64 protein-coding genes and 1 pseudogene are annotated in these 55,053 nt (G+C 69.7%); 49 read left to right on the top strand and 16 right to left on the bottom strand.

Annotation, left to right across the window (positions count from 1 at the left end):
- Positions 1 to 70: 70 nt before the first annotated feature.
- Positions 71 to 523: a hypothetical protein gene (locus tag IE269_RS39895; RefSeq protein WP_189828240.1), complete on the bottom strand. Its 453-nt coding sequence runs from the start codon at positions 521 to 523 to the stop codon at positions 71 to 73.
- A gap of 101 nt (positions 524 to 624) precedes the next feature.
- On the bottom strand, positions 625 to 1,836 hold the full coding sequence (locus IE269_RS39890) for a helix-turn-helix domain-containing protein (protein WP_189828239.1): 1,212 nt from the start codon (positions 1,834 to 1,836) through the stop codon (positions 625 to 627).
- A gap of 90 nt (positions 1,837 to 1,926) precedes the next feature.
- Here IE269_RS39890 and IE269_RS39885 point away from each other — a divergent pair, with 90 nt between their 5' ends.
- The 3 genes from IE269_RS39885 (at position 1,927) to IE269_RS39875 (ending at position 3,260) form a co-directional block, all read left to right on the top strand.
- Positions 1,927 to 2,649, top strand: a complete 723-nt coding sequence (locus tag IE269_RS39885; RefSeq protein WP_229898531.1) for a haloacid dehalogenase-like hydrolase — start codon at positions 1,927 to 1,929, stop codon at positions 2,647 to 2,649.
- A gap of 132 nt (positions 2,650 to 2,781) precedes the next feature.
- A complete protein-coding gene (locus IE269_RS39880; RefSeq protein WP_189828238.1) occupies positions 2,782 to 3,018 on the top strand; it encodes a hypothetical protein in 237 nt (78 codons plus the stop codon).
- Positions 3,015 to 3,260, top strand: a complete 246-nt coding sequence (locus tag IE269_RS39875) for a hypothetical protein (protein ID WP_189828237.1) — start codon at positions 3,015 to 3,017, stop codon at positions 3,258 to 3,260. The genes IE269_RS39880 and IE269_RS39875 overlap by 4 nt, the downstream gene beginning before the upstream one ends.
- A 41-nt stretch (positions 3,261 to 3,301) precedes the next feature.
- On the opposite strand, the gene IE269_RS39870 is transcribed toward IE269_RS39875, so the two are convergent.
- Positions 3,302 to 4,516 (bottom strand): hypothetical protein, encoded by a 1,215-nt coding sequence (locus IE269_RS39870; RefSeq protein ID WP_318299697.1) that lies wholly within the window; start codon positions 4,514 to 4,516, stop codon positions 3,302 to 3,304.
- Between the two features lie 1,254 nt (positions 4,517 to 5,770).
- Here IE269_RS39870 and IE269_RS39865 point away from each other — a divergent pair.
- Positions 5,771 to 6,370, top strand: a complete 600-nt coding sequence (locus IE269_RS39865) for a hypothetical protein (RefSeq protein WP_189828235.1) — start codon at positions 5,771 to 5,773, stop codon at positions 6,368 to 6,370.
- Between the two features lie 141 nt (positions 6,371 to 6,511).
- Here the strand turns inward: IE269_RS39865 and IE269_RS39860 are convergent, their stop codons facing one another.
- The 4 genes from IE269_RS39860 to IE269_RS39845 form a co-directional block, all read right to left on the bottom strand.
- Positions 6,512 to 7,420 carry an FAD-dependent oxidoreductase gene (locus IE269_RS39860; protein ID WP_189828234.1) on the bottom strand — a complete coding sequence of 303 codons (909 nt, stop codon included), beginning with the start codon at positions 7,418 to 7,420 and terminating at the stop codon, positions 6,512 to 6,514.
- Complete coding sequence (locus IE269_RS39855; protein WP_229898529.1) at positions 7,417 to 7,977, bottom strand: cysteine hydrolase family protein; 561 nt, start codon at positions 7,975 to 7,977, stop codon at positions 7,417 to 7,419. The genes IE269_RS39860 and IE269_RS39855 overlap by 4 nt, the downstream gene beginning before the upstream one ends.
- A 26-nt stretch (positions 7,978 to 8,003) precedes the next feature.
- Positions 8,004 to 9,161: an XRE family transcriptional regulator gene (locus IE269_RS39850; protein ID WP_189828233.1), complete on the bottom strand. Its 1,158-nt coding sequence runs from the start codon at positions 9,159 to 9,161 to the stop codon at positions 8,004 to 8,006.
- A gap of 157 nt (positions 9,162 to 9,318) precedes the next feature.
- Complete coding sequence (locus IE269_RS39845; RefSeq protein ID WP_189828232.1) at positions 9,319 to 9,648, bottom strand: GntR family transcriptional regulator; 330 nt, start codon at positions 9,646 to 9,648, stop codon at positions 9,319 to 9,321.
- Positions 9,649 to 10,013: 365 nt separating this feature from the next.
- On the opposite strand from IE269_RS39845, the gene IE269_RS39840 reads away from it, so the two are divergent.
- The 9 genes from IE269_RS39840 to IE269_RS39800 all read left to right on the top strand — a co-directional run bounded on the left by IE269_RS39840 (position 10,014) and on the right by IE269_RS39800 (position 18,445).
- Positions 10,014 to 10,820 carry a hypothetical protein gene (locus IE269_RS39840; protein WP_189828231.1) on the top strand — a complete coding sequence of 269 codons (807 nt, stop codon included), beginning with the start codon at positions 10,014 to 10,016 and terminating at the stop codon, positions 10,818 to 10,820.
- Between the two features lie 173 nt (positions 10,821 to 10,993).
- The gene (locus tag IE269_RS39835; protein ID WP_189828230.1) at positions 10,994 to 11,197 is read left to right on the top strand and encodes a hypothetical protein; all 204 of its coding nucleotides are present in this window, start codon (positions 10,994 to 10,996) and stop codon (positions 11,195 to 11,197) included.
- A gap of 251 nt (positions 11,198 to 11,448) precedes the next feature.
- The gene (locus IE269_RS39830) at positions 11,449 to 11,742 is read left to right on the top strand and encodes a WhiB family transcriptional regulator (protein ID WP_189828229.1); all 294 of its coding nucleotides are present in this window, start codon (positions 11,449 to 11,451) and stop codon (positions 11,740 to 11,742) included.
- 145 nt (positions 11,743 to 11,887) lie between these two features.
- Entirely contained in the window at positions 11,888 to 12,241 is a 354-nt protein-coding gene (locus tag IE269_RS39825; protein ID WP_189828228.1) for a hypothetical protein, read from the top strand.
- Positions 12,242 to 12,358: 117 nt separating this feature from the next.
- Positions 12,359 to 12,724 carry a hypothetical protein gene (locus IE269_RS39820; RefSeq protein ID WP_189828227.1) on the top strand — a complete coding sequence of 122 codons (366 nt, stop codon included), beginning with the start codon at positions 12,359 to 12,361 and terminating at the stop codon, positions 12,722 to 12,724.
- 58 nt (positions 12,725 to 12,782) lie between these two features.
- Positions 12,783 to 14,921, top strand: coding sequence for a hypothetical protein (locus IE269_RS39815; RefSeq protein ID WP_189828226.1), 2,139 nt, complete (start codon positions 12,783 to 12,785; stop codon positions 14,919 to 14,921).
- A 123-nt stretch (positions 14,922 to 15,044) separates the two neighbouring features.
- The gene (locus tag IE269_RS39810; protein WP_189828225.1) at positions 15,045 to 15,542 is read left to right on the top strand and encodes a hypothetical protein; all 498 of its coding nucleotides are present in this window, start codon (positions 15,045 to 15,047) and stop codon (positions 15,540 to 15,542) included.
- On the top strand, positions 15,539 to 15,775 hold the full coding sequence (locus IE269_RS39805) for a carbohydrate ABC transporter (protein ID WP_189828224.1): 237 nt from the start codon (positions 15,539 to 15,541) through the stop codon (positions 15,773 to 15,775). The genes IE269_RS39810 and IE269_RS39805 overlap by 4 nt, the downstream gene beginning before the upstream one ends.
- Before the next feature lie 576 nt (positions 15,776 to 16,351).
- Complete coding sequence (locus IE269_RS39800) at positions 16,352 to 18,445, top strand: ATP/GTP-binding protein (RefSeq protein WP_229898528.1); 2,094 nt, start codon at positions 16,352 to 16,354, stop codon at positions 18,443 to 18,445.
- 296 nt (positions 18,446 to 18,741) lie between these two features.
- Here the strand turns inward: IE269_RS39800 and IE269_RS39795 are convergent.
- Positions 18,742 to 19,633, bottom strand: a protein-coding gene (locus IE269_RS39795; protein ID WP_438817671.1) for an IS5 family transposase whose coding sequence is annotated in 2 segments (ribosomal slippage) — positions 18,742 to 19,293 and positions 19,295 to 19,633 — 891 coding nt in all. Because the reading frame shifts where the segments join, the coding sequence is not laid out codon by codon here.
- A gap of 60 nt (positions 19,634 to 19,693) precedes the next feature.
- Here IE269_RS39795 and IE269_RS39790 point away from each other — a divergent pair.
- From IE269_RS39790 to IE269_RS39680, 22 genes are all read left to right on the top strand, one after another.
- Positions 19,694 to 20,110, top strand: a complete 417-nt coding sequence (locus IE269_RS39790; protein ID WP_189828223.1) for a conjugal transfer protein TraB — start codon at positions 19,694 to 19,696, stop codon at positions 20,108 to 20,110.
- Positions 20,111 to 20,190: 80 nt separating this feature from the next.
- A complete protein-coding gene (locus tag IE269_RS39785) occupies positions 20,191 to 22,317 on the top strand; it encodes a chromosome segregation protein ParM (protein WP_189828222.1) in 2,127 nt (708 codons plus the stop codon).
- Positions 22,318 to 22,393: 76 nt separating this feature from the next.
- Positions 22,394 to 22,582 (top strand): hypothetical protein, encoded by a 189-nt coding sequence (locus tag IE269_RS39780; protein WP_189828221.1) that lies wholly within the window; start codon positions 22,394 to 22,396, stop codon positions 22,580 to 22,582.
- A gap of 67 nt (positions 22,583 to 22,649) precedes the next feature.
- Positions 22,650 to 23,183, top strand: a complete 534-nt coding sequence (locus tag IE269_RS39775) for a DUF6197 family protein (protein WP_189828220.1) — start codon at positions 22,650 to 22,652, stop codon at positions 23,181 to 23,183.
- 181 nt (positions 23,184 to 23,364) lie between these two features.
- Complete coding sequence (locus tag IE269_RS39770) at positions 23,365 to 24,171, top strand: hypothetical protein (protein ID WP_189828219.1); 807 nt, start codon at positions 23,365 to 23,367, stop codon at positions 24,169 to 24,171.
- A 62-nt stretch (positions 24,172 to 24,233) separates the two neighbouring features.
- On the top strand, positions 24,234 to 24,497 hold the full coding sequence (locus IE269_RS39765) for a hypothetical protein (protein WP_189828218.1): 264 nt from the start codon (positions 24,234 to 24,236) through the stop codon (positions 24,495 to 24,497).
- 109 nt (positions 24,498 to 24,606) lie between these two features.
- Positions 24,607 to 24,849, top strand: coding sequence for a hypothetical protein (locus IE269_RS39760; protein WP_189828217.1), 243 nt, complete (start codon positions 24,607 to 24,609; stop codon positions 24,847 to 24,849).
- 242 nt (positions 24,850 to 25,091) lie between these two features.
- Positions 25,092 to 25,514: an RRQRL motif-containing zinc-binding protein gene (locus IE269_RS39755; protein WP_318299696.1), complete on the top strand. Its 423-nt coding sequence runs from the start codon at positions 25,092 to 25,094 to the stop codon at positions 25,512 to 25,514.
- Positions 25,515 to 25,930: 416 nt separating this feature from the next.
- Positions 25,931 to 26,416, top strand: coding sequence for a hypothetical protein (locus IE269_RS39750; RefSeq protein WP_189828215.1), 486 nt, complete (start codon positions 25,931 to 25,933; stop codon positions 26,414 to 26,416).
- Positions 26,417 to 26,581: 165 nt separating this feature from the next.
- The gene (locus IE269_RS39745; protein WP_189828214.1) at positions 26,582 to 26,959 is read left to right on the top strand and encodes a hypothetical protein; all 378 of its coding nucleotides are present in this window, start codon (positions 26,582 to 26,584) and stop codon (positions 26,957 to 26,959) included.
- Positions 26,960 to 27,002: 43 nt separating this feature from the next.
- On the top strand, positions 27,003 to 27,305 hold the full coding sequence (locus IE269_RS39740) for a hypothetical protein (protein ID WP_189828213.1): 303 nt from the start codon (positions 27,003 to 27,005) through the stop codon (positions 27,303 to 27,305).
- Between the two features lie 444 nt (positions 27,306 to 27,749).
- Positions 27,750 to 28,322 (top strand): hypothetical protein, encoded by a 573-nt coding sequence (locus IE269_RS39735; protein WP_189828212.1) that lies wholly within the window; start codon positions 27,750 to 27,752, stop codon positions 28,320 to 28,322.
- Positions 28,319 to 29,293, top strand: a complete 975-nt coding sequence (locus IE269_RS39730) for an ATP-binding protein (RefSeq protein ID WP_189828211.1) — start codon at positions 28,319 to 28,321, stop codon at positions 29,291 to 29,293. The genes IE269_RS39735 and IE269_RS39730 overlap by 4 nt, the downstream gene beginning before the upstream one ends.
- A complete protein-coding gene (locus IE269_RS39720) occupies positions 29,290 to 30,303 on the top strand; it encodes a hypothetical protein (RefSeq protein WP_229898525.1) in 1,014 nt (337 codons plus the stop codon). Before IE269_RS39730 ends, IE269_RS39720 begins: the two co-directional genes overlap by 4 nt.
- A gap of 161 nt (positions 30,304 to 30,464) precedes the next feature.
- On the top strand, positions 30,465 to 30,755 hold the full coding sequence (locus tag IE269_RS39715) for a hypothetical protein (RefSeq protein ID WP_189828209.1): 291 nt from the start codon (positions 30,465 to 30,467) through the stop codon (positions 30,753 to 30,755).
- 93 nt (positions 30,756 to 30,848) lie between these two features.
- Positions 30,849 to 31,526 carry a GGDEF domain-containing protein gene (locus IE269_RS39710; protein ID WP_189828208.1) on the top strand — a complete coding sequence of 226 codons (678 nt, stop codon included), beginning with the start codon at positions 30,849 to 30,851 and terminating at the stop codon, positions 31,524 to 31,526.
- Positions 31,523 to 31,966: an ASCH domain-containing protein gene (locus tag IE269_RS39705; protein ID WP_189828207.1), complete on the top strand. Its 444-nt coding sequence runs from the start codon at positions 31,523 to 31,525 to the stop codon at positions 31,964 to 31,966. Before IE269_RS39710 ends, IE269_RS39705 begins: the two co-directional genes overlap by 4 nt.
- Positions 31,963 to 32,241: a hypothetical protein gene (locus tag IE269_RS39700; protein WP_189828206.1), complete on the top strand. Its 279-nt coding sequence runs from the start codon at positions 31,963 to 31,965 to the stop codon at positions 32,239 to 32,241. The genes IE269_RS39705 and IE269_RS39700 overlap by 4 nt, the downstream gene beginning before the upstream one ends.
- Before the next feature lie 102 nt (positions 32,242 to 32,343).
- The gene (locus IE269_RS39695) at positions 32,344 to 32,568 is read left to right on the top strand and encodes a hypothetical protein (protein WP_189828244.1); all 225 of its coding nucleotides are present in this window, start codon (positions 32,344 to 32,346) and stop codon (positions 32,566 to 32,568) included.
- Positions 32,569 to 32,578: 10 nt separating this feature from the next.
- Positions 32,579 to 33,319: an Lsr2 family DNA-binding protein gene (locus tag IE269_RS39690; protein WP_189828205.1), complete on the top strand. Its 741-nt coding sequence runs from the start codon at positions 32,579 to 32,581 to the stop codon at positions 33,317 to 33,319.
- A gap of 2 nt (positions 33,320 to 33,321) precedes the next feature.
- Positions 33,322 to 33,939 (top strand): hypothetical protein, encoded by a 618-nt coding sequence (locus tag IE269_RS39685; protein WP_189828204.1) that lies wholly within the window; start codon positions 33,322 to 33,324, stop codon positions 33,937 to 33,939.
- A gap of 40 nt (positions 33,940 to 33,979) precedes the next feature.
- A complete protein-coding gene (locus IE269_RS39680; RefSeq protein ID WP_189828203.1) occupies positions 33,980 to 34,180 on the top strand; it encodes a hypothetical protein in 201 nt (66 codons plus the stop codon).
- A gap of 159 nt (positions 34,181 to 34,339) precedes the next feature.
- Here the strand turns inward: IE269_RS39680 and IE269_RS39675 are convergent, their stop codons facing one another.
- On the bottom strand, positions 34,340 to 35,353 hold the full coding sequence (locus IE269_RS39675) for a ParB/RepB/Spo0J family partition protein (protein ID WP_189828202.1): 1,014 nt from the start codon (positions 35,351 to 35,353) through the stop codon (positions 34,340 to 34,342).
- Complete coding sequence (locus tag IE269_RS39670) at positions 35,350 to 36,498, bottom strand: ParA family protein (protein ID WP_189828201.1); 1,149 nt, start codon at positions 36,496 to 36,498, stop codon at positions 35,350 to 35,352. Before IE269_RS39670 ends, IE269_RS39675 begins: the two co-directional genes overlap by 4 nt.
- A 285-nt stretch (positions 36,499 to 36,783) precedes the next feature.
- Here IE269_RS39670 and IE269_RS39665 point away from each other — a divergent pair, with 285 nt between their 5' ends.
- From IE269_RS39665 to IE269_RS39650, 4 genes are all read left to right on the top strand, one after another.
- Positions 36,784 to 37,581: a hypothetical protein gene (locus IE269_RS39665; protein WP_189828200.1), complete on the top strand. Its 798-nt coding sequence runs from the start codon at positions 36,784 to 36,786 to the stop codon at positions 37,579 to 37,581.
- A gap of 864 nt (positions 37,582 to 38,445) precedes the next feature.
- Positions 38,446 to 38,901, top strand: a complete 456-nt coding sequence (locus IE269_RS39660; RefSeq protein ID WP_189828241.1) for a MarR family transcriptional regulator — start codon at positions 38,446 to 38,448, stop codon at positions 38,899 to 38,901.
- Positions 38,902 to 38,951: 50 nt separating this feature from the next.
- Complete coding sequence (locus IE269_RS39655; protein ID WP_438817672.1) at positions 38,952 to 39,209, top strand: replication initiation protein, RepL2; 258 nt, start codon at positions 38,952 to 38,954, stop codon at positions 39,207 to 39,209.
- 1,049 nt (positions 39,210 to 40,258) lie between these two features.
- Entirely contained in the window at positions 40,259 to 41,347 is a 1,089-nt protein-coding gene (locus IE269_RS39650; protein WP_189828198.1) for a hypothetical protein, read from the top strand.
- Between the two features lie 208 nt (positions 41,348 to 41,555).
- Here IE269_RS39650 and lexA read toward each other — a convergent pair whose 3' ends face one another.
- Positions 41,556 to 42,233 (bottom strand): transcriptional repressor LexA, encoded by a 678-nt coding sequence (lexA, locus tag IE269_RS39645; protein WP_189828197.1) that lies wholly within the window; start codon positions 42,231 to 42,233, stop codon positions 41,556 to 41,558.
- Positions 42,234 to 42,467: 234 nt separating this feature from the next.
- On the opposite strand from lexA, the gene IE269_RS39640 reads away from it, so the two are divergent.
- The 6 genes from IE269_RS39640 (at position 42,468) to IE269_RS39615 (ending at position 48,609) form a co-directional block, all read left to right on the top strand.
- Entirely contained in the window at positions 42,468 to 45,914 is a 3,447-nt protein-coding gene (locus IE269_RS39640; protein WP_189828196.1) for a DNA polymerase III subunit alpha, read from the top strand.
- Positions 45,911 to 46,963: a DNA polymerase Y family protein gene (locus IE269_RS39635; RefSeq protein ID WP_189828195.1), complete on the top strand. Its 1,053-nt coding sequence runs from the start codon at positions 45,911 to 45,913 to the stop codon at positions 46,961 to 46,963. The genes IE269_RS39640 and IE269_RS39635 overlap by 4 nt, the downstream gene beginning before the upstream one ends.
- On the top strand, positions 46,960 to 47,181 hold the full coding sequence (locus IE269_RS39630; protein ID WP_189828194.1) for a hypothetical protein: 222 nt from the start codon (positions 46,960 to 46,962) through the stop codon (positions 47,179 to 47,181). The genes IE269_RS39635 and IE269_RS39630 overlap by 4 nt, the downstream gene beginning before the upstream one ends.
- Positions 47,182 to 47,382: 201 nt before the next feature.
- The gene (locus IE269_RS39625) at positions 47,383 to 48,066 is read left to right on the top strand and encodes a hypothetical protein (protein WP_189828193.1); all 684 of its coding nucleotides are present in this window, start codon (positions 47,383 to 47,385) and stop codon (positions 48,064 to 48,066) included.
- Between the two features lie 12 nt (positions 48,067 to 48,078).
- On the top strand, positions 48,079 to 48,426 hold the full coding sequence (locus IE269_RS39620; RefSeq protein WP_189828192.1) for a hypothetical protein: 348 nt from the start codon (positions 48,079 to 48,081) through the stop codon (positions 48,424 to 48,426).
- Between the two features lie 12 nt (positions 48,427 to 48,438).
- Positions 48,439 to 48,609, top strand: coding sequence for a hypothetical protein (locus tag IE269_RS39615; RefSeq protein WP_189828191.1), 171 nt, complete (start codon positions 48,439 to 48,441; stop codon positions 48,607 to 48,609).
- A 31-nt stretch (positions 48,610 to 48,640) separates the two neighbouring features.
- Here the strand turns inward: IE269_RS39615 and IE269_RS39610 are convergent, their stop codons facing one another.
- The gene (locus IE269_RS39610; protein WP_189828190.1) at positions 48,641 to 49,234 is read right to left on the bottom strand and encodes a hypothetical protein; all 594 of its coding nucleotides are present in this window, start codon (positions 49,232 to 49,234) and stop codon (positions 48,641 to 48,643) included.
- A gap of 205 nt (positions 49,235 to 49,439) precedes the next feature.
- Between IE269_RS39610 and IE269_RS39605 the strand changes: the two genes are divergently transcribed.
- Positions 49,440 to 50,249, top strand: a complete 810-nt coding sequence (locus tag IE269_RS39605) for a hypothetical protein (RefSeq protein ID WP_189828189.1) — start codon at positions 49,440 to 49,442, stop codon at positions 50,247 to 50,249.
- 441 nt (positions 50,250 to 50,690) lie between these two features.
- Here IE269_RS39605 and IE269_RS39600 read toward each other — a convergent pair whose 3' ends face one another.
- A complete protein-coding gene (locus IE269_RS39600; RefSeq protein ID WP_189828188.1) occupies positions 50,691 to 51,086 on the bottom strand; it encodes a hypothetical protein in 396 nt (131 codons plus the stop codon).
- Between the two features lie 251 nt (positions 51,087 to 51,337).
- Here IE269_RS39600 and IE269_RS39595 point away from each other — a divergent pair, with 251 nt between their 5' ends.
- Positions 51,338 to 51,955, top strand: coding sequence for a hypothetical protein (locus IE269_RS39595; RefSeq protein WP_189828187.1), 618 nt, complete (start codon positions 51,338 to 51,340; stop codon positions 51,953 to 51,955).
- 106 nt (positions 51,956 to 52,061) lie between these two features.
- Positions 52,062 to 52,994, top strand: coding sequence for a non-homologous end joining protein Ku (gene ku, locus IE269_RS39590; RefSeq protein ID WP_189828186.1), 933 nt, complete (start codon positions 52,062 to 52,064; stop codon positions 52,992 to 52,994).
- Positions 52,995 to 53,009: 15 nt separating this feature from the next.
- Here ku and IE269_RS39585 read toward each other — a convergent pair whose 3' ends face one another.
- Positions 53,010 to 53,882 (bottom strand): ATP-dependent DNA ligase, encoded by an 873-nt coding sequence (locus IE269_RS39585; RefSeq protein ID WP_189828185.1) that lies wholly within the window; start codon positions 53,880 to 53,882, stop codon positions 53,010 to 53,012.
- A gap of 312 nt (positions 53,883 to 54,194) precedes the next feature.
- Here IE269_RS39585 and IE269_RS39580 point away from each other — a divergent pair.
- Positions 54,195 to 54,284 (top strand): annotated as a pseudogene (locus IE269_RS39580) (transposase); the annotation flags it as partial.
- A 104-nt stretch (positions 54,285 to 54,388) separates the two neighbouring features.
- Here IE269_RS39580 and IE269_RS39575 read toward each other — a convergent pair.
- Both IE269_RS39575 and IE269_RS43540 read right to left on the bottom strand, forming a co-directional pair.
- Positions 54,389 to 54,589, bottom strand: a complete 201-nt coding sequence (locus tag IE269_RS39575) for a hypothetical protein (protein ID WP_189828184.1) — start codon at positions 54,587 to 54,589, stop codon at positions 54,389 to 54,391.
- 190 nt (positions 54,590 to 54,779) lie between these two features.
- Positions 54,780 to 55,053, bottom strand: a 274-nt coding sequence (locus tag IE269_RS43540; RefSeq protein ID WP_318299695.1) for a hypothetical protein, incomplete at its 5' end; no start/stop codon positions are given.

The raw sequence follows: 55,053 nt of genomic DNA, 5'->3' as shown, positions 1-55,053 counted from the left end.
ATGACATCCACGAAGCCTTCCTCAGCCTCGCCACGTGCCTCATCACCCACCGCCACGTCCAACGCCTTTGTTAGGACCTCTTAGGGCTGCCCGCTGAGCACCCCCCGACCGCGACCGTGTCCAAGGGCGGCTCCTCGATGCCGGTGGCCGGACCGTCGCCGCCGCACGCTTCCCGCAAAGCTGCGTGCAGGACCGTGGCGTCGGTGTGCACGCGGCCGGGGCGCGGGGAGTGCAGCCAGTACGGGCCGGGCTGGCTCTCCTTCCCCGCTTCCGGCAGCACCAGGGAGTGGGGGGTGTCCAGGACGGTGGTGTGCGGCAGGTCCCAGCCAGTGGCGGCGCCGGGCGGTACGAGGAAGTACAGGTGCCGCTGGGCGGGGTCGACGGCGACGCCGCCTTCCTTCCCGCCCAGGTGGCTCAGGGCACGTAAGCCGAGGTACCGCGGTACCCGTACGGCATCCGAGAGAGGGCCGGCGGGCCCGGGGCACGGTGAAGTGCTGGCCAGAGAAGGGGAGTTGCTGGTCATTGGAGTTTCCCGCTCGTGGGCGTCGTGGGTGCCTGGGACGCTACGCGGCAGGCCCGTTCCCAACCCGAGCTGAGAGTCCGGGTTGCCGCCCGGTACGGGTGCTACAGCAGGCTGAGACGTTCCGCGAGCGCGGTCGCCTTGCGCCGGTAGGTGGGCCGGGACCGCTCGACCAGGGAGAGGACGAGTTCGCGGGCCAGCGGGGAGCGTTCCAGGTCTTCGGGGGCGAGTTCTTCGAGTTCCAGGAGGTGGACCAGGACGGCGGCGTCCTCGCGGCGCAGGTCGTAGCAGCGAGCGACTTCGAGGATGAAGGTGAACTGCCGCTCCCTGGAGGGGAGCTGGGTGGTGTCGACCTGGTCGGCCAGGCGCAGCGCTTCGGTGGCGTCCCCGGCGAGCATCTCCACCGACACCGCGTGCAGTTCCAGGTTGGTGGGCCCGAACACGGTCCACTGCACGTTGCCCTCCCCCACCTGTTCTGCCAGCGGGCGCACCCGGGCTTCGAGGTGCTCGCGGGCTGCCCAGGCCCGCCGGGTGCGGGCCTGGGCGACCACCGCGACCAGCTCCAGGGCCCCTTGGACGGCGAGAGCCTCCGGGGTGCTGAGAGCGCGGTGCAGGTCTTCGGCAGCGGACCGGGCGACGTCGGCGGCGGCGTGCTCGTCACCGGCTGTGGAGAGCAGGACGTGTCCCAGGTTCCACTGGGCGGTGGCGATCCGCAGCGGATCGTCAGCGTCTTCCGCGGCGCGCAGCGCCCGGTCGGCGACCATCAGGGACAGATCGAGCCGTCCGGCCCGCCGGCAGTATGAGCGCAGCAGCCCGTACAGGTCTGCCGCGGTGCGCAGGATCTCCCGGCGGGCGGCCGGATCAGTGCTGCGGCGGTGGGCGCGGACGGCGTCTTCGACGTCGCCGATGAGCGCGGGCAGGACGGCCTCGGTCGCGGTGAACCGGGTGGGTGAGGTCTGCCAGGTGCGCCAGAGATCGTCCACCCGGGTCCGCAGCCCGATACCCGGGGCCGTACCGGAGCCGGAGGGGGTAGTGGGGTACTGCCCGAGCAGGGCCCGTACGACGTGGTCGGCGGCGGTGTCCGGCGTCTGCGGCTGCGGGACGGCCGACTCGTCCAGCAGGACGGCGACGGAGACCTCCAGTTCGGCGGCCAGCCGCAGCAGCACGTGGTACGACGGCGTCTTGAGACCGCGTTCGATCTGCGAGAGGTAGTCCTCGGTGATGCCGCACAGCCCGGCCACGACCGCCTGGGTACGGCCCCGGCGCTCGCGGTGATGCCGGATGCGCGGGCCGAGGGGCAGTGCGGGCAGGTCCATCCCGTCCTCCTGGAAGAGGGGGTTCCAGCGTAGGTTTCGGCGACCGTCGGGCAGACGGAGTTCCTCCAACGTGTGACACGGTGAGGCCCGTTGAGGGTCGGCGAAGAGGAGGAAGTCATCGTGCAGGTGGTGCTGTGGGACATCGACCACACCCTGATCGACACGAACGGCGTCGGCGGCGAGATCTTCGGCGAGTGCTTCCACCGGGTCACCGGGCACCGCATGCGCGAGCAGGCGGCCGTCGACGGTATGACCGAGCCGGTCATCTTCCGTGAGACCGCCGCCCTGCACGGCCTCACCAGCACCCGCGCGATGTTTGAGGAATTCGCCGCCTGCTCCGCCGAACAACACCGGCTGCGCGCGGGCGAACTGCGCACCCGGGGCCGTGCGCTGCCCGGGGCGGCGCACACACTTGCAGCGGTCGCCGAGGTGACGGGGGTCGTGCAGACCGTCGTCACCGGCAATATCCGGCCGGTCGCCGAAATCAAGCTGGGCGTCTTCGGCCTCGACACCCACGTCCGCTTCGAGTTGGGCGGCTACGGCGAGGACGATGACGACCGGGCCGCCCTCGTACGCACCGCGATGACCCGCACCAGCCAGACCCTCAAGACCACGGTCGCGCCCGAGGATGTTCTGCTGATCGGGGACACCCCCGCCGACGTCGCGGCCGCACTGGCCAACCACGTCCACGTCCTGGCGGTCGCCTCGGGGCGTACGAACGCCGCCGACCTCGCCCGGGCCGGGGCGCACACGGTGGTGGAAGATCTCACCGACCCCCTGCTGCTGGACCTTCTCACCCGCAGGACAACCTGACGTTGCAGCTCGCCAAGTACCAACTCTCAACCGATGGGTTCAGCGGGGTTCTGCCACCAACCTCCGCGCACCCGCGGGAAACCGTTACGGTGGCGTGTGGGCCCGTGGGACCTACGGCGAAAGGGGATCGGCATGGCCAGGCTGACCACATGGAGCGGCGGTCGCGAGATCGACCTCCCCGACACGATCCCCGGCATCCGCGCCGCACTGCCCCCGGACCGCCGTGGCGCGTTCGACCTCGCGCTCGCCGAGGCGGGAGTCGACGAAGTGCCTGCGGTTCTGCGGCATTGGCTGCTGGAACTCGCCGAGGACGACGAGGAACGCGAGCTGACCGAGCAGCTGCGTGAGCGGGAGCGCCACGCGGGATGAGCCGCTACCGCATCACGTACGCGCCGCCGGCCGACGCCACCCTGGCCAAGATGACGGGTGCCGAGATATTCCGGGCGGCGGTGGCTGCCACGATCGGCACCGACCCCTACGGCCACGGCTCCACCCCGGTACGCGGAGACCGCGACCGACGCGAGGCCACCGTCCACCAGGCGTTCCTCCGCTACGTCATCTCCCCCTCCGTGCTGACCGTCACCGTCGTGCGGCTCATCACCATCGACTAGCGCCCTACCCGCCCCACTGCTGGGCGGCTGACACCGCGTGCTCATACGCTGGCCAGTTCGGCCGCGAGGTGGCGGACGCAGACCGTTCGCGTCGGCACGGCGGTGCGTGTGCAGGGCGTGCCACCGTCGTGCCCCGAGCACGTGGGGAGTTTCTCGGGTGCTGGCGCAGCCGGAGGAGCGAGCATGGTCCGGCAGGGCTTGCACAGGCCGTCGTCGAGCAAGTGGCCGGTCAGTACGATGCGCGCTCCGCAGCCAGCGCAGTCGGCCCGTGGAGTGTGGTCCTTGGGGCGCGGGACCATCACAGGGTCCGGCACGCCGCCGGTGGCACGGTCGAGATGACAGTCGATGCACTCGCCCGACGGGCCCGGCCGTGTGCCGTGCTCAGGGCACAGTCCCTGTTCCCGGCGCTGCTCCCGCTGGCGGGCTACCCGCTTGGTGTGCAGGGCTTCCGCGCACACCTCGCACGCGGTGCCGGTCATCCAGAGCACACCGGACTCGCAGTCGTGCAGACCACACCCCCAGCGGGGCAGCGCGGCTCCCAGGATCCACCGGCCGGGGTCGCGGATCTCCTCGATCATCGTTCCCCGCAGACGGACCGTCAGCCGGTGATGCAGGCGTTCAGGCAGCGTTCCGTCGCGTAGCTGGCGGCCCACCTCCCGGGCGATCTGGCGCGAGACGAAGACGTTGTCGACCTTGGCAAGCAGCCAGTGCACCGGCTCCAGCACGCCGTAGACCTGGGCGCTCAGCGACAACTGTGGGCCGGTGTAGCGGCCGGTGTTCTCCGCCAGGCTGCGACGCGGGTGGGTGTCAACCTCAGCTGGAGCAGACTTCGTTCCATCCGCGCGCAGCGCGAGACCTCCCGAGCCCAGCACGGACGCTGACATGAGCTCGTCCCGGTTTTCCCCAGGCCGAGCCTCTGTAACTACAGGTACTTCGCCTACGGCGGATGAGGGGGCAGCGCGCTCGTTCTCCAGTGAGTCAGTCCTAGGTGATTCCCTATTCGCGAGGGACTGCTCACCAGCTTGCGAACCCGATTGCTCACCAGCTTGCGAACTGTCTTCCTGCTCAAGGATCCCCAGGGCAGTGCCGGAAGAGAGATCCTGGTCGGCCTCCGAGGAGGGCGCGAGCCGGGCGACCAGGTCGTGAGCGATGAGCCGGTGACATCCCCGAGCTTCCGCACGCCGGTCCACCGTCACCCACCGGCTGACAGCCAGCGCGTCCACAATCAGCCCGGCGGCCGTCGTCGACAGCGGCATGCCCGCCCTCCGCCCCGAGTGGTGGCGCAGGGACCCGGCAAGCTGTGACTCGGTCAGCAACGCCCCACGGACCTGTGCGTATGCGATGAGCGCATACGCACGCAGCTGCCGGGCCGTCAGGTCCTCAGCTGCCGCCACCGGAAGCCAGACGTACGGCTCATTCCGACGCAGGGGACGGGTCGTCCGGAGCGCCGACAGACCCCGGCCGCCGGGCAGGGTCCGCCGTTCGGTGCGCAGCTCCACCACACCGTCGCCCGCGGGACGCGAGAGCGCAGTCAGCCCGCGTCCCGCGGTCGCGGTCGCGACCCCCAGGTACCGGGCGAGGGTCGCGGTGCGCGCCTGGCACCCCTCCGGTCGCAGGCCCAGGGCCTTGACCTTCACATACACGCTGAGAGCGATGTCCGGGGAGCCCGGCAGTACGAGCCGAAGCGGGACTTTCACCCGCTGCCGACGAACTGGCCCTCCGGCAGGAGCCACGGTCTGACTGCGTGATGCCGTCGGCCTCTCGGGCGTGCTGAGGTGCTCCTCAGTGTCTCCAGCTGTCACTCCGCTGGTACCGATCGACCCTGCTGGGGTGAAATCTCCCGCGCAGGCCAGCACAACAGGAGCGAACATATATGGGCGTACCGGCGTGAAACGGGCATGCGTGGGCTGGCAAAAGACCAGCGGGTCGTGCAAAATGACGGAGCCTCCTCATTGAGGGCGCAACAAAGGCCCCCTAGTGGGCTTGCAGGTTCGGTGAGAACCAGAAACGAATCGTTCGGGCGGCTGCGAACCAACCGAACAACCCCTTCGGACAGGGCCTGCGAAACCCTTCCGGAGACATGAAGGGCGCTCAGCCTGGGTGACTGCGAATCACCGGGGAGCTGAAGCGCCGGGGCGGGACTCGCCCCCCTGACCTACGTCACCTCGACCCCCTCACCAGAGGGCTGTCCGGGGTACCCGGAAAACGAAAATGCCCCGCTGGCGTCCATCGCGACGATCACGAGACGGCGGGGATCTGTGTGCCTCGGGAGGCCCACGGGTAGAGTGGTGCCATGAAACACCGAGAGCCTCCTTACAAGGTTCTCTAGGCCCTCGGCGCTCCCAAGGCGCCGGGGGTATCTCACTTTTTGGTTCTTGATCGCAGCCACCCTACCCCGTTGAACGCCTTCGGCGCAGCGGCTGGTGGAGGCGAGTTGACGCGTCGTCAGCACGCCTTTCAGCGGGGGGGAGACGATGGGGTGCGGACAGCAGCAGGGCATCATGAGCGACATGCCTGACGCTCCCCCGCTGGACATCCCCCCGGCCTCCTACGCGACCGCCGCGCAGCAGCGCGCCTACATCACCGCCATGCAGCGCATCCGGGACGCCAGGCAGCCCGCCGACCCCATCCGCGTCTACATCTCCGTCCCTCCGCAGATCGCCCGCCGGCCCGCATGGGGCGAGCGCATCGCACGCATCCAGTCCCGCCTCCCGCACGCGCAACTGCTGCAATTTCCGGACCTTTTCACTCCGGAGGACTACGCCGAGAAATGGCCCGACGTCGCACCGACCCTTGACGGCCTGGTGATTGTGGGAGCGACCACCAACGGCGCGACAAGCACCACGTACAAGATCGGCCAGGTCGCACGCCTGGAGATCATCGACATCGTGCGGCGCGGTCGGCCCGTGCTGATCCACGCCAGGCGCTACGGCCTCGTGCCCGTCGTCGACTGCCAGGTGCGCCGGATCGGCGACACCCTGCTGCGCACCAAGATCACCGTCCCGAGCGGTTGGGACCCGGCGGACTACGAGCCGACGCTCAAGGCCGCACGCCAGGCCCTGGGCCGGGCGCCCGAGGCAGACGCCCAGAGCCAGGGAGCGAACCAGTAGGCAGGTCGTCTCCGACATGTTGATCGCGCTCCTCTCGAAGTCTGTTGGCCCCTAGCCTCAGAAGAAGTTCCGAGCCGGGGAAGGCACCGCTGTGGTAGCAGTGTGGAAGTTGTGGCGCGTCGACGCGGCGAGTCCACCGACCTAGACAGAGGGCAGAGCGGCGTCGTAGTAGCGCGCGAGAACGGCCTCTGCACCCGATCCCTGCGCCGTCACGATCCGCTGAAAACGCGACGCCCGTAGATCCCCGGCGACCAGGATCCGGGGGTGCTGAGCCTCCGGTGGGCAGTATCCGTCACTGCCTCGGGCCAGCCCGGGCAGAGCAGCAGGACGGCTTCCCAGATTCCCGAACACCGTGTCGACCGCGTACGACCGCGGTGCTCCGCCCCGGTCAACAGTGCTGAGAAGCCACGGTGAGCCAGCGTCAGGGGAGTGGGCGACGGTGACCTGCGAGATCGGCACGACGTGCACCCGCCTGTCCTGCGACACCTCAAGGATCTTGTAGTCGTCTTCGGGTGGTACCAGTACATACAGGTCTGCCGAGACGGGATGTGCGCGCAGCCATGTGCCCAACGGACGGTCACCGCCGAGGACATAAGTGCGCCCCGCGACGTCTTCCGGCGCCGCTCGCCACAGGGGGGCGAGGTTGAAATCCGCCGGCGCGGAAATCCACCGCGTCTCCTGTGGCGACGCGGTGGCTACTCCCGTGGCGATGACCGCTGCGGCCGCGGAGAGTTCGCCACCCCCCTGCAAGGCAACCGTGACTCCGTCTTGGGTCACCGATACGGATGCTGCCCGGCCTAGGAGCAGTGTCGTGCTGTTGTCCCTTTCCAGCGTTGCGACATCTGCGGCGTACGCAGCTGCTAGTTGGTCACCCGTTTTCCATTGGCCCGGCACGTTTGCCAGCGCACTGATCGTGCGGATCTTGCTGCCTACCTGCTCGGCCTCCACGAGCACCACATGCATGCCCAGACTCGCGGCCATCACGGCCGCAGCTACTCCGGCAGGTCCGGCGCCCACCACGACCAGGTCCGTCTGCCCTTTGTTGCTCACGTGTCCACTTCCTGTCCGCCCAGCCACTCCAGCGCCTGCTGGCGGGTGATGAGCTGCCGGGACCCGACGTTGCGTGCGGCCATCAACAGGGCGGCGTCGTGGTACTGCGGTCCGCCGGTCGAGGCGCAGGCGTCGGTGACGACCCACGGTCGGTACCCCGAGTGGTACGCGGAGATCGCGGAGTCGTAGACGCAGGAATCCGTGTCGATCCCGCACAACACCAGGTCAGTCCATCCGGACTGACTGAACAGGCGGGCAGCCTCGGCAGTGAAGACGCTTGACTGGCCCTTGTCGATGGTCGCCCCCGCCTTCGACGTAAATGACCTAAGTTCCTGCACGAAGGCCTGCTCTTCGGCTGTGCGTAGTTTCGACCAGCCCGTGATCCGTTCGTATGGCGAGCCGGGAGCATTCACAAAGCGACTGAAGAGGACGGGCGCCCCAGCGTCGGACCACCGCGCCACGAGATCGGCAATCGCGGGGACCACCGCCTCGGTATGCCGATTGATGAAGCCCTGCTGAACATCGATCACAATGAGCGCTGCCGTGCCAAATGCCACTCGTTTTCCTTCCCCCGTAGAGATCATCACAGGCCGCTGTCCCGCAGAGCATCCTGGGCAGCCCGCAGACGGTCAGGCAGTTCGCTAGTGGCCAGAATGGCTTCCCGCATGACCCTGTGCTGCGCGGTCTCGGTGGGGCGTGCGGCCGTCAGTCGCGAGTGCGCGCCGCGCAGGTATCGCCAGCCGTATGCCTCAGGCATGACCGGGTCCTGGTACATCTCGACCATGTGCAGGATGTGCGAGGACAGGGCCCAAAGAGCCTGAGCGTCGAGTTCGAGGGCGATGATCTCGCCCATCGTCAGCGCCCGTTCGTCGCGCCGGGGGTGGTAGGCCACCCCCGACCAGCCGGCCACTCCCCGCGAGGCTGCACCACCGAAGAGCACCGCCTCGGGATGTGACCAGCCGTCGGCAAACTTCGCGTCTTCGACGCCGGACCCGAGGGCGGATACGTGCAGCGGATCCTGACGGTCGACCAACACCGATGGAGTAGACAGCAGTTGCAGGGCAGTGTCGAGCCCCTGAGCGTCCCAGGAATGCTCGCGGACCTCATAGGCCGAAAGAACATATTCCGGTTCGGTGGGCACTGAACCGCAGGTGTCGGGCTTGTCTTGGAGGAGCTCCTGGAGGAGTTGCCCGGCCCACTGCCGGTCCTTCGGGTAAGACCGGTATCGCCAGAGGGCTAACTCGGTGAGGGTAGCCACCCGGCAGATCTCTTCGAGGTGGACTACGGCGACCCCGCAGGCATAGATGTGCACCGAGGATGCGTGCGCCGTGTGGTGTTCGCCGCCGATCACGCGCCGGTCGAGACCACCCGGGCCGTGAGGGTACGGGCTTCCGGCCTCGTAAAGGCGACGGGCACTCTCACCGATGTAGACGGGGAGGAATTTGTGGGAGACGACTGAGCAGGGCCCAGGTCTCGGGGCGTCCGCACTGGCCGCGGAGATGCCACGAAGAGCGGCCAGCCGCACGCGAAACGCTTCCTTCTCCTCGCCGGAACACCTGGCAAGAGCCGTGTCGAGGAGCTGCTGCGTGGCCGGTCGGCAGACACCGACGGGGTTGCTCTGCCAGAAGCTGACGGTCCGAGGAGAGATCCCGAGTCGTCGGGCGAAATCGCGGACGGACTCACGTTTCACGGATCGCAGGAGGAGCGCCTCCTCACCCGTCCATTCGCTCACAGTGATCACTACACACCCCTCGCTAGGCTTCCAGCTAGATGAGAGCCGCCCATTTGCCACGCTGCTGCCACAGCACTACTACACCGGAGCCTCTCGGCCAACCAGTAGCTTCTGGACAGTAGTTGGCATGCAGAGACGTGACACCCAGCAGGGCGGGAAAGGACGGTCAGTCGAGTCTGCTCTCGATGTGCTCAAGGCGCGCCGTCAGGTCAGCGACCTGCGCCTCCAGGGCCCTGAGCGTGCGAAGTGTCGCGTCCTCCACGGACTCGGCGGCCGAATCGGCGATGTACGAACCGCGCCCCTGGTGGGAGTAGATGGTGCCAGTGCTGCGCAGCTCCGCCAGGGCGCGCTGAACAGTGCCCGGTGCCACGCCGTATTCGTCGGCCAGCTCACGGGTGCTGGGCAATTTTGCCCCGGCGGACAGCCGTCCCTCGCGAATGGCCCGTTGGATGTCCTGGACGATCCGCTGATACGGCTGCACTGCCTCGCTGCTCATGGTCGACATCGTAGGACGACTCCTCGGACCTACCTAGCTTCCCTAGGTTCGTTGACCAGGTGCTTGACATAACCCGGACTGTATCAGCTAAGTTATGTAAGTCGACAGTCTGTAGTACGGAAATCCGAGCCACACCTTGCGCACTGCACCACCGCAAAACACGCAGGAGTCACCGCCTCTCTCGGCGGCGGCAATGGGGTTGAGCCCGCGCTCCCCCGGTCGAGACGCCTGTACCGAATATCGAGCACCACAGATCCACCTTGAACAGCGCTGCTGCGCTGTCTGTCCGCCAGGAATCCGGCCGCAGGGCCGGCCTGGCGCGGCAGAGAAGGCAGCACTCGCGCCCCCCGAAGAAGGAGATCGTGATGGCGAGGAATCGGAAGCGTCCCGGCAAGGTCCGGACCAAGCGCAACAACCGCCGCGAGCCGCTGCTGCTCAGCACCATGGCCCCGGAGGACTACAACGTCCGGCCGGACGAGGTCATGTCGATTGCGTGCCCGGACTGCCGGACCTGGCGGCGGATCATGGGGACGTACGACCTCAAGATCCGTGAGCACTGCATCAGCGGCAAGGTCGCCGAAGGCACGGAGCACACCCTCTGCCCCGGCAGCAACCAGGCCGTCATCGTCGACATTGACGTCCGGCGCTGGCAGGTCAGGCAGGACCGCCTGCTGCGGGAGGCGATGCCGCAGGACAACCGGCGCGCGGCGCAGCAGTTCTACAAGCCCCTCCCCGCTCCGGCCGTTCCGGTCTCCCGGATCACGGCGGAGGTCACCCTGGAAGGGGCCCGTCAGTCCTACCTCGCACACCGCAAGGGCTGCATCCGGTGTGTTGGTGGTCAGCACTGCCTGGACGGCGGACCGCTTGCCCGCCGGTTCGTCCTGGCACTTCAGCAGGACCCGGCTCGCCGCGAGGCTGAGCGGGAAGCCGTGCGGCAAGCGCACCGGCAGGAACGGGCCCGACTGGGGTTCCGCGCTGCCCAGTGGGACATGTACGGCACCACGGTGGAGGCGGCGAACAACCAGTGCCGCAAGCGGGAGTCGGACACGCTCTCCGAGTTCCGCGGCCCCGGCCTTCCGATGCTGCCGCAGGACGTGACGGCGTACGACCGACGCCAGGCCGAACTGGGCAAACAGTACGGCCGGAAGCGTCCGGCCCCGTCGGCCACCTGACTCGCACAACGAACGACCACGGCCCCGGCTGCCCCCTCTTGAAGCGGGGAGCGGCCGGGGCCGTGGCTGCTCGTACAGCAGTCAACTCCCCAACTGGGGAGTGATCGTGACAGCCCTTGGGATTGCGGCCCGGGGGCTGTCCAGGACCTGACTCGGAGGACCTGATGCCCAGCATGACACGCACCATCCCCACCCCGTCGAACGGCCTTGTCAAGGACATGGAGGACGCCGACGACCAGCGCGGCCCGGAGCGGGACGAGACCGACGCCGCCTTCCACAAGCTGGTCCGCCGCCTGGTGGCCGACGGCGACGCCCGCGCCGCGCGGGCTGGCCGCCGCGCCCGCCGCACTCTCGCGCAGATGGGGGTGGCCCGATGAACGGCATCACCAGGCTCACCGACGCGCAGCGCGAGGAGCTGTCGAAGAAGAACAGCGCGCAGAACAAGCGGTCGGAGAACAACCGCCGTTGAATCCCCCGGCATTGCCCGTCGTCTCCGCGCCTGCACGGGCGGGGGCGGCGGAGAGCGTCGGGAGCTCACCACGCTCCGGCCGTCCGGCCGCCACCAACGCAAACAGCCCCCGGGGATGCACCCCCGGGGGCTGTCGTACGGACCTTCTGGGAGGCCCTGATGCACCGCTCCATCGTACGCACCCCCTATTACGGCGCCATCACCACGGCCATCATCGAGCGCCCCCGCCCGGCGTGCGAGAACGAAGACCCCGAGCTGTTCTTCCCGATCGGCGAGACCGGCCCGGCGCTCATGTGGGCGGAGGAGGCCAAGGCGGTCTGCCGTCGCTGCCCGCTGATGGAGTCCTGCCTCAAGGGCGCACTGAACCGCAACGAGCAGTACGGCGTGTTCGGCGGGCTGTCCGCGAGCGAGCGCCGCTCCCTCAAGCGGCGCGCGGCCCGCGACGCCGCCTGACGGGAGCAGTGGGCAAGTCCTCGCCCGCCTCGCAGTACCCCCGCACTACGGCTGCCCGCACGGCGGACAGCCGCGCTTGCAGCACGTCTTCGGCCCGGGACGATCCCGGGATCACCAGCTCCGTGTTCTCAACGAGGAGACACCGATGACTCTCTCCCGACTCCGTCGAAGCGCCGGTATCCGCAGTGACTGGACGGCCGCTGACTACGAATCGCAGGAATGCCTTCGCCAGCTCGGGCACCGGGACGCGGTCAGCCGTGTGCGGCAGGCCCGCCGCGGCCACCCGGTGCGGCACGCCGCCCGCGTGCTGCGCGCCCGCCTCACCCGGCGTTCGGAGCGCCCTGCGATTCAGGCGTGCCCGGTCGACTGGGACGTGGCCCGCCAGGCCGCTGAGGCGGTGAACCGTGGCGACGTCGACGAGGCCACCCGTCTGGTGGAGGCGACCGACTGCCCGCGCGACACGGCGTTCGCCGCGTTCCGTTTCATCAACGTCAACTGACCTGTCCTGTTTGCCAGTTGCCTGATCCGCCCGCACCGCCCGCCGAACGCTGGCGTGCGGGTCGGGCGGTGACGGGGAGCCGGACAGCCCGGACCAGCAACTCGTCAGGGAGACACCGTGCGCGATATCAACTCGAAGGCCCATCCCGCGGTCAGGTTCAATGAGCGTGACTTCGTCCTGTACCGCGACCCGGCGTTGTTCTGGACCGGGCAGGAGGACCACACCTTTGTGTGCCGGGTTCAGCGGTCCTGGAACGAGGGGACGTACGACCTCCTCGCCGTGGCCACCAACCGCTTCATCCACGACGCCAGCGGTGACTACATGCGGCTGCTGCCGTCGCTCGACGCGATGCGCGACATCGACACCGCCCCGCTGCACAGCGCCGGCGCGGCCGACGGTCTGACCGCTGCCGCGCTCGCCTGGCTGACCCAGCAGCACGCGACCGCCAACCGGTGCCCGGAGCTGCCCGCCCCGCGCGGCTGACCGAACCACCCTCGAACCGCGCCGCCCTGTGGGTGGTGTTGACCTGGAAGGAGGCGGCGTGGCCGCCACACGTACCGCCCGCAAGAAGGCCCCCGCCCGCAAGCGCCCCGTAGCCCGTCCGAAGAACCCCACCACTTCCCCGGCCGGGGCCACGAAGCCGGAGACGGCGGCCGTTGACCTCGAGGTGCTGGCCGGTGTCGCGGAGGCCCGCGACATGGCGGCCGATGTCATCGACTCCGCGCGCGAGCAGGCCGCCGCCCTCCAGGCGGATGCCGAGCGCGCGGCCGCGCGCACCGTCGCTGACACGCACGAGCAGGTCACGGTGCTGATGGCAGAGGCTCAGACCCGTGCCGCGGGCATCACCGCCGACGCCGAACAGGAGGCCACCGCCCAGCGCGAGGCCGTCCTCGCCGACCTCGAAGCGGCACGCGGCGAGGCCGACCAGCTCCTGGCGCAGGCCCGCGAGCGTGCCGCCACCCTGGTGAGCGAGGCCCGCGCGCAGGTCATCGACCTGACGGAACTGGCCGCCACCGACCGTGCGGCCACGGTCACGGCCGTTGCCGAGCTGCGCCGTCTCGCGGAGGCCGACCTCACCGAGATCAGCAGGCTGGTCGACCAGCGCCGCACCGAGGCCGGGCAGATTCTCGCCCGCGCCCAGGAGCAGGCCGACGACCTGGTGGCCGCGGCGCAGCGGGAGGTCGACAAGGCCCGCGAGCGGTTCGCCCAGCTCGCGGCGACAGCGGCGGACCAGTACGACGGCCGTCGCGCGGAGGCGGAGGCGCTGTACGCGGACGCGGTCAGGGCCGCCGACGACCGGCGCCGGGAGGCCGATACGGCCGTCGCCGCCGCGCACCGTGAGGCGGAGAGTGCTCGGGCCGGGCTGCGGGACGAACTGCGCCAGCTGGGCGAGGACTTCGACCGGGAGGCGGCCTCCAAGCGGGCTGTCCTCGACAAGGAGCTCGCCGGGCTCAAGGCGGCGTGCGACAAGCAGCGCGAGCGGCTGCGGGAGGAGGCCAAGACCGTCACGGTGCAGCTGCGCGAAGCCGCCCAGAAGGAAGCGGGCCGCATCACCACCGAGGCGGAGCGCAAGGCGAAGGCCGTCACCGAGCGGGCGAAGGCCGACGAGGCCCGCGCCCGTCGGCTGCTGGAGGAGGCCCGGGAGGCGAAGAAGGAGGCCTCCCGCTGGAACGGCTGGCAGCAGAACATCAGCCGCAAGGCGTGGAAGACCGCCCCGTGGATCGCGCTCGCCGCCGGCGTCGGCCTGGCCGCGTCCGGCGAGTACGAGCTGGCCCGCATGGTCGGCATCAACCAGTACGTCGCCCCTCTCCTACCGGTCAGCATCGACGTCTACTGCGTCACCGCGTTCCGGGCCAAGAAGGACATCCCGTACGCACTGCTGCTGATGGCGTCGGCGAACGTGACCTACCACCTGTCCGAGCAGGCGCACCTCGTCCAGGACGGTCAGTCGGCTCCGTGGCAGCTGACCACGTTCGTCGTGCTGATCTTCGTGGCCGTCATCTGGCGCGTCCACACGCTCATGCACGACGACGGTACGGACGACGGAAACGGAACGCCCGCCCGTACAGGTACGCATCGGCGTAGCGACGGATCGGGCACCGCCTCGTCCAGCCGTACAGAGGGCGCGAGCGACAGCCTGTACGCCGCGCCCCGCACGGTTCACGCCGACGGCGCGGGCACGGGATGGGACGGTACGGACCCGGTACGCCCCGCCTCGCACCCGCCGCACGACGGCGGCACCGAAGGGGCGGTGAGCAGGGCGTACAGCGACCGTACAGGCGGCGTACACACCCCCTCCCAGGGGGCGGTGCGTACAGGTACGGCAACGGTCGGGCGTACCGGGACGGCCAGCGCGGCCGCCCAGGGACGCAGCAGTGCCATCAGCGTCCGTACACAGCCCGGCGGCAAGGCGGTTCCGGGAGCCCGTACAGGTACGGACGCCGCATCCTCGCCCGCAACCGGAATGGGCAGTACGGCAGGTGCAGAGCGTTCCGGTACGCCGGTACGGACGGACGAGGAGCTCCTCCCGCTTGTACAGGACCTGCCCCGTGACGCGGACGGGTTCGTGACGCTGTACCGGGCCCGTACCGATCTCAGCGTCAACAAAGACCGTGCGGTGCGCCTGCTCTCCAAGGCCGGCCTGCTGCGTCCCGAGGACGCGGACAAGCACCTGTCGTGATCCGAGTCCGGCACACACCAGTGAGGGCCAGCCCGAAGGAAAGCGGGCTGGCCCTCGCTGCGACTGCCGGAAGCAGTCCACAGCCCGCCCAGTACAGCAGATCCGATCCCCACGGAGGACCCCGTGAGCACCGACAACAACGGCCAGCCCTTCTTCGATGATCCGCATGCGGCGCTGCGCGAGATCGCGCAGAACCCCGCCGCCTACGCGCACTACCTCGCGGACTTCAACCGGGTCCTGCTGGACATGCAGGCCAAGCTGGAAATCCTCCAGCGCGAGACCCGCCTGCACTGCCGCAAGACCCGCGTGAAGGGCGACAAGTGGGGCCAGGCTTTCCTGCGCTCCTTCCCGGTGGAAAAGTCCCTGAACGACGTCCTCAGCAACCTCAAGAGCATTAGCTCCGGGCTGGAAAAGAGCGCCCATAAGCGCCACGCCCACGACGAAAAGGTGCAGGAAGTCAGGAAAAACAGGAAGGAAAAGACCCACCTCAAGGCGCACAAGAAGAACCCCACACTCCAGGCCGCCCCGGAAAACCCGGGCCAGCAGGGTGTGCAGCGCCCGAATCCGGGCTATGGTGGCCCCACGTCGATTTACGACCTGAACCGCAGGGAGTCGGCGTGAGTGCAGGTCGCCCGCTCACGAAAGCCGAGCGGAAGAAAATGAACCGTGCGGAACACGAGCGGAAAATCAAACAGGATTTGATTGCGCAGCACGGCACCGACCTCGGCACCTTCTACGCCTGGCTCCGGATTGTGAATATCCGAGGCACCCAGGCATACCGCGACGGGGACACGCAGTTCATCCGTGAGGCCGCGCTCGCCCTGCACAACGTCTACAGCCGCCACTGCGGCTAGCTTCCCGCGCCCCGTACGAAGGGCCGTTCCCGATCCCCGGGGGGCGGCCCTTCGGCGATCCCAACGCGTGTCGCGCGTGACGCGTGCCGCGCGCGGCGTGCGCGCGTGTACGCGAGGCCGGCGCCGACTGTCAAGCCCAGGAGGAGGAGCCGCGTGTCCGACGACACCGACAGCAACGTCATCAACCTCCCCACTCGAGGCGGTGATTCCGGCGGAATGCCGGATGCCCCCGACGCCGGGGATTTCTTCTATTCCGAACCGTCCGGCAGCAGCGCGGACGACGGCGCTCCCCCGGAAATGGCGACCAGGGAAACCCCGGCCATTCGTGGCCCTATTTCCCCGGAAATCGCATTGCGGGAGACGGGATTGCCTGACGCCCCGGATTCCGGCGAGGAGGAATACGAGGAAGATGAATACGAGCAGCCTCGCTCTCTCGCCGACCGCCTCGGTGAATGGCTGGAACTCCGTTTGGAAGTGGCGCGGGACCGGCATGCCGGTGAAGCACCGTTCCGCGAGGCGGAAATAGTGCGAAAGACCGCGCTTTTGGAGGCCCGCACCGCTCAGGAAACCGCGCTGATGGAGCAGAACGCGAAGTTTCATGTCGCGCAGATGAAAGCGAAGTCCGACAAGGCGGCGGCGCGCGGCAAGGCCGACGCGGCGCGATCCTCCAGCTCCGGCCTGGGCGCCGACAAGGGCGGCCGCTCGAAGGCCGGCGGCGGCTCCGGTCGCAGTGGGGGCCGGGGCTCGGGTACGAACGGGTCCGGTGGCTTTGGCCGCGGTTCCGGGGGTGGCCACTCCCCCAGGGGGGCCGGTAAGGGCTCTGATCGCTCCGCTGACGGCGGAAGGGGGACCTCGAAGGGCAACCAGCCGTCCGGTGGCCTGAAAGGCCGCCAGAACGGCTCTGGGGGCTCCGGTGCGGGCAAGTGCGGTACAGGCAAGGGCAGTTCGGGCGGCTCCGGCGGCAAGAACGGCTCGGGCAGTACCGGGACCGGCAACGGCAGGGGCGGCTCGAAGGGCGACGGCGGAAAGGCGAAGGACTCGCCGGCCGTCAGTCCCCGGGCTGAGCGGGCCCGCGGCCGCCAGGAACGCGCCGCCGCCCGCCAGGCGGCACGCCAGCAAAGGCGCAGCGCCGACCAGGCCGCCAACCTCGCGGACCGCAGCAAGGACCGCGACCTGGAGCGCCCCGCCGTCCAGGCGGCGCGCGAGGAACGCCGCAGGGTGAAAGCCGAGCGGAAGGCCGCAGGAAGGGCGAAGCGGGAGGCGGCCAAGGCCGCCGACGACCGCACCACCCTGGGCGCGGCCCTCGGGCAGGAAGCGCAACGCCGCTGGGACAAGCGCCGCGCGGCAGAACAGGACAAGGCCGCAAAGGACGACAAGGCCAAGGACGAGGCCGATGGCACCAAGGACGACAAGGCCAAGGACGAGACCGATGGCACCAAGGACGCCACCGGCGACAAGGACTCCGAGGCCACGACCAAGAAGATGACCAAGGACGACCCGGCGAAGCCCTCCGGCAGCCCGAAGGCCGACTCCGCGACCACGGAGCCGGACGACGGGGCGAGCCGCGAGAAGCCCTCCGAGGGATCCGCCACCAAGGACGGCACCGGGACCGACACCAAGGATCCCAAGACCGCAGATCCCGCCTCCGCGAAGAAGCCGGCCGACGGCGACCCCACCGGCGAGGCGAAGGCAGACGACCCCAGTCCCGCCCCAGACACCCCCAAGGACTCCAAGGAGTCCAAGGAAGAAGCAGCGGCCCCGGAGCCGGACGACCCGGAGACGGCAGAGTCGGAGGGCGATGACCCGTACGGGATCCGGGGCTTGTGGAAACGGCTCCGGCGTGAGGACGCGGAGCAGCGCAGGAAGGAAAAGGAGCGGCGCAGGAGGGAAGAGGAGGACGACAAGGCCTACGCCCGGGCCTACTACACGCGGCAGGACCAGCGCGAGCGAGAAGAGCAGGAGCGGGCGCAACGCGAGCGGCAGGGGCACGCGGCGCAGTGCCGCTGCAAGCCGTGCAAGCAGGCCCGGGCCGCCGCCTCTGAGCGGCAGTCCCCGCGCCCGGCCGCCGATTTCGGCTTCCGGATGGACCGCGCGGACCGTCCCTCCGAGCCGCAGCAGGACCCCGGCCCGGTCCGGGAGGTGTACCCGGAGGCGGAGATCGTGCCGCCGCCCGCGCTGCCCCGGGCCCCGGAACCGCACACCCAGCGTCCCGGCACCACCCGACCCACTGCACAGGAGGACCCCGTGGCATCGGAGGTCAACAGGCCCGCAGGCCAGGCCCGGATGGCGGCCAAGCACCGCACCGACATCACCTTCGGCGAGTACCTGACGGAGATCGCGAACATCGCGATCGCCGCAGCTGGCGACAAGGACCGTGCCCAGGACCTGGCCGACGCGCTCGGGAAGGTCGCCGACGCGTTGCGGGACATGGCCACGGACCTGGGGGCCGATCACAACATCGCCACCGCGGTCGTCGACCAGATCACCGACCTGGCGGATGCCGCGGACCGCATGAAGCAGGTGGCCGAACGGTGCGCCACCGCGTGCGAGATCGCCTCGGAGGCGGCCCGGCTCGCCGCCACGGCGGTCAGCCGGGTCTACGGCCAGGACATGCAGGCCATGGACGACGCGGGCCTGGCCACCGCTTCCTCCGCCGCCCACCACGACTAGGCCCTGTCTCTTTGACTTCACGTTGATCGGGCCACGTGCGAGGGTGGTGGCCATGCCGCAGCTTGGTCACCGCCTTCGGTCCTTCAGGTTCGCGTTCGGGCTCGCCCCAACGAGCTTCGCGGCATGTCTGGAAACAGGTGGCTCGGTCCTGGAGCACGCCCTGGCGGATGAGGCGACGCTTTGCGGCATCCCTCGGCACCAGGTGACGGTCTATCGGCATCTGTTCGTCGCGAGGAGGTCCGGGAGGTGCTCGGACTGCCGGGTGAGGGCAGTCGACGCCTCGTCCGGGCTCTGAGTCAGGACTTCCCTGGCGAGCGGGCGTCCTCAGTCTTCCCAAGGCGCGTCCAGATCAAGATGGCTGCGAGGTGGAGTGCGCCCTCGTAGGCGATGGCGAGCTTGTCCGTTCGCATGGCCAGACCGCGCCACTGCTTGAGACGGTTGATGCACCGCTCAACGGTGTTGCGCTGCTTGTATGCCTCCGCGTCGAAGCTGGGTGGACGACCGCCGACCCGGCCTCGTCGGAGACGGTGTCCGACCTGGTCAGAAGGCTGCGGGATGACGGCCCGGATGCCTCGGCGGCGAAGATGCCGGCGGATTGCGCGCGATGAGTAGGCCCGGTCCGCAAGAACGACCTCGGGTCGGGTTCGTGGCCTGCCCAGGCCGGTGCGCGGCACTCGAATGCGTGCCATGACCGCCTCGAAGGCAGGCGCGTCGCCCGCCTGGCCAGCGGTGACATGGATGGCGAGGGGCCGTGCCTGGCCGTCACTGGCGAGGTGAACCTTCGTGCTCAGGCCACCTCGGGAGCGTCCGAGTGCGTGATCGGCAGGTTCAACCCAGTCCGCCCCCTTTCCTGGCCCCGGCCGCGTGCTGGTGGGCCCGGCAGACAGTGGAATCCACGGAAACCGCCCACTCCACTTCGTCAGCCGCGTCCGCCTGAGCGAGCACAGCAGCGAAGATCCGTTGCCAGGTGCCGTCGGCAGCCCACCTGATCAGGCGCTTGTGAGCGGTCTGGAACGCACCAAGTTCGTGGGGCAGGTCCCGCCAGGGCGAGCAAGTGCGGTACTTCCACGCGATGGCCTCCAGGGTTCGGCGGTGGTCGGCCCACCGACGGCCACGGACCGGATCGGCCGGCATCAACGGCTCGATCCGGCCCCACATCGCATCAGTGATCACTAATCGGACAGACATATCCGATCAACTGATCAACCCATCAAAGAGACACGCTCTAGAAGGAAAGGGGGCTCACTGATGAGCGACCTCGTACCCGCCACCGGCGGCGGTGCCGCCGCCCGGACGGACGGCGACAACCGCTACAAGTCGGTCCAGCAGAAACTCAAGGCGCTCGGCCACGCCATGGACCTGGCCACCAATGAACTCCAGACGCTGCAGCGCGACATGGAGACCAACGCCCGCCGTGCTGAGGGCCTGGCCGTCGACATCGCCAACGCCGAACTCGACCGCACCTTCGTCGAGATGACCAACCAGGTGTCCGTCGCCCTGGGCGGCGCCGCCATCGAGGTGAAGAAGCTCCACGAGACGGCCCAGGAGGTCTCCGGCCAAGCCCACGACACACGGCGCACCCACGCGCGGCTGTACGAGGGCCTGGACGACATCCGCTCCAGCAGGAAGGAGCGCACCCCCAGGCCGGGCTTCCTTGTCCGCTGACCCGACCCACCCAAACCCCTGATGGGCGGCCCGCCACGTTACGGCGGGCCGCCCATCGCCACACCCGAAGGAGAAAACCGGTGTCCGTGCCGCGCGGCGTCGCCCTGGAGCGCACCTTCTACACCCTCAGTGCCCCGGTCCTCGCCGCGGCCCCGAACCTCTTCGCCGACAGCCCCGTCAACACGGTCGTGCAGCTGGCCGGGGCGGCCGGTGTCGGCGGGTGGGTGCTGGCCGCCAAGAGCAACAAGTCCGGTGCGGGACGCAAGATCCTGCGCTGGTCGCCGCTCGTGGCTGCCGCCGCGATCGACATCGCCGCCCGCTACACGGTCGGCTGGGGGCCGTGGTGCCTGGACGGCCTTCTCGCTGCGAGCTGGGCGGGGGCCGGCCTGTTCGTGATGCCCTTCTCCCGGCACGCCCGCCGCCGCCACCGCCCCGCCCTCGCGACCCCGGCCCCCGTACCGCAGCTGCAGGAAGCCGCCCCTGAGTCGTCCCCCGCGCAGCCGGACGACGGCGCCGACAATTTCACCCGCCAGGTCCGCTGGCTGTGGGAGGAGCGTGGGCTGCCCGGCCGCACCATCGTGGTCACCGCCACCCCGCACGCAGGCATGCCCAACGACCTGTCGCTGCTGCTGCGTGCCTCCGAGGCCGGACGGCCGATCTCCAGCCTCACCGAAGAAGCCGTTGCCGCCGCGTTCGGCGTCGAGACCACCGACGTACGGATCGAGGACGTGCCCCGCCAGTACGGGCGTGAAGGAGGGCCGGGCTGGAAGGAAGTTCACGTCACCCCGGATCTGAACGAGCGCCGCCGCCAGGCGCCCACCACCCACGAGTGGTGGGCCGACCGGATCGGCGGCGACCGTGGGCCGGTGCCCGGCTCGCAGTTCATCAAGAAGGTCCGCGACCACGACCGCAAGGTCACCCACTACATCGCCCAGGTCCCCGACGAGCTGGGCGAGCCGTGCGTCAACCAGGACAACCTGGCCGCCACGCTGAAGACCAAGTACGACGACGGCCGGCTGTTCGTCACGGTCGACGGCAACCAGGTCCTGGTCTCCCTGTGGGACTCCAGCCCGCTCGCGCAGATCTTCCCCGCCACCCGCGAGCTGCTCACCCCGGACAAGGACGGCCGGTGGGTGACCGGCTACCTCGGCAACGGGCAGCCCGCCCGCAACCGCGTCCACACCGACCGGGGCGCCGCCCACGGCCTGTTCGTCGCCCCGTCCGGCGGCGGCAAGACCCAGCTGATGGGGTTGCACATCGCCGCCGACGCCCTGTTCGGCGCGGTGGTGTGGCTGGCGGCGGAAGCCCCGGACGAGAAGGCCGCCAAGCTGGGCGAGTACACCGACCGCTACGGCGTCGGCGCCCTGTACATGATCCGGCTCCTGCGCACCCTGGACGCCCTGATGGAGATCCGCGGCGAGATGGTGTGGGACGACGGACGGGTCCACGACTGGGACCCCAAACTGGCGGGCTGCCCCTACCGGATGCTGTCCGCCTACCTGGACGAGTTCCTCTCCGCCGCCCGCCACGGCGACTACGGCGCGGAAATCATGGACCTCGCCGAAAAGGTGTCGGTCAAGGGCCGCAAGTACGGCATCGGCCTCAAAGTCGCCGGCCAGTCCATCTACGTACAGGACGGCTTCACCCAGCTCTTGTGCGAGAACCTCCGCGAGAACTGCATCCCGGTCATCCTGAAGGTCGCACCGAAGAAGATCGCCGACATGTTCAAGGCCCTCGGCATCTCCTCCGACAACACCCCCGACCCACTCCCCCGCTCCTTCTCCCCCGCCGAAGCGGGCCGCATCGAGCGGGTGATGGCCGGTCAGCCCGAGCCGCCCACCGACTCCAACACCGGCGGCGCCGGATGGATCGTCGAAGCCAAGCACCCCGAGGTCCTGCGCACCCTGTTCATGGACTTCAAGTCTGGCCTCGACACCTACTTCCCCGACACGATCGCCTCCCTCACCGACTACGAGATCCGCGAACTCGAGGCGCGGGAGTTGTGGTTCGACTGGACCGAACCGCCCCGGCCCGGGGAATTCGGCCCCGAACCAAGTGATGACGAGGACGACGACTGGGACGGGGAGGACAAGCCGAAGAAGGGCGGCGGCAAGCCCCGCCGCACGGCGAAGTCCAACGCGCGCCGCGACGCGGTCACCTCCCCCCTCCAGGCACTGGAAGCAATCAAGAACCTCTCCGGCGTCTGACCCCACCCCCAACACCCCCTGCAGGGCCCGGCCGCATCGGCCGGGCCCTGCTCACCCCTGGAAGGAACCGCAGCTCGTGGCCGTATCGATCTCCTTCGTTCTCCTGCTCGCCATCGTCGTGGCCGTCCTCATCCGGGGCGGCTCCGTACGCCTCCTGCACGCCCTGGCCTGCGCCGCTTTCGGGTTCTTCCTCGCCTCCTCCGGCGCCGGGCCCTACATCACCCGCGCGATGAGCGGCATCACCGGCTGGATCTCCAGCTTCTGACCGTGTCCGGCCTCCCGCGTCGACGGCCGCCACCCCCTGCATCACCGACGCCTCCCGAGGAGCCCCGATGCCCCACCCCACCCACGCCCCGCCCCTGCCGGACCGTACGAGCGCGCCGCCCGCCGCGCTGTCGCTGGAGGCCCGCCTGGCCGCCACGGACGCGGCGATGACCGTCCGGCTGGAGGCGGCCGCCGTCGCCTACGAGGTCAACACCGCGCACATTCCCACCGTGCCGGTCGACCTGGGCGACGTCGTCGCCCTCCCGCTCACCCCAACCCTCGAGCCCCCCGCTCCGTACGCAACGCCGGTGGCGGCGCTCCTGCAGCGTGCGCACCACCGGCTGCTCATCGACGGCTGGTGCACCGGCGCCCTGGTCGACGCGGAGGGCGCCCGGTGCCTGTACGGCGCGATCCACCACGAAGCCCACGGCGACCAGAGCCTCGCCTCACGCGGCCTTCAGATCCTGATGGACGCGATCGGCCGCGAGTTCGGCGGCGACGTCGACTCCGTGCCGTCCTTCAACGACGGCTTCGTCAGCGGCCGCATCCCGCTGCGGATGCTCGACAAGGCTGCCGGCCTCGCCGACGCCCGCCTCCTCTGAACCCCTGCTCCGGACCACCTGCCTCGCACCCGAACCCGTCGCGGTCGGGGGCGGGCCAGGCCGTCCGGCCTTCTTTACGCCGTAAAGACCCGCCTGGCGTGCGCACCACCGCGCCACCGGCCCCGGCAACACCTCCCCACACCGGCCACCATGCCCACTCGACCAAGGGAGCACCTTCGCCATGCAGTCCGACGACAAGCCCGTCAACGGCCAGAACAACCCGAGCTTCCTCGACCTGCTCCACCAGACGCCCCCGACGAAGGACAACAGCCTGGACAAGGACACCGGCACCACGCGTCTTGCCCGGCTGCGCGCCGGGTGGGAAGCCTCCTGGGAACAGGGCGGCTTCCTCTACGGGCGGTGGGAGGAACTGCGTCTGGTCCCGAAGGCCGGGTGGCACGGCGTGGCCCGCTGGATCAAGGCGCTGCTCGTGCTGGCCGGGGTGTGCGCGCTCCTCATCCTGCTCGACACCGCGGGCGACATCTTCGGCGCCGCCCTGAGCCGCCTGGCGGACTCGATGCCTGCCACCCGGGCCGGTACCAGCGCGGTGGGCGAGCTGTGGGGCGTGGTCGACAACCCGATCCGGTCGTACATCGACCAGCACAGCGTGGGTCTCAGCGTCAGCGGGTCCGCCGTCTACGCGTTCTGGCAACTCGTGGGTCTGTTCGGCCTGGCTGGCGGGTTCCTCGGCAGCACCGGCGCCCGCATCACCTGGGCCTGCTGGGGTGCGGTAAGCGTCCTGGCCGTGTGGTCCGCGGCCCCGGCCGACGGGCGCACCGTCGCCGCCGGCATCGCCGTCCTCGCTTGGACTCTCGCCTCCACCCTCGCCCTGCGCGGCTGGAGCCTGCGCCCGGTCGTCAACAACTTCCTCCCGCTCGCTCCGGCGTTCCAGCCCCAGATCGAGATCCGGCCCGAGATCCATCTCCCCGCCTCCGCGTCCGCGCCCGACGACGACACCCCCGACAACGTCCACCAGCTCCAGCACTGAGCCCGCCCGCCACCTCGGATGTGTCCGATATGGCACGCCCACGACCCGAACGGACCGCCTCTATGACCCAGTTCTGGATCGGCACCTACCACGGACGCCACGACGGCACCCAGGCCAAGGCCACCGCCACCCGCGACGACACCCGCCCCGAGCCGTACGCCTGGGCCTGCATCTGCGGAGCCAGCCGGGCCTTCGCCGATCGCCATGAAATGGACCTCAGCGCCTGGCGGCACACCCACCCCACCCGGCTGGACCGGATGCGCCAGCACCGCGCCCGCCGCTGGCGCGCTCGGCAGGCCCGCCGTACCGGCTCGCTGACCTCCTGACCTGTCGCCCTGCCTGGATCTCGGCCGCCCCTCGCGGCGGCCGAGATCCAGGCAGGCCGCCCGGCCACCGCACCACCTCACCCCTCTACTCCCCTGAAGGAGCACGGTCTTGGCGAAGCCAGCACCCAAGATCATCGGTGTCCTGAGCGAACCCGCACCGCCCACCTGGTGGCGCGCCCACCGCCACCAGGTCCTTCTCGCAGCCGGACTCCTCGTCGGCTTCTACCTCGGCACCCAGGGCCCCGGCGGCCAGGCCCCGGTTTCCCCGAGGCCCGGCCACACCACCCCCGGCACCCCCACTCCCACCCCGCACACGCCCCGCCCCCAGCAGACGGTCGACCTGTTCACCTGACCCGAGCTCTTCTCTCACCGCGCCCCGCCGGAACCCGAGCAGCATCCAGGCGGGGCGCACCGCTGCCCACCCACCGCGCCAGGAGGAAACCCCGTGCTCGTGCCCCGGCCCCGCCGCCGCATCGGCCGCCCCCGCCCCGCCCGCCCCGGCCCCCGCTACCCGGCCCGGCCCTGCCGCCTTCCCGACTCCTGGGGCCGGTGATGCCCCGCCGGGGGAAGCGACCCCGCCGGGACGTTGTCCGGGTGCCGCGCGAGGATGCCGCCCTGCCAGAGTTCGACCGCGCCGACTGCCCCAAAGGGCTCGTGACCAGAAGGCAGTTACGGGAGATGCAGCTGAGCCCCGGCGACAACGACGGTCCGGTCGCGATTCTGCGCTGCAAGCTCTGCGCGCTCCGTCCGCAGTGGTGCTGCCGCCACCCCACCCGCGGCTTCCTGCTCCGCGTCGACCTGGCAAAGCCCAAGCGCGTTCCGTCGCTCGCGCAGGAATGGGCCCTGGACCGGGCCATGGCCGCACGATCCACCTGCCCCCAATGCGAGCGCAGGTACTGGTTCTGCCTCCCCCTGCGTACCCAGGGCAGCTGCGACCCCTGTGCCCGGGGCTACGAGCCCAGCCTCGACACCTACGTCACCCCTGCGGCCACCCCGGGACACCGGCTGGCCGCGTGACACCCCCCTGATTCCCGGGGCGGCCGCCGGCGACGTGCCCGGCCGCCCCGGTGACTTTGCCGCACCACGAAGGATTCCCGACATGAGCTGCACCTTCTGTGACATCGCCGCCGGGCAGGCCCCGGCCACCATCGTCCGCGAATGGCCGGACGCCCCCGCGATCCGCCCGCATCGAGGCGGCGTGAACGACGGACACGTTTTCGTCCTGCCGCGCGTGCACGTCGAGGACGCCGGGCCACGGCGCACCGGTTCTCACCACGCTCGCCGACACCGCGGCCGCCGCCCTCGCCCTGCTCACCACCAAAAGCCCTCGGTAGCGCGATGCGGACGCGCACCGTGCAGCCCCGCCCCAGCGGTGGGGCTGCGCGGTGCCCGCCCGGTCAGCCGAGACCGGACGGCCACTTCAAGGAGTTCCTGTGACAGACCCCGTCACCCTGCCCGCCGGCCTCGCTCGCGAGGTGTTCCCGCTGGCCATCCTCTTCGACATCGTCGACGCCACCCGCGAGGAGACGGAGGCGGAAGAGCGAGAGGGCGCCACCACGGGAGCAGCGGACCACATCTTCCGCATGTACCCCCACACCCTCAACGAGACGCTCGAAGAATGTGACTGGACGGGCTATCCCGCCCTGCGTGAGAACGGAATCGAGCCGAGCGCCGTCGCAGTCCTAGGCCAGGGGCTGTGGCTGCACCACACCACCCGCAGCGGCGCCGACTACGACGACGTCCTCACCCTGCTCGTGCCCTGCAGCTGCACGGACGGCTACGTCTCCTTCCACCTGGAGCACGAAGGCGATCTGATGGAGGTCCTGCGGGGCCTGCGCCGGACCAACGGGCACTACTGGCACAGCAGTGACACCAGCGGCCCGCACTGCGCCAGCATCCCGCTGCGGGTGAGGAACTGACCGGGCCGGTCACCGTCCCGCCCCGCCACCACCCCACGCGGACCCGGTGACGGGGCCGGGCGGTGACCGCCCCGGCCAAACAGACCGGGCGGCTGATACCCCAGTGGAGGTCATCCGTGCCCACCCGCCANGACCGGGCGGCTGATACCCCAGTGGAGGTCATCCGTGCCCACCCGCCACTCCCTCATCGACTACGCCGCTGCCCGCTTCGGCTGGCGGCGCGCCTACGACGACCGCGCCGACGTCGAGGCCCTGCTCACCGCGCAGACCCAGTCCGCGTACGCGCAGGCCGCCGACCACGTACGCCTCGCCACCGAGAAGAACACCACCGAACTGGCCGTGCAGCCCGCCGTGCTGGACATCCGCGGCCGCCTCCTGGACGACCTCGTCTACCTCGACGGCGTCCTCACCGGAGCCCGCAACCGCGGCCTGGCCCCGGACCTCATCGCCCGCCTGGAAGACGCCGTACGAAACGGGCAGGAACAGAGCGCCCTGCTCGCGGCCGCCGCCCGCGCCACCACCGCCCGCGCGGCCGATCACTGAACCCCACCCCATCCGCCCCCGATCAGCAGGGAGGTGATGACGCGTGAGCGTCATCGGCAAGACAGCAGGCACACGCAAGGGCTCTTCCGCGAAGCGCACCGCGACCACGGCCCAGCAGGAGTGGAACGGCGGCCTGCGCGGCGTGGGCCGCCAGGCGGCGAGTCTCCCGGTCGGACGGGACTGCCCCACCGAGGACTGCGGCCAGGACGCCGCCGGGACTCGCCCGCCCCGGCGCGGCTGGGTCCGCGTCGACGGCTCCTCTGTTCCGCCCCGTGACTACTGCTGCGGCTCGTGCGGGACGTACGGCATCGCGATCGCCGAAGTACGGATGGCGGCGACCCAGTGACCGGCAGGACCCGCACTCTGACCGTGCCGCTGGAAGTGGAGTTCACGCCCGCTGAGCCCAGGGACGTGGAACGGGCTCCGGGTACGGGCTGGCTCCAGCCCGGCGGGCTCGTGGTCCACTCCGGCTGGTCCAAGCCCTACCCCGAGCACCATCTGCCGCACCAGCAGCACGAGGCATACGAGGGGGCACAGTCCTGGCATGTTTCCACCCCTGCCGGTCGCGAGGTCGCCTGCTTCGCGTACTACAGCCGCGCGGAGGCCGAGCACGCTGCTGCTGCCATCGTCGGCTACTTGCCGCAGACCGCCTGGTCCGCCGAAACACCCCACGACGACCCGCTGCACGAGGTGGCGTTCGATGCCTCCACCGGGCCGCAGATGCTGCCGAAACGCGACAGCCGCGGACGCCCCGACTGGGGGCTACGGAGCGGCCTGGATCAACTGGCGGATGCCACCCACCCGCGCCCTCTACGAACGAATGATTACCAAGCACGGCGGGCCCGCCCCCACCCGGTACTGCATGTCCTGCCGCGACATCGCACGCCGCGCCCGACGCGAGGGATGGATCGTGCGCCCCGGCCACTGGCCGTCCTGGGGCGCCCACACCACGGGCAGCGTGTGGCGTGCGCACTGCCACTGCGCCCGCTGCCTCACCTTCGTCACTATCGGGGCCCTCGGCACGGTCGCCGACCCCCAGGGGCGCGCCGTGCCGGGCGCACTGGCGGCATGCACCACCAGCCCGATCTGCGAGGGTCCCCGCCAAGTCCCGTACGAGGAACGGCCCTTCGCCTGGTGGCGGCGCCTGATTGCCGAGCAGGGCCACGCCATTCTCGACAACCGCCCGTGTGCAGGGTTGTGGCCCGAAGGTGTCCGTCACGACGACGCCTTCCTGTGCGAGACCGGCTTCGCCGCAAGCGACGACACCAACAGCGGTGAGGCCCCCGCCCCTGACCTGACCGGCCTTCCGCGCCACACCGCCCGGGCTGCTCACGCCCCCTACGCGCAAGGACAATCCGGATGAACCTGCTATGCCCGCAGATCCCCGAACACAGCCTCGTGGTCCTCATCGGTCCCTCCGGCGCCGGGAAGACCACGCTCGCCCGCACCTGGCCCGCCTCCCAGGTCCTGTCCCTGGACGCCCTGCGCGAGACCGTCAGCGACGACGCAGGCGACCAGGACGCGACCGGGGACGCCGTCGCCGCCCTGCACCTGCTCCTGGAGGCACGGATGCGCCGACGCCTCTTCACCGTGATCGACGCCACCAACGTCACCCAGACCGCCAGGGAACCGCTGCTCGCCGCCGCCCGGCGGCACGACATGACACCCGTCGCGGTCATGGTCACCGCCCCCGGCACGGTGTGCGTGGAACGGCAGAAATCCCGGCGGCCCAACCGCCGCGTCCCGGACGACGTGGTACTGCAGCAGCGCCGGGACATGGTTGCCTCGCACTGGTCCCTGACGGCCGAAGGGTTCGAGATCGTCACCGCCAGCAGCCTGTACCGGCTGACGCCGTACCTGCGACATCTGAGCGAGACCCGCAACACCGACCTCGGGCTGGACGGCGGCGACGGCCTGGGCGAGCTGCTGATCGTACGCCGCACGTTCGGCGACGAGATCCTGCCGCTGTGGCGGTGGCAGCCCGAGTCGGACGCCGCTGGCGGCGACCGCGTCGCGGAGATCCGCCTGGGTCAGCAGTACCTCACCCTTGCTCTGCGCTCCGACGTGGACGGCGAGGGTGACATCGGATTCGACGTCGCGGTGCCCTGCCCGTACGACGACCAGTGCACCGGCTCCGCATGGGTGCCCGCCTACAGCGTCACCTGCCTGTACCGCGCACTGAACGGCGACCTGGACCACGACGAGGACATCGTGTGCACCGTGCACGGCGGTGCCGACGATGTCGACCAGGAGGCCGACGACCACGACCGGGACGACGACCCCGAGGGCCGCGCCGACCTGGAAGCCCAATTCGCGGACGCGGTCCGCGAGTGAGCCGCGCCGCCGACGGCCCGCACCCGCACCCGCTCACCCCGGCCGACCTCCCGGCCGGGGACGAGTGGGCGCACGGGTGCCCGGACTGCCACCTCCCGATCCAGGGCGGAAGCGCCGGCCTCGCCGCGCACCGCCGCACCGCCGCACCGTCCACACCAGCGCGGGCGACCCGCGCCGCCAGATCAACATCCAGTTATGAGCGGCCCGGCCGCTCGCACCCCTTCTCGGAGGCCCGCATGCCCCGCAAGCCCGTCACCTGGTACATCGCCACCCCCGCCGACGGCATCATCGAAATGTCCCGCCAGGCCGGGACCCCGGTGAACCTCGCCGCCCACGTCGGCAAGGTCATCGACCACCCCAACCCCTGCCGCGCCAAGTGGTACGACGAGAGCCGCTTCTCCTACTTCCGCATGGTCAAGCGCGTCGGTGAGGTCCTGGAGGACACCGGCATCTGGCCCGTCACCTGGCCGGTGCGGCTGTGGAGCGTGGAGCCGCTGGGCGAGACCGGTAACTGGAGCCAGCGCTACTACCCCTACCGGCTGCTCTCCCACCAGATCCGCGTCCTCGAAGAGACCGACCCTCACCTTGCCCTCGGGCCCTGCGGCCGCGACGTTGTCAGCGTCGTGCAGCAGGAGATCCCCGAGCGGGCCGCACGCTGGGCGGCGGACTGGGACGCCGACCCCGAAGGCATGAGCAACCGGAAGTGGAACTGGGAGCAGTGCGGCGGCCCCACCTGCGGCAGCGGCCGGTGGGCGGACTCCCTCGCCATGTCGGTCTCCCACAACCACCGCGAGTCGGCCGCCCAGACCTGGATCGAACACCTCGCCCGCGACACCGTCGACCACACCCTCGCCGACACCGACGCCAGCATGATGGCGCGCTGCTACGCCTACAGCCGCGCCACCGGCCTCGCGGTCGCCGCCCAGCACCAGAACCGCTTCGAGCCGTACATCCTCGACGCGCTGCGCGGCGTCGGCCTCGACTCCTCTGCTGCGGTCGCAGCCGCTTGATCTGATCCCCGATCCCTCCCCGGACATATCCGGGGAGGGATCGCCTCTTCGCTGACGGACGCTCCGTGCCGTCCCGACCCCGCCCACCCGGCCGGGGCCGGGGCGGTCGCGGTGGTCCCTCACCTCACGAGGACCAAGCACAACGAAGGGAGATGGACGTCATGCCCCTGCCCCACTACGAGGTCGACGTCCCGATACACCACGCCAACATCCCGGACGCCACCGGTGTGCACGTCTTCATCGGACTTGCCGACTCCCCCACCGCGGCCCTGCGTTGCGCCCGGGAGGCGTACGACGCCGCGCTCGCCGCGCAGCAGACCGGACAGAAGATCCCCGGCATGCAGGCCGGGGAGTGGGGAGCACACGGGCTGCGGTCCGGCTGGGAGCTGGAGTGGCCCGCCGCGAAGACCAGCCGCTGGAGGAACCCGGTCAACCTGCTCAACCCCAAGTAGCTCTGCCCCGGGACAGGCGACCGTGCGTCTCAAACCCAACCGCCTGCCCCGGGCCCACCCACCTCGTACAAGACGAGAGGGAGAAACCCCAGTATGGACTCCGTCCTGCGCGCCTACGCCCGCATCGGGCAACGCGCTCTCCTCCTGACCACCGCCGCCGTTCCCCTGACCGGGTGGGCCGTACACGCGGCTGTGCTGCACCGGCAGTTGGCCGCGAAGAGCCGCGACCCGCTCACCGGCCTCCTGCGCCGCGACGCCTACACCGCCCGCGCCCACCGCATCCTGCGCCGCCACCGCCACGAGACCACCGTGGTCCTCATCGACCAGGACCACCTCAAGACCATCAACGACCGCCACGGGCACGCCGCGGGCGATACCGCCCTCGCGGAGACCGCGGCCCGCCTTACCACGTGGGCGGGCCCGCACGCGGCGATCGGCAGGCTCGGGGGCGACGAATTCGCGCTCGTCCTGGCCCTCCCCGCCAAGGACCGCCACGAGCGTCTGCAGCAGCTCGTCACACTGCTGTCCACACCGGTGACCCTGCCGGGCGGCTGGCCCATCAACGTCGGGGCCTCCGTCGGCGCGGCAGCCACGGACACGCTCGACACCCGTGACCTCTCCGCCCTGCAGAGGGCCGCCGACGCCGCCCTGTACGACGGCAAGCACTCCGGCCGTGCCGTCCTCGCCACACCCGTCCACGCCTCCACACGGTCCGTGAACGGTCGTCGTGCGGGCAGGCCGGGCACGCACCAGTGGGGGCGAGCAGCATGAACACCCCACTCCCCAAGGGGGACTGGATCCGGGCGATCAGCATCAAGCAGCCCTGGGTCACTGCCATCCTGACCGGCCAGAAGACGGTCGAGAACAGGGGCCGCGACCAGTGGCCGTGGCGCGGGCTCCTGCTGCTGCACGCGAGCCAGAGCCTCGACCGGCCCGCTCTGCGCCACCCGCTGGTGGCCACCACGGTGCGCGGCCGCGAGCTGGTGACCGGCGCCGTGGTCAGCGTGGCCCGGCTGATCGACTGCCACCGGGACGCCGACGGGGTCCCGCCCTGTACGCCGTGGTCGGAGCTCGGAGCGGTCCATCTGGTTCTGCGTGACGTCCAGGAGCTCGCCCTGCCCGTCCCCGCTCTCGGGCGCCTCGGTCTCTGGAAGCCCTCGGAGGACCTGCTCACACAGGTGCTTCAGCAGCTGCCCGACCTGCGGCCGTGACCAGCCGCAGGAAGAGCAAGGCGCAGCCGTTCGAGCCGGGCACCGTTCCGGCCCCGGGCGGGCTGCTGGACTGGCGTGACTCCCGCCATTTCGACTCCTGGCAGGACCGCCCCTGCACGTTGTGCCTGCGGCCCACGCCCATGCGCGCCCACTCCGGGGAGGCCGTCCATAAGGTCTGCGCCGAATCCTGGGTCGCTGAGAACCCTGTCGAGGCCCGTCTCGGACGGTTTGCCAACGACGTCCAGGCCAAGCGCCGCGACACCGGCCACGCCTGACACAGGAATGCCCCGGGGCGTCCGTTCCGTCACCAGCCGTGTGGCCAGCCGGACCTTCCCCGGGGCTCCCTCACCTTCGCACGTTCAAGGAGCGCCTTGACCATGCACCCCGAAACCCACCCCGCCGCCCGGTCCGAGGTCCCCGGCCTCCCGGCGACCCGGACGCCGTCCACGGCGGCCGCCGTCATCGAGGCGGACCTGGCTTATCCCCTGCCGTCGCCGCACCCGCTGTGGTCGCGCCGGTCCAAGTGCCGCCCGCTCACCCCGCAGGAACAGCAGCACAACCGCGAACTCCTGCTGGCCGCCCTGCGCGGCCCGCACACCTAGGGAGACCACGATGCGCCCCATCAGGAACTCTCTCGCGGCCGACCAGCTCACCCCCACGCCCCTCACCCCGGAGCAGGTCACCGCGGCCCGCCGCACCACCGCCCACCACGCCCACGGCCGCGACGATCTGACGCTGCTCCTGGACGCCCTGGGCATCCCCGCCACGCTCACGCTCTCGCTCACCACGAACGGAGACCTCATGCCGACCCCGACCCCGGCCTTCACCGCGCAGCAGGCGGTGGCCGTGTCCCTCCACGCCACCGGCACCCCCCTCCCCGAGATCACCCGGTACACCGGGATCGGCGAGGACGACCTCATACCGCTCCTTGCCGCCGCCCAGGACGGCACCCCGGTCCTCACCGGCGGACTGGAGGACCTGCTCGCCTGGGCGCAGCAGCACAACGCGGCCAGCGTCCGGCGCAAGGCCGACCGCATCCGGGCCGACATCGAGGAGCTCACCGCCCGCCGCCAGGCGGACGACGCCGAAACAGCGGCGCAGGAACGCGTCGCCGCCCTGCAGGCCGAACTCCGGCAGGCAGAAGACGCCTTGCGGGCGGTCAAGGCCGTTACCCGCACCACCACCTCCCCGGCTGCCGCCTCACCGCTGCCGGACGGGGTGGGCCGCGAGGAGATCCGGGCGTGGGCGAAGGTCAACGGACACGAGGTCGCCGCCCGAGGCCAGCTCCCCCAGCGGATCGTCGACGCCTACACCGCCGCCCACCACACCCTCACCCTGGCGAAGGCGAGCTGACCATGAGCACCCCCGAACGCACACTCACCGTCGTCCTCGACGGGTTCCTCGACGACGAGGTCCTCACCGCCGACGCCCTCGATGACGAGGCCCCGCCCGTCAATCTCCGTGACGGCGTCGCCCACTTCCAACTCGTGGTCTCCCCCACCGAAGAACGCGTCGACGAACTCGTCCTCCCCTGCCGCGCACAGGGCGGCCTCGCACAGGACGCCCTGACGCTCGGCACCTGCGACCTCGTGCGCGTCACCGGCAGCCTGCGCCTGCCCCACCACCCCGAGGACGGACTCTTCCTCGACGTCACCGCCCTTGAGGTCCTGGAGTCCGGCACCGACGTTGACCACGCCGACAGCACCGACGACCTCGGACCCGCGGGCCTCTCCGAGCACGGACGGATCGAGCGGTACGGCGCCTACCAGGTCTGGCACGCCCCGGACACCGGCACCAGCCACATCTGGCACACCTCCGGCCAGGCCGTCGGCATCGCCGACGACCCCCGCGACCTGGAGGACCTGATCCACGCCTACGAAAACCCGGCCCCGCACCCCCAGGAGCAGCCGCCGCCGGCCCGAAGGCGACGGCTCGCCGCCCTGCTCCTCCGCCTGCGCCCGCGGCGCACCTGACCCCCACCCCGAGCTTCACCGACACCCCTGGAGGCCCCCTGTGGCTCCCACCGTCACCCTCAGCCGGGCGTCCCGCTGCCGCCACTGCGGCGACCGCGACGCCACCGTCCTCAGCGAAGTCCCGATGGGCGAAGCCAGGGCACTGCCCCTCGCGGACGACCGCGCGGCAGCCGCCGGGGACGGGGCGCACATCCACGCCGACCCGAGCAGCGACCGGTTCCAGGTCGTCCGGCCTCTGTAGGCCCGCTACGCCCGCAAGGACACGACCGTGCCAACCGCGGGCTCAAGACCACCGTCGGCACTGCCCGCATTCCAGAGCGGCCTGACCCACACAAAGGGCCCGGCTCCCGCTTTGGCGGGGCCGGGCCCTTTGTGTGTCTGGGGTCCGACAACCTCTGGATCAGTCGGACGTGTTCTCCCGCAGGAGGATCGAAGCCAATCGCTTTCTGTGGGGGAGAGACATGCGCTGGCGGACAACTGCGGCTACCGCCTCGGGATCGCTCCAGTCGATCACGGCCGGTGCCGTACCTCCGTCACCTTCACCCTCATTGTCCTCCCGGCTGTTAACGGCGTTAATGGTGGAGGCCGAAACCCCAGCTGCAGCTGGAGGGGTATTAACGGCGTTAACGGGTTCGGCGGCCGAAGGCTGTTCCGTGGTGCGTCGGGGAGAACGCGGGCGCGGGGTCTTAACGGCGTTAACAGCCTTCGCGGCTTCCTCCGCCTGCTGCTCCTTCGGGAGGCGCCCGATGCGGCGGGCGGGCTCAACCTTCAGGTCTCCCGATTCCACCTGGACTTGCAGCTCTGGAGTGAGCTCCAGGAGGGCGAGCCGCTGGGACACCCATGCGGCTGTCTTGCCGAGGCGCTTGGCTACCTGGTTCTGGGATCCGTGGACTTCTTTCAGCTGCTGAATGGCCTTGGCTTGATCCATCGGTGGAACGTCCACACGGTGGATGTTCGCGATCAGCGCGGACTCAAGCATGTCGGCGGCAGACGCAGCAAGATCATCATTGACGTCGATGCGAAGCTGGGGGAGTCCCACTGCTGTGGCTCCGGCGAGACGACGGTTGCCGTCGATGACAACGTACTCCGCGTTGCCAATCGCTTCAGCCTGATCCGCGTGCACCGCCAGGAAGGCCGCTCGGCGTACAACCGCGATGGGCTGAAGCTGCCCCCGCTCCTTGAGCGACGCGCCCGTTTCCTCGATGTCGGTCAGCTCATCGCGCGGGTTGAAAGGGTTGTGTGCCAGCACCGACAACGCAACGGAGGCCGGCGGGCGCTTGCCCTCGCCTCTCATGATCTGTTCCCGCGTACGGACAGAACGGCGAGGTACGGGAGTCTGGTCCGTCCCCTCTTCATCGATCGAGAACCCCTGGGTCACACGCTCGCTCTGGGGCTTCGCCTTGACCTGCCTCATACCGCCAACTCCTTCGCCAGGTCCCGCATCGCGTTGGCGTGTTCACTGTCCGGTGCGTATTCCAGCAGCGGGATCTCTCCGTCGCTTGCCTCGCGGCCTTCCTTGAGGTCGCCGATCACTGCGAGCACCGAGGGGGAGGAGCTGCGTTCCCACTGGTCCTTGTTCTGGCTGACGAGCTTGCCGCGGCGACTGTCGTAGGCGTTGACGACCAGACCGAGGTAGTCGATCGTGATGCGCCCCTTGTGGCAGAGGTCGTCCTTCTGCTTGCTCAACAGTTTGAATGCGCGGTGGGACGCCTTGTTGGCCCACACCGGCGTGATGATGCCGGAACGATCCGCGAGCTCCCCCTCCCGCCGACGGACGTAGTACAGCGCCGTGTCCATGTTCAGACCCAGGCTGGGCGGACCGTCGATGACGATGACGTCGTAGTCAGCTTCCAGCGGCTCAAGGGCCCGCTCAAGGGCCGCCTCACTGAACGACACCTTCGACAGGGAAACATCGCGCAGGAACGCGTCATCGGACGCCGGGAGCAGATGGAGCCGCTCGCCGAACCGCTCCTGGTCGAGCGCCACGAGCAGATCGTGGATGTCGTCCTTGGCGGTGCCCTCCATGTGCATGAGGAGTGTCTCCACGTCCTCTTCGTACATGAGGTCCTCGAAGCCCAACTCGGACGTGAGGTGTCCCTGCGGGTCGTAGTCGACGATCAGTACCCGCTTGCCGGCTTCGGCAAGTGCCTGGGCAATGCCACTGCTGATGAACGTCTTACCGACCCCGCCCTTCTGATTGGCCACTATCACCCGAGTGACCGGCTGGGCGGTGAGCGGCGCGGAGGGGGAGGGGTGGGCCTCCAGCCACATCGTGATGGCCTGGGCGAGTCCCTGAACGTATGTCACGTTACGCGCGTTGCAGGTGTCTTTGAACTGCTCGGGCTCACCGGGAGGCAGGAAGGTGCCCCAGGTCTTCGCACCGTCAGTGGCGACCTCGGGCGGCTCTTGGACGTCGTACCACGCCTTGATGGCGTGCTCCGCCGCGTCCTGGATGTCCATGCCGTGCTCGAAGGCCCTGATCTTCAGCAGGCGTCGCAGCTGGGGGGTAAGGGCGGTGATTAGTTTTTCTCGGTCACCACGCGGGCTAGGGATACTCATATGGCGAACCTTACTAGGCCGCCATTGTTCTGAGACGCAATCAGCGACGATGCGCGCGGCGCAACCTGACACAACCCCAGGCGTTCAAGGCCGTGACTACTGGCAACTGTCGTTCGTTGTCTTCCCCAGAGTCGCTCAGCGACGGCTCCAGCTCAGCGTCCACCGCCCCGTGAGCGGTGCACTGCGTCGACAGCTGAACTACGCGCCGCGTAATCGCCTGCTGGCCTTCTGACGTCATCACCGCTGCCAGCGCCAGATCACGGGACCGGCGCGGAAGGCACCCCCATGAAGCCCCACAACCAGGCACGGTCGAACGCAGCCCGCCGACGGCAGGCCGAAACCGGCGAATCCTACGCAGCTGCTCTCCAAGCAATCCGGCAGGACCAACCCTCCAGTGCCAGAGAGCTCGCCGAACAAGCCCACACTGCCCACAGCACCGCCGAAGACTTCCACTCAATGCCTGTCCCCGAAGTGCTGACGGAACTTGTGCGATACCACTGCCACCGCATCGCCAAGTACCTTTACTGCGCCATGGACGAAGGGCGCTGGAACACAGACGGCTTCGCAGGGTGGCAGACCACGACGTTGTACAAGCTCACTGACGCGCAGGAACACCTGCATCTACTCATCGGCACCATCAGCGCCTACCTGCGCGGCGAAGGAGTAAGCCCGTACTCTCTGCGGCGCTACCTCCAAGTCAACAACGACCGACAGGTCGACGCGTACGTCACCCCGACCGTGAAAGAGCACCTGGCCGGGCTCACGGGACAAGACAGGCCCGGAGAGGCAGTCGTGTGGTATTCGGTGGGTCGCGACATCGCCAGGAAGACCGGCTGGTGCGATCCGGACCGGCACGACATTCTGGAAGCAGCAATGCATGCCCTCTACGGCAGCTATCCGTACGACGACCAAGGGCTCGACCATCTGCCGGCACCCCTTCGGAGCCAGGCGATGGCCTTCATTGCCGCTTTCGAGCCGACACATCATCCCTGTCACTGCACTGACTGCATGGACGACCAAGAGGCTCACCCCCCTGTGATGGCTGATCACACCCCGCCGACCACCCCTGCAGAGCCCGGCTGACAACCCGCGCGGCACCTGAGGGCGGCACAGCTCACCAGCTACTCCTCCCTACGGATGGCGCTCCTGGCAGCAAACGTCATCGACTGACAGGACAACACGGTATGGATCACCGTATTCGGCAACTCACGCGGCAGCGCTGGATCTTTGCACCCATCACATCCTGGCAAGCTCGCAGACTTTCACGACTGCTGGGCACCACACACAACGAAGCATGGAACAGCATCCGCATCGCGACCCACCCTGAGGAAGCTGTCTTCCAGCACTACCTGTACACCGGGCAAGAGAACGTCAGGCACCAACCATGCACTTCCCGCAGGTAGAAGCCTCCGACTGGCTCTGAGCCGCCCAGTGCGTGACTGGCGCTGGCGATGCAGCTACGCCTGGCGAAGTACGGCATCCCACTCGCCGACACCGCCCCGGCGGGGCTCGCGGCGGCGGGCGTCGGCCCCGCTCCTGCCTCCCGCACCCGCAGGAGCGGAGCCGGCCCCGACTGCCCTCAAGCAACCTCCTTCCCGACCGGCTGCTCCGGAGAGGGCGGCAGTCACGAGTCCGACACTGAGCCCGCACGGGCAGGGCAAGAGCAAGTTCATCCCCGGCTCGCGTCGTCACGATCCCGACCCCGTACAGCTCGGCGGATATCTGGCCGAGGTACCCGGTGCTACCGATCCGGACACTGGTCAGCCGCTGGCGGCCGACAAGCTGGAACCGATCCTGTCCACTGTCCGCTCCACCGTTTCCGGTCACTGCCCCCGCATCGGCTGCCATGCACCGTGAGGAGGACCTGGGGACAGAGTGGAGTGGGCTGCGCCCAGGTGCCGGGCGATGGCGGTGACGGACTGCATGGCGCCGCAACGCGCCGCGGGCATGTCGCTGTCGACGGTCAGCGGGGTGGACGCCGATACCGGCGAGGCCGCCCCGTACGCGCCGTACGCCTTCTCCGGTGATCACATCCAGGTAGACAAGGCCTGGGTTGAAGCGATCACGGAGAGCCGGGAGTTCACGCCCAGCCAGAAGTTCCTTGTGCTGTGGTGGATTGGGATCTCACCCCTGGGCATGGAGCCGCTACGGGCAACTGGCGCCGACATCGGCAAGCGGGTCGGCATGACCGGCGATGCGGTCGGCAAGATCAACCGAAAGTTGCTCAAGCGGCGCATCCTGATCGAGCGGGGCCGCATCGGCAACTACAAGCTGTACCGCATCGGCCCGTACATCGCCTTCCATGGCACCGGCATTGAGCAGCGGGAAGCCATCAAGTCCTGCAGGCCGCCGGACATCCCCGGATTCGGCAACACCAACCCGTCGCACTGGGAGGCCAAGTGAACAACGAGGACAAGACCAAGCTCCTGGATGTTCTCCAGCGCACGGCCGGCATGACCGCCAACCAGCGCCTGGTCGTCATGCTTTACGCGATGCACCCCACCGACCGGGCCGGAGCTGTCGTAGAGACCGGTGCGGCACTTGCCGCTCCCGTGGGGATGTCGCCCACCGTCTTCTCCCGCACACGCCGCCAGGTTGTGGCAGCCGGCTGGCTGGAAGAGTCCGACCGGCTCGCGCACATCAGCTATTACCGGCTCAGCTCGAAGTCCACTGGCGAGGACGTCGTTGTCCCCTTGCGCCGGGCAACCTGAGGCCGCTCTCTGAGACCGTGCACATGTACGTGAGGTGGATGAGTACCGCTCCTGAGAGCGGTACTCATCCACCTCACGTACATGTGGCTGCGCATCTCCCGTGAGTCCTGGAAAAAGAGCGGGGGGATGCACTGTGCGAACCGGACATGGGGGAGCTGCACGCCCAGTGGCGCCGAGCAGTCGAGGCAGGAGCGCCTCGCTCTCCGGGTGGAGGTGCCCGTGAAGAGGTGCGACGCGTATAGGGGTACGGAAACCTGCACTCCGCTTAGAAGCCGGTGTCACCTGGTGGTGCTGGCTTCGCCGTGTCTGCAGACCGACAGGACCGCGAGGGGCCAGTAGCTGCTCCTTCGAGCGTGCCAAAAGTGACTTACCGGTACTGAGTCGGAATCCAAAATGCCTGTACGGCCTGCTGGGGCCCTTTTGGAGGCACCTAGGACCGATCACTCCAGGGAAGCCGCGAACGGTCGCGAGAGACCCTATTCTGTGGACCGACTTTTCTTGCGGTTCGCGAAACATGGCGCATATGTGCAGATTCGTTCCCTGTGTGATGTGGTGCAACACGCCTTGCATCCAGCGGAGGATGTCGGTAATCACCGCCGACGCCCAAACCGGCACCTGAACCGGATTCACCACCCGCTCGACCACCAGGTCGACCGGATCCCGGTCGGTCGGCCGGAGTCTTGATCCACTGCTCCCTATTGCGGGTGACGTCGCGCTCCAGGTTCTTGCGCCGGGCGTGGGGTTCGCGGATCCGGGCGCGGCGGGCAGGGGAGTCGTGGGCACGCTCGAAAAGTCACCGCTGAGGTGCTGATCCCCGGCGGGGGTGAACTTCGCGGCGCCTCATTGGCGTCGGCTTGCACCAAGAGGGTCCCCCTGTGGTGATGTCCGGGGGCGGGCTCTCGGCGGGGCCCAGCTCCCGTACCCCGACGCATGTCACCGGGGACAAGCCATCTCGGATGGCACCGCCTTCTGCACGTCATACCCATGGTCGCAGCCACGTCTCCTTGCGCGCCCGGGTCGGGGCGGGTGCGCCGGGAAGGCGCAATCTGATGAACAACGGGACGCGTATCAACCGCCGGGCCATGCAGCTTCGGCTGTACACCGGGATTCCCTGGACCGGGTGCCTCCAGCGGGTGCGTGCGGCATCGTCCCGCACGCGACTGATCTCCGAGCTCTCCTCCACCGAGCAGACCCTGCTTGAGGGTCTGGTGATGAGCACCCTGGCCTGGCGCAAGATCAGCACCCTGCACCCCTGGGGAATCACACACGTCGATCCCCAGCCGGACCGGCTCGTGATCTGCATGGAGGGCGATGTCGTCCAGCAGTGGAACCCGTCCCGAACCGAGGCGAAGGATCTCGTCGAAGCACTGCTCCCACGCTCCTACGACCGCGCGCTGGAGAGCGGCATCGCCGGGGTGCGTGCCCAGGTCGAGAAGGACAAGGTCGTCCTGCGCTCGCTTCAGTCGCCGGCGCAGGTAGTCCTCGACGGCATCGAACCGTTGCGCTGGACACAGGCGGTGAAGGAAGTAGAGGCCGAGTCGGCGGACTGCGGACTGACGTCCTGGTCCCGTGCTGCCCCGGACTCCTGGTACGCCACGGAACGCAGCCAGATGACACGGGCCTGGACGTCAGCCTGGCTCTACAGCGGTGTTCCACGCCGAGTGGGGCTGGTGCGCACCTTGGGTATCCCACTGCTCGTCACGGGTTGGGAGAATCCTGCCAGCACCGCGGGATCTCGCCTCGTTCTGGATCCGCACCACCCCGCGCTCGGCGCGCCGCGAAGCGCCGCCAACGCACAAGGACACCGCCGGTTCGCACGGCTGCTCGCGGACCCCGAGTGGGGATTGCCCCTGAGCGTCCTGGACGAGGATTGCCACTGCCGCCCAGACGGATCCTCGGATCAGTGCACGACGATCCTGTGCTCTTCGCTTGGCTGGCCGGGCGAGCTGGAGGTGCGCACGATTCAGCGGCACGGCGAGCGGCTGGAGCGCATGAAGGGATGGGGTACATCAGGGGAGTGGAAGGCCCGACGGAAGCTGGCTCTTCGAGTGCCGAGCTGGGCAGACCGCGAGCTGGACCGCAAGACCGGGGAGCCCAGGGCTGGTCGACGGGTGTCTGGGGGCGCAGAGTCAGGTTGAGGGCACTGCTCCTCTGGGCGATGTCCCCCTACGATTCGCCATGGCGGCCAGAGTGCGCGGCGTGCAGGAGCCAATGGGTTGTCGGGCCGGGAGCGGATGTGCCCGGCGGCAGCATCGGCTTCGGGATGGGCACCGCCGGGCACTGCTCAGAATGGCATTGAGCTGGGGCGCCGCTGGCATAGGGGGGCGGTGTGTTGCCCCGATCTGCCTAGAGTCGGCGAAGGACGGCGGTGACTTTGCCGAGGATGGTGGCCTCGGCACCCCAGATCGGCTGGTACCCGGGATTCTCCGGGAGGAGCCAGACCTGGTCACCGTCGCGCTTGAACCGCTTGACGGTGGCTTCCCCGTCGATCATGGCGGCGACGATGTCGCCGTTCTGCGCCTCGCTCTGGGAGCGGACGACGACCTGATCGCCGTCGGCGATGTGGGCGTTGATCATCGAGGAGCCGACGACGTCCAGGACGAAGAGGTCGCCCTCGCCCACCAGCCGGCGGGGGAGTGGCAGGACGTCTTCGACGTGCTGCTCGGCAAGCACCGGGGTACCCGCGGCGATCCGCCCGAGGAGCGGCACGTTCACGGCCCGGTGCACGTCGTCAGGTGGGGCGGCGAGGGCGGCGAACCGGTCGGCGGTGATGCGGTAGGCGCGGGGGCGCTGCGGGTCGCGCTCCAGGACGCCGCGCCGCTCCAGGACACCGAGCTGGTGGGCCACTGAGGAGGTGGAGGCGAGCCCGACCGCGGCCCCGATCTCGCGCATCGAGGGCGGGTAGCCGTGGGCGCGGACGTGGTCGCGGACGGCTTCCACGATCGCGCTCTGGCGTGCGGTGAGGCCGTCGGGGCCGGGGCGGATTCCCCTGGGGCGGCCGGGGCCGGGGCGGGTAGGGGGCATGGCTCTCCCGGTTGTGATCGTTTCGTGCACGCTACCCCGCCGCACCCATCGACGCGAACAAGCGATCGAAATTCTTTCCGGCTGTCCCGCCCGTGCCGCGCCTGGCCGGGAGGGGTTCCGGTGGCCCCATCCGACAGCTGATGCCGTGCGGGCAGAAGTGGCACACGCTAGGCTATTCGTACAGACGTTCTAATCATGTGGTGGGGAGGGTACGCAGATGAAAGGCGGCAGGTCATGCCCGGTTTTACTCATCTGCATGCCGCCTCCGGGTTCTCCGCCCGCTACGGCGGCTCCCATCCCGAGGCCCTGGTCCGGGCGGCTGCCGACCGCGGCATGGACACGCTCGCGCTGACCGACCGCGACACCGTCACCGGCACGGTCCGCTTTGCGAAGGCCGCCCTCGCTGCTGGCGTGCGGCCCCTCTTCGGCGTCGACATCGCCGTCGCCCCGCACACACCCGCACCGACCACCCCCACAACACGGCGTCGCACCCCGGTGCGCGGCGGCGCCCACGTGACCGAGGCCCCGCTGCGCATCACCCTGCTCGCCCAGAACCGGACCGGGTGGGCGCGGCTGTGCCGTCTGGTCTCCACCGCACATGCCCTGCCGTCAGGCCCGCCGATCGTGCACCACCAGGCCTTCACCGAGGTGGGCGTGGACGGGCTGATCGCCCTGCTGGGACCGGCCTCCGAGCCGCTGCGCTCCCTCTCCGCCGGCCGGGCCGACCGCGCCGAGCAGCTCCTCACCCCGTGGCAGGCCCTGTTCGGGACGGGGCTGCGGCTGGAGGTCCTCTCGTACGGCACCCTGGGCACCGGGCCCGGCTCCACCCGGCTCGCCGCCCGCACCCTCCAGCTCGCCGACCAGCGTGGCATTCCCGCCGTGCTCACCAACGCCGCCCGCTACGCCGATCCCGCCCAGCACCGGCTCGCAGACGTCCTGGACGCGGCCCGGCTGCTGCGCCCGATCGACCGCCGCCGCCTGGACTCCGGACAGAGGTGGCTCAAGGGCCCCACCGACATGGCCACCATCGCCACCCGCATCTGCGAGGCAGCCGGGCAGGAGCCTGAGCGGGCTGGCCGGCTGCTGGGTCAGACCGCGGAGACCGCGCAGGCCTGCGTCCTGGACCCCGTCGCCGATCTCGGTCTGGGGCGCCCGCACTTCCCCGAGCCGGCGGTCGTCGGCGCCGGGACGGAGCCGGGCGCGGTCGCGGCGCTGCTGCGTACCCGGGCCGAGGCCGGTCTCGCACGCCGCGGCCTTGACCACGTCCCCGCCGCGGTGGAGCGGATGGAGGAGGAGCTGCGGGTCATCACGACGCTGGGCTTCGAGGCGTACTTCTTGGCCGTCGGCCAAGTCGTCGCGGACGTCCGCGAGATGGGCATCCGGGTTGCCGCCCGCGGTTCGGGGGCCGGGTCGATGGTCGCGCACGCCCTGCACATCGCGACAGCCAACCCGCTGGAGCACTCGTTGTTGTTCGAGCGGTTCCTGTCCGAGCGGCGTACGTCGCTGCCGGACATCGACATCGACGTGGAGTCCGCCCGCCGCCTGGAGGTCTACGACCGCATCTTCGTCCGCTTCGGCCCGGAGCGGGTCGCGGTCACCGGCATGCCCGAGACCTACCGCGCCCGCCACGCCCTCCGCGACACCGGCCTTGCGCTCGGCATCGCCCCCCAGCACGTCGACAGGATCGCGAAGTCCTTCCCGCACATCCGGGCCTGCGACATCACCTCCGCGCTCGCCGAACTCCCCGAGCTACGCGAGCTGAAGGAGGAAGCGGGCCGCTTCGGAGCGCTCTTCGAGCTGGCGGAAGGCCTGGACAAGCTGCCGCGGGGGATGGCCATGCACCCGTGCGGCGTCATCATCACCGACAACACCCTGCTGGACCGGCTGCCGGTACAGCCCACCCCGGGCGGCCAGTACCCGATGGTCCAGGCCGACAAGCACGACGTCGAAGACCTCGGCCTCATCAAGCTCGACGTCCTCGGAGTACGGATGCAGTCCTCGATGGCGCACGCCGTCCACGAGATCGCCCGTACCAGCGGTGCCGCGCGCATCGACCTCGACGACCCCGCCCAGGTGCCGCTCGATGACTTCTTCGCGTTCAAGATGATCCAGGCGTCCGACACCATCGGGATGTTCCAGCTCGAATCACCCGGCCAGCAGGACCTCCTGGGCCGACTGCAGCCCCGCGACCCGCAGGACGTCATCGCCGACATTTCGCTGTTCCGGCCCGGCCCGGTGTCCGGGGGCATGCCCGCCCAGTACATCGCCGCCCGCCACGGCGCCGCCCCCGCCTACCCTCACCCCGACCTCGAACCCGTCCTCGCCGACACCTACGGCGTGACGATCTGGCACGAGCAGATCATCGACATGTTCGCCGTCCTGACCGGCTGCGACCGGGCCATGGGCGACGTCGCCCGCCGCGCCCTCTCCAACGCCGACCGCCTCCCGCAGGTCCGCACCTGGTTCCTGCGCGAAGCCGGAGCCCGCGGGTATACCCGCGACGTGCTGGAGGAGATCTGGCAGGTGATCGAGGGGTTCGGGGCGTACGGGTTCTGCCGCGCGCACGCGGTCGCCTTCGCCGTCCCCGCGTTGCAGTCGGCATGGCTCAAGGCCCACCACCCGGCCGCCCTGTACGCGGGCCTGCTGGAGCACGACCCGGGCATGTGGCCGATGCGGGTGATCATCTCCGACGCCCGCCGCCACGGTGTGCCAATCCTGCCCGTCGACATCAACCACTCTGCCGCTGCCTACCAGTTGGAGAAGGTGCCGGACGGGACGTGGGGAGTGCGGATGTCGCTCTCCGGCGTCAAGGGCATCCAGGAGGACGACGTGCGCCGGATCGTCGCCGGCCAGCCCTATGCCGGGCTGGCAGACCTGTGGGAACGCGCCCACCCCTCCCGGCCGACCATGGAACGCCTGGTGGAGATCGGCGCCCTCGACCGAGTACGCGGCACGCAGAGCCGTCGCGACCTGCTGCTCCAGGTCCACGAACTCCACCGGCATTCCCGCCAGCGGCAGGCCGAGGGGCAGCTGCCTCTGGACGGGCTCACCGCGACCAGCGGCCCGTCGGGGCTGCCGGAGATGACCGCCCGCGAAGCCCTCGGCGCCGAACTGGAGGTCCTCAAGGCCGATGTCTCCCAGCACCTGATGGACCACCACCACCGGATGCTCTGCGAAGTCGGCGCCACCGACGCAGCCCACCTCAAGAACTTGCGGGCCGGGCAGCAGGTTCTGGTCGCCGGGGTCCGCGCCTCCACCCAGACCCCACCCATCCCCTCGGGCAAAAGGATCATCTTCGTCACCCTCGAAGACGGCGCCGGCCTGGTCGACATCGCGTTCTTCGAGGACTCCCACGAGGCCTGCGCCCACACCGTCTTCCACTCCGGGCTCCTCCTCGTCCGCGGCACCGTCGAAGAACGCGGACCCCGGCGGACCGTGGTGGGCTCGATGGTCTGGGACCTGGACGCGCTCGCCGACGCCCGCCGCGACGGCGGCCCCGAAGCCGTCCTCGCCCTACTGGGACGCTCCCGCACCAGCCCCACCCCGGCTCAGCCGCAGCGCACCCTGCCCGACGGAACCGCCGGCGCCCGGCTGCATCCGTGGGCCGACCTCCAGCCCGCAGGCACCCGCTCCGCCGACCTCACCGCTTATGGCCACCGCAGCCCCGGGAGCCCCGGATGACCACCCCCACCGCCGCTGGCGTGCGCGACCGGCACATCCTGCGCGTGCACTTCCACCTCCCGTACGACGACCCCACCCGGTACGAGGAGTTCATCGGGCTGCTCACCACACTCACCCCGCTCGTCCAGCCCCTGCCCCCGCTGGCCGCTGAGCTCGACGTCACCGGCTCACTGCGGCTGTTCGACCGGGATGTCGAGGCGCTGGGACGGCTGCTGCAAATCCGCGTCAAGGCCCTGTACGGCATCGACACCAGCGTCGGTGCCGCGCCGAACCGGATGCTCGCGACCATGGCCGCCGACGCCACCCCACTCGGCGGCCTCACCCTCGTGCCCCACACCGTCGACGCCATCGCCCGGTTTCTGCGTCCGCGCCCGGTCGCCGCCCTCCCGAGGATTGGCCCCGCTACAGCCCGCACGCTCACCCGGCACGGCCTGCACCAGATCGGCGCCCTGGCCGACACCCCGCTCCTCACCCTCCAACGCCTGTTGGGCACCGCAACCGGACGCCTCCTGCACGACCGCGCCCACGGGATTGACCCCCGCCCGGTCGAGCCCGGCGAGAACGCCAAGTCCACCAGCATCACCCGCGAGTTCCCCCACGACACCCTCGACCCCGCCGCCCACTACGCAGCGCTCCTGGGGCTCGCGGAGGACCTCGGGCTGCGCCTGCGCACCAGCGGACAGGTCACCAAAACGCTGACGTTGACGGTCCGCTACGCCGACCGCACCACCACGAACCGCTCCCGCACCCTGAACGAGGCCACCCAGCACAGCCGCGCCCTCGCCGCCGACGCGCACGCGCTCCTGACAGTCCTCGGCCTGCAACGGGCTCGCGTCCGCGCCTTCACCCTGCGCGCCGAAGGCCTGAGCCAGGCCGCCGATGCGAGCGCCCAGCTGTCCTTCGAGCCCGCGGACGAGCACGCTCTGGCCCTGGAATCCGTCGCCGACCGCATCCGCGCCCGCTACGGTGCCGCCGCCGTTCAGCCCGCCACCCTCGCCACACCCCACGTCCGTTCCCGCTCCGCGACACGGCAGGAGAACCGCACATGACCGAGCAGCTCAGCCCGTACGAGCAGTACCCGCACTCCTATGCGGCGCTCGCCGCCACCCACCAGGGCCATCCCACAGCAACTGTCGTGGCCCTGCTGCGCCGAGCGGCCGAGCGGGCGTTGCTGGAGTTCCCCGAACGGGATCTCTACGACCAGGCCCGCGCCATCACCACCGGCACCGCCTACCGCCTGCGCATTGCACCCTGGACGCACGCATGAGCGAGCGGACCGTTTACCACCTGACCCTCCGCTTCCGCCCGGGCGGCCCGGCGGTGTACGGGCAGTGGGAGAGTGCGGAGACCGCCGACCGCAAATTCCTCAACACCGTGGGCCCAGCCCGGCGTGACGATCGCGCTGCGCGAGCAGCACGACGGCCTGGCGGAGCGCCTCGTTCGGCAGTGGCCCGAATAGGGTGACGCGGTGACTCACCCTGCTGCCCGCCTGCCCGCCGATCCCGCCGGGCTGCGCCTGCACTACGCGTACGAGAGTGCCCCGTTGGCCGGGCCGCACGCCCGCACCGTCGAGCCGTGGACGGTGAGCATCCGCCATCACGACCCGAAGCACAGCACAGGTGAGCAAGGGGTGCAGGTCGGGCGGATGGTGTTCTACCGGGTCCGGCTCACCCAGGGCCGCAATGCGCACGCGGCTCTGGTGGACGAGAGCGAGGACCTGGTCGAGCTCGCCGACGCTGTTCTGGATCCGGTCACCGGCTACTTCACCGGTGAGGTCGGCGACCGGCTCCTTTACGCGGGGACCGATCTGCTGGTCATGGACGAGGTCCGGCTCGATCCTGCCTGGCGGGGCGCTGCCCTGGGACCTGTGCTGGCGGCTGAAGCGATCAGCCGGCTGGTGCCCGGGTGCCGGGCCGTCGCCTGCACCTCGGGCCTGCGCCCCGATCCGGGCTGGACCCCGGATGCGCAGGAGTGGGACCGGGCAGCGCGCAAGGTCACCGCCGGGTGGGAGCGCATCGGCTTCGTCCGCCTCCGCAAGGAAACGTTCCTCCTGGACCCGGCGGCCGAGGCCTTCGAGCAGCAGCGGGAACTCCTCGAAGAAGCCTTCGCCCGGCTGTGTCGCGCCTTCCAGGATGCCCGCCCTCCCCGGTAGACGTAGCCTCGGGTGGTTCAGGCGCTCGGCCTACGGGCTGCGGACTTCTTTGCCAGAGTCTTCTGGGCGACCTTCGCCGCCAAGGTCCAGCGCGCCGCCTTCCACTACCAAACCAGCGTCCACCAGCGCGACTGGGAAGAGATCTGCCTCCTCACCACCGCCTGCCTGCACCGTGGCACGATCGCCGACTGCGTGCAGAGGCACCTGCCGTACACCAACGGGGAACCGCTCGCCCCCTACCCGGACGGCTCGAAGCACACCGCACGCTGGTCGACTCCCGAGCCGCAGCGGCTCGACGTCTCCAACGTCTACCCCGGCCCCGTGACCGAACTCCCCGCTTCCGGTGTCCACCCATGGTGATACGGCGTCCCGGTGAGCTACAAGCTCTTCCCCGAGACCGGGCCGCCCGTCCGTGTGACACGGGTGATGCGCGTCGTGCACGAGAACGGCTTCTGGGTGGTCGACCAGGTGAGAGACGTTCGCAAGGGTGAGGAGAAGACCGGTGTGGCCGCCATCCTGACCAGAGACCTCTCCCGGTCCTGAACAGCCTGGTTCGAGCGCTGCCGGGCCGCCGTCACCGCGTCGTTCGGCCGTGCGAAGGCGGCGGGTGTGCACCATTGGTGTGCTCAACGTAGGCGTCGAGCACACCGAGCGCGCGGGCGGCGGGGGCCAGTAGCTGTCGGGCGGTGGGGTCCAGGGTGCCGAGCGCGGTCATCAGGTTCTGGATCGCCACCCACGCGTACCGGTAGGTCTCGTCGGTCCACGCCGGGATATCGCGCAGTTCGGCGGTTGCCGCCGCCGCACCCAGGGCGGCACGCGCGTAGCGGCAGTCGGGAGCTGGGCGGGGGGCAGCCCCGCCGCCCATTTCGACCCATTCCCTGGCCGTCATGATGTGCGGCCTCCGGGCATCGCAAGCTTCCGCGTGCAGCTTTGTCTCCGCCCGCAGAGGCGCGTACGCCTTCCCTTCAGCCTTCCACCCGCAGTAGCGGCAGCGAGCCACGTATCCGGTGCGCCCGGGGCAGCGCGGGTCCAGCGGTCGTTGCCGGTGCTTTCCCTTGCCGGTGCGGGTGCAACGTGAGCCGTCGGCGTGTTCGGCCCAGATCTGCCCGTCGAAGATGAGCGTTTCCTCGACGGTGCCGTCTGCGTGGGAGAGGTGGGCCGTGGGCATTGCAGCCGGTCCCTTCGCGCGCGTGGTGTCGTTGGTGGCATTCCCTCTGCACAACGGCACTGCTCGGTCGACGGTCACATGCTCGGGACCGGAACCGGGGCCGGGTCTCAGGGGGCGTTGACGCAGGCGGCCCTTCCGTTTGCTGTACGCCGGGTCGCGTTCATTTCCGTTCATCTGCCCGGTGCCCGCTGGGACCGTCATCGGCATGACCTTTCTGGAGAACATCCTGGCGGGACTCGTCGTTGCCGTGCTCTCGTGGTGCGTCCACAGGGTGCGGACCCGGTGGGCCGCACCGCGCCGCCTTTCAACGAAACGGGGAACTCTCGCCATGGGAAAACGGATTCACCCTTACCGGGATGACTTGCCGATGGGTCCGCACCGCGAGCTGGCCGAGCTGCTGATCAAGTTGTACAACGAATGGTGCCCGGGCTATCTGGAGGTGGCAGAGCGCGCGTCGATCTCGACAGGGTCGGTGACCAATGTCCTGAAGGGGCTGGCTCTGGTGTCGAAGCCGGTAACGATGAGCGCGGCGAACGTGCTGGCGTTGGGTGCGGTTAGGACCCGCCCCCATCTCAACGCCGAGGGCGCGGACGAGGCGCTGACCGCTTACACGCGCAAAATTCAGGACCTCTACGAGCGGGCTGTTGGGGAAGAGACCGATGCCCCGGCCGTGAACGGAGCCCATGAACTCTGGGACGAGATCGTGCGCCGCCCCTGGGACTCGGTGCTGACGGGGCGTCTGACGTCCGACGTGCTGGAGGCCATGCAGAGGAGCAGCCTCGAAACCGTGTCCGTCGACCCTTATGACCGCGGTGTGGTGCTCGTGATCGGCGTCCCGGACGTCCTGGCGCTTTACGCCTTCGATGAGGGCGTCGGGCCTATGGACAGCACGCGTTCCTGGGAGGACGAGTTCGCGGACGAACTGGGGCGCAGGCTCCGCATGGTTCTGAGGGTCCGTACGTTCATTTCCGAAAACTACGACGTTGAGGTCGAGGAGGACGGGCGCGGGAAGTGAACCGGTGCCGGTCGTGGCCGGCGGCGACGCGGTCGAGAATGCGAACGAGCGCGGGGCCGGGGGTGAGGGCCTGCCCCCGGGTGCGCTTCTCGCTGGTGAACAGGGGGCAGGAGGCGGGGTGGGATCCGGCTTGGGGAACGTGGACGCGGTGGGGGAGGAGGCGCAGGAGTGGGACCGGGCCGCGCGCAAGGTCACCGCCGGGTGAGAGCGGATCGGCTTCGTCCGCCTGAAGAAGGAAACGTTCCTCCTAAACCCTGCCGCCGAGAGCACCGCGAAGACCTGGAAGAGGCCTTCGCGCAGCTGTGCCGCAGCTACCAGGAGGCACACCCGTCGCCGTAGTCATCGCAGGCACTGCTGTTACCGCAGTTCGCGACGGCGCCCGGCCCCATGCCCGTTGAGTCGAGGGGGATGCCGCGCGGTGGGGACTGCCCGGTCTCGCGGTTACGCGGAGCTTGCGTCATACGTCACCGCATCACGCCCGATCCCCAGGGCCGAGAGGAGGACGTCGAGTGCTGCTTGGTCGTCTTCCGTCTCCCTGAGGACGGAGACGATGGTGTCCGTCATCGCGCTGTCCTGGAGGCGGTGCAGGGCGAAGTGCACGCCGCGGATCTGGATCATCGCGACGTCAACGCCTCCCAGGTCTTCCCAGCCGCGCTCGATCGTCAGCTTCAGCCGGCCTGCCATGGCTTCCAGCGATGGTGCCAGTGCTGCCACTTCGCGGAAGAGGCCCGAGACGTACCACCACATGCTGGTCTGCAATGCAGGGTTGGGGTTCGCGCACGCTGTGGTGGGCGCATCCATCCAGTCGGCTTCCGGGCCCGGCACATCCAAGTTCAAGATCATCCCCTCGCTGTTTACCGCACCCTACGCGCCACCTTGACCTCAGAGAACAGGGAGCAGCGAGCACCTTTGAACGGGCAGCACAACGTGGCGGGCCGGTGTGCTGATGCACTCCATTCGCGGGGCATTTCGTGTTCGCGCTCCGCGACGAAACGTTGTGGGCCATGGTCGTAGGACAGGCCTTCCAAGGGGGCCGGTTCGGGCACACAGTGCGGGGTATCAGGCCCGGTGGTGGGGAGGGGAGTGCGGTGGAGGAGCGTTGGGACACTGACGAGTTCGGGGCGTCGCACGAGGGCCGGGTGGGGGTGCTGCTGGCGGACGGCAGTGTGCCGAAGCCGGTGTACTTCGACGGTGCCTCCGCGTACGGCACCACCTCGAACCTATGGGTGTACTACGACGGCCGTCGTTTCCATGGACCGCGGGCTGATGCCCTGCGGGCCGTGTGCTCCTGCGGATGGGTGGGCGAAGGGCGCACGCTGGACTGGGAACAGATCGGCGAGACGCCGCTGCGCGAGGGCGGTGAGGACGCGGCGGACGCATGTTTCGAGGACTGGGACCAGCATCTCCAGGCGGTCGAGCGCGCCGCGGTCCCACTGCCCCAGGATCTGATCGCGCTGCTGGAGGAAGTGGTGTCCCGCATCGATGCCCTCACTGCGGATCATCCGGTGGCCGGGGTGCGGGCAGCGCGTCGCCTGGAGGTCCTCGCCGCTCAGGTCGGTGTCGCCGCCCACGGAGCGGCGCACGCTTCACCGGACGAGGTGGCACCCGCGCTGGGTATCAGCGTGGACGCGGCGCGTTCCCTGCTGGCCCGGCTGGGCGGCTGGAGCGTCTACAGCACAGCCTTCGAGGAGACCGGCGCCTTCTGAACCAGCCCCGGCGGCCGCCCGGTATCCGTGGGACCCGGACGTGCTCCGGGTGCCGGGGCTACGGGGGCGTTCTAGGCTGGAGTGCCCTGGAGGCTGGAGGACTGTCATGCCACGCCCTGTCTGGAGCGGAGCGGTCTCGTTTGGCCTGGTCACGATCCCGATCAAGGTCTATCCGGCGACCGAGTCCCACAACATCAGCTTCCACCAATACCACCTGGAGGACATGGGCCGGGTGCGCTATCAGAAGGTCTGCGAGCTCGACGGCGAGGTCGTCGCCAACGACCAGATCGGCAAGGCGTACGAGGTCTCCAAGGACACCCTGATCGCGGTCACCGACGAGGAACTCGATCAAGTTCCGCTGCCAACCGCGAAGGCCATCGAGGTGGTGGGTTTCGTTCCGGCGGCGTCCATCGACCCGGTGAGGATCGGCGCCTCGTACTACCTGGCAGCCGACGGGCCGGTCGCAGCGAAGCCCTACACCCTCCTGCGGCGGGCGCTGGAGCGCAGCAGCAAGGTCGCCGTCGCGAAATTCGCCTGGCACGGCCGCGAACGCCTCGGCCTGCTGCGCGTCATGGAGGACGCCTTGGTCCTGCATGGCATGAAGTGGCCCGATGAGGTCCGCTCGCCCACCGAACTCGCCCCCCGGAAGATCGAATTGGACGACAGGGAGGTCGGCGCGGCGATTTCCCTGATGGAGGAGATGACCTCCGACCATGGCCTGGAGGGGTACCGCGATCACTACCGCGAGGCGCTGGAGGAACTTCTCGCCGCGAAGGCGGACGGCCACCAACCGTCCACCGCCGAGGACGAGGGCAGGCCGAAGGAGACGGTCGTCGACCTGATGGCGGCCCTCCAGCAGTCCGTGGAGTCCGCCCGCGCCTCCCGCGGGGAACACAGCACCGAGGACGCCAGCGTCCACGACCTCGCCGGCCACGCCAAGAAGAAGGCCCAGGCGAAGAAGACGCCGGCGAGGAAGACCGCGAAGACGGCCCAGAAGGCACCTGCGAAGAAGCCGGCCGTCCGGAAGTCGACCGCCTGACCACAAGAGGGTGGGTCAGTCCCGGACGCGGGTGACCGTGATTGTGGCGTGCCGGGTGGTACCGGCCAGGACTTCCACGGTGAGACCCGGCGGGCAGGGCGTGTAGCGGACACCGTCGGGGGTGTGCACCGGTGCGGTAGGGGCGGTACTCGCGAGGTGGACGGCAACCTCGGCACGGACCGGGGCCGTGATCTTGCGGGACAGCGCAATCTCCCCGCCCGGCAGCCGGATGGCGAGGGCCACGGGGTAGGCGCGGGTGCCAGTGAAGCCGACGACCTCACCATCCACCGTGTCACTGTGCCGGTACTTTCTCCAGCCGCGTTTCCCGGCCGGGTAGACCCCGTCGAGCCGCTTGATCACCAAGCCCTCAATCCCTACGAGCCGCAGGCTCTCCCACCAGATCCGGGCCACATCTGGATCCGTGGTCATGGGCACCGCCTGCAGCGGGGGCCCGAGCGGAGCGAGGATCTCCTCCAGCAACGCCCTGCGCTCCCGGTACGGCCACGACAGGAGCGAGCCGTGGGCGGGTTGGCGCAGGATGTCGAAGCAGGCGAAGAAGGCAGGCAGCCTGCTGATGAGAGCGCTCGCGCGCCGGCTGCCGGATCCAGACCGCTGGAGCACCGCGTTGAAGTCGAGCTTCCCGGCCCGGTAGACGACCGCCTCACCGTCCAGCAGGACCCCGTCGGGCAGGTCCATGGCCGCCGCTGCCAGGTCCATCCACGAGGAGGTCACCACGTGCCCGGCCTTGGACCGCAGGACAGCACCTGACCTGGTGCGCTCGATGGTCGTCCTTGCCCCGTCGAACTTCGGTTCGTACGCGAGCTGCGCCTCGTCCACCGGGAGGCTGTCCACGGCCTGGGCGAGGGCCAGGGTGATCGGGGCGTCCATCCCCCCACCCTGCCGTGGGCGATCGGCGGCCGCGCGGGGGAGTAGCCCAGCCACCCCATTGCCGAAGACCGGTACGGGGCGTCCGGTACGAGGCGGTGCCGGTGCTGCGGTCCGCGCGCCGCGACAGCCACGCTCCACGCCCGGAGGCGGGCATGGCAGCGAAGACACCCGCCGGGTCTGGTGGGCGAGGCCAGCAGGGGTAGGCCACGGTGGATTGTGGAGTTGGTACGGCTGCCGCCGCAGTTGGCCGCGCTGGGGACGCGCGGGGGTCAGGGCATGAGGGTGGACAAGGTCGGGTGAATGCGCCGCTACATCGCCGACCGCGACTGGCTCACCGTGGTCCTGCTGCCGCCCTACGCACCCGACCTCAACCCGGTCGAAGGCATCTGGTCCGTACTGCGGCCCCCGGCTGTCCCGGATCTTGAAGTCCATCGCATCCCCTGAGCTGGGGTGTTGCGACGACCACTAGAAGAACTCAAGACGGTGGGCTGGGGCGCTTCGGCCTACTACGCGTACTTGCCGCTGGCCAAGATCTCAGTGGCCATGCTGCCCACGACGTCGCGCCGGTTGAGCCCCTCCATCCACACGGCAGGGTACCCAGCCGGTAGCCCTCGCTCCACGGCGTCCACCAAGTCCTTGAGCTTGAACGTGATGCTCGTGTCCGCGCTGAGGCCGACGATGTCCTCCACCGCGCGCTCCGTGCGCACGAGTAGGTCCTCGACCAACTCATCCTCATTCGTTGATGCACCCCCCAGCAGTAGTTGCTGAACTGCGCGACTAGTTCAGCCCGTCACCCGACATCATGGTGCCCCTCCAAGCCGCCCGCGGAGCGAAGTACAGACATCTCCACCGAAGGAGGCAACGGCGCCAACGGCACACAGAACACCTCCGCCAACATCACTCGCGCCAACGCGTGTCCTCCACCACCGCATCCCGGCCCGGCAGCAGCAGCGTCAGCCGGCCGTCGCCGGACTCGTGCAGGGCGCCGAAGAAGCCGGCGTCCTCGATCGACGACGGACACGAGCCGACGCCCAGCTCGGCCACCTCATACAACCGGGGTGTTCGCGAATTGTCCTGGCCAGGGCAGCAAGGGGAAGTTCGGAGATCGCTTCCCACCGGATGGAAGATCGTTGCCCGGGCAGCGGCGGATCCGTGCCGCCAGTTGTCTCCG

Origin of the sequence: Streptomyces spiroverticillatus, from assembly GCA_014650415.1 — a bacterium.
GTDB lineage: Bacteria > Actinomycetota > Actinomycetes > Streptomycetales > Streptomycetaceae > Streptomyces > Streptomyces spiroverticillatus.
Note: the sequence above shows the minus strand (reverse complement) of the source record. Positions and strands in the feature narration are given on the sequence as shown.

What these genes read in the sequence shown, in the direction of transcription:
- IE269_RS39895 (WP_189828240.1), bottom strand. Translation starts at nt 523, where the DNA reads ATGACCAGCAACTCCCCTTCTCTGGCCAGCACTTCACCGTGCCCCGGG.
- IE269_RS39890 (WP_189828239.1), bottom strand. Translation starts at nt 1,836, where the DNA reads ATGGACCTGCCCGCACTGCCCCTCGGCCCGCGCATCCGGCATCACCGC.
- IE269_RS39880 (WP_189828238.1), top strand. Translation starts at nt 2,782, where the DNA reads ATGGCCAGGCTGACCACATGGAGCGGCGGTCGCGAGATCGACCTCCCC.
- IE269_RS39875 (WP_189828237.1), top strand. Translation starts at nt 3,015, where the DNA reads ATGAGCCGCTACCGCATCACGTACGCGCCGCCGGCCGACGCCACCCTG.
- IE269_RS39870 (WP_318299697.1), bottom strand. Translation starts at nt 4,516, where the DNA reads ATGCCGCTGTCGACGACGGCCGCCGGGCTGATTGTGGACGCGCTGGCT.
- IE269_RS39865 (WP_189828235.1), top strand. Translation starts at nt 5,771, where the DNA reads ATGCCTGACGCTCCCCCGCTGGACATCCCCCCGGCCTCCTACGCGACC.
- IE269_RS39845 (WP_189828232.1), bottom strand. Translation starts at nt 9,648, where the DNA reads ATGAGCAGCGAGGCAGTGCAGCCGTATCAGCGGATCGTCCAGGACATC.
- IE269_RS39840 (WP_189828231.1), top strand. Translation starts at nt 10,014, where the DNA reads ATGGCGAGGAATCGGAAGCGTCCCGGCAAGGTCCGGACCAAGCGCAAC.
- IE269_RS39835 (WP_189828230.1), top strand. Translation starts at nt 10,994, where the DNA reads ATGACACGCACCATCCCCACCCCGTCGAACGGCCTTGTCAAGGACATG.
- IE269_RS39830 (WP_189828229.1), top strand. Translation starts at nt 11,449, where the DNA reads ATGCACCGCTCCATCGTACGCACCCCCTATTACGGCGCCATCACCACG.
- IE269_RS39825 (WP_189828228.1), top strand. Translation starts at nt 11,888, where the DNA reads ATGACTCTCTCCCGACTCCGTCGAAGCGCCGGTATCCGCAGTGACTGG.
- IE269_RS39800 (WP_229898528.1), top strand. Translation starts at nt 16,352, where the DNA reads ATGGAGCAGAACGCGAAGTTTCATGTCGCGCAGATGAAAGCGAAGTCC.
- IE269_RS39790 (WP_189828223.1), top strand. Translation starts at nt 19,694, where the DNA reads ATGAGCGACCTCGTACCCGCCACCGGCGGCGGTGCCGCCGCCCGGACG.
- IE269_RS39775 (WP_189828220.1), top strand. Translation starts at nt 22,650, where the DNA reads ATGCCCCACCCCACCCACGCCCCGCCCCTGCCGGACCGTACGAGCGCG.
- IE269_RS39770 (WP_189828219.1), top strand. Translation starts at nt 23,365, where the DNA reads ATGCAGTCCGACGACAAGCCCGTCAACGGCCAGAACAACCCGAGCTTC.
- IE269_RS39765 (WP_189828218.1), top strand. Translation starts at nt 24,234, where the DNA reads ATGACCCAGTTCTGGATCGGCACCTACCACGGACGCCACGACGGCACC.
- IE269_RS39735 (WP_189828212.1), top strand. Translation starts at nt 27,750, where the DNA reads ATGCCACCCACCCGCGCCCTCTACGAACGAATGATTACCAAGCACGGC.
- IE269_RS39730 (WP_189828211.1), top strand. Translation starts at nt 28,319, where the DNA reads ATGAACCTGCTATGCCCGCAGATCCCCGAACACAGCCTCGTGGTCCTC.
- IE269_RS39715 (WP_189828209.1), top strand. Translation starts at nt 30,465, where the DNA reads ATGCCCCTGCCCCACTACGAGGTCGACGTCCCGATACACCACGCCAAC.
- IE269_RS39710 (WP_189828208.1), top strand. Translation starts at nt 30,849, where the DNA reads ATGGACTCCGTCCTGCGCGCCTACGCCCGCATCGGGCAACGCGCTCTC.
- IE269_RS39705 (WP_189828207.1), top strand. Translation starts at nt 31,523, where the DNA reads ATGAACACCCCACTCCCCAAGGGGGACTGGATCCGGGCGATCAGCATC.
- IE269_RS39695 (WP_189828244.1), top strand. Translation starts at nt 32,344, where the DNA reads ATGCACCCCGAAACCCACCCCGCCGCCCGGTCCGAGGTCCCCGGCCTC.
- IE269_RS39690 (WP_189828205.1), top strand. Translation starts at nt 32,579, where the DNA reads ATGCGCCCCATCAGGAACTCTCTCGCGGCCGACCAGCTCACCCCCACG.
- IE269_RS39685 (WP_189828204.1), top strand. Translation starts at nt 33,322, where the DNA reads ATGAGCACCCCCGAACGCACACTCACCGTCGTCCTCGACGGGTTCCTC.
- IE269_RS39675 (WP_189828202.1), bottom strand. Translation starts at nt 35,353, where the DNA reads ATGAGGCAGGTCAAGGCGAAGCCCCAGAGCGAGCGTGTGACCCAGGGG.
- IE269_RS39670 (WP_189828201.1), bottom strand. Translation starts at nt 36,498, where the DNA reads ATGAGTATCCCTAGCCCGCGTGGTGACCGAGAAAAACTAATCACCGCC.
- IE269_RS39665 (WP_189828200.1), top strand. Translation starts at nt 36,784, where the DNA reads ATGAAGCCCCACAACCAGGCACGGTCGAACGCAGCCCGCCGACGGCAG.
- IE269_RS39660 (WP_189828241.1), top strand. Translation starts at nt 38,446, where the DNA reads ATGTCGCTGTCGACGGTCAGCGGGGTGGACGCCGATACCGGCGAGGCC.
- IE269_RS39655 (WP_438817672.1), top strand. Translation starts at nt 38,952, where the DNA reads ATGACCGCCAACCAGCGCCTGGTCGTCATGCTTTACGCGATGCACCCC.
- IE269_RS39650 (WP_189828198.1), top strand. Translation starts at nt 40,259, where the DNA reads ATGAACAACGGGACGCGTATCAACCGCCGGGCCATGCAGCTTCGGCTG.
- lexA (WP_189828197.1), bottom strand. Translation starts at nt 42,233, where the DNA reads ATGCCCCCTACCCGCCCCGGCCCCGGCCGCCCCAGGGGAATCCGCCCC.
- IE269_RS39640 (WP_189828196.1), top strand. Translation starts at nt 42,468, where the DNA reads ATGCCCGGTTTTACTCATCTGCATGCCGCCTCCGGGTTCTCCGCCCGC.
- IE269_RS39635 (WP_189828195.1), top strand. Translation starts at nt 45,911, where the DNA reads ATGACCACCCCCACCGCCGCTGGCGTGCGCGACCGGCACATCCTGCGC.
- IE269_RS39630 (WP_189828194.1), top strand. Translation starts at nt 46,960, where the DNA reads ATGACCGAGCAGCTCAGCCCGTACGAGCAGTACCCGCACTCCTATGCG.
- IE269_RS39610 (WP_189828190.1), bottom strand. Translation starts at nt 49,234, where the DNA reads ATGCCCACGGCCCACCTCTCCCACGCAGACGGCACCGTCGAGGAAACG.
- IE269_RS39605 (WP_189828189.1), top strand. Translation starts at nt 49,440, where the DNA reads ATGACCTTTCTGGAGAACATCCTGGCGGGACTCGTCGTTGCCGTGCTC.
- ku (WP_189828186.1), top strand. Translation starts at nt 52,062, where the DNA reads ATGCCACGCCCTGTCTGGAGCGGAGCGGTCTCGTTTGGCCTGGTCACG.
- IE269_RS39585 (WP_189828185.1), bottom strand. Translation starts at nt 53,882, where the DNA reads ATGGACGCCCCGATCACCCTGGCCCTCGCCCAGGCCGTGGACAGCCTC.